The sequence below is a fragment of the Algoriphagus sp. NBT04N3 genome (genome assembly GCF_019443765.1).
GTDB classification, from domain to species: domain Bacteria; phylum Bacteroidota; class Bacteroidia; order Cytophagales; family Cyclobacteriaceae; genus Algoriphagus; species Algoriphagus ornithinivorans.
Genome location: NZ_CP048415.1, coordinates 95172 through 152842, shown reverse-complemented (window position 1 = coordinate 152842; position 57671 = coordinate 95172). Strand labels below are relative to the sequence as shown.

55 protein-coding genes, 1 tRNA gene and 1 pseudogene (2 of these 57 cut by a window edge) are annotated in these 57671 nt (G+C 39.8%); 17 read left to right on the top strand and 40 right to left on the bottom strand.

All coding sequences use genetic code 11. From position 1 onward, the window contains the following. From GYM62_RS00760 to GYM62_RS00700, 13 genes are all read right to left on the bottom strand, one after another. Positions 1-558 carry the 5' portion of a hypothetical protein gene (locus GYM62_RS00760; RefSeq protein ID WP_219957933.1) on the bottom strand. The gene continues 60 nt to the left of window position 1, outside the view, so the window shows 558 of its 618 coding nt (coding positions 1-558); it begins with the start codon at positions 556-558; its stop codon lies off the left edge, out of view. Positions 559-1622: 1064 nt separating this feature from the next. After that, positions 1623-2822, bottom strand: coding sequence for a phosphoglycerate kinase (gene pgk / locus GYM62_RS00755; protein ID WP_219957932.1), 1200 nt, complete (start codon positions 2820-2822; stop codon positions 1623-1625). A 111-nt stretch (positions 2823-2933) separates the two neighbouring features. Further along, positions 2934-3896 carry an L-threonylcarbamoyladenylate synthase gene (locus GYM62_RS00750; RefSeq protein WP_219957931.1) on the bottom strand — a complete coding sequence of 321 codons (963 nt, stop codon included), beginning with the start codon at positions 3894-3896 and terminating at the stop codon, positions 2934-2936. Then, positions 3897-4610, bottom strand: a complete 714-nt coding sequence (locus GYM62_RS00745) for a tetratricopeptide repeat protein (RefSeq protein ID WP_250161387.1) — start codon at positions 4608-4610, stop codon at positions 3897-3899. It lies immediately after the preceding gene. 32 nt (positions 4611-4642) lie between these two features. Next, positions 4643-5083 (bottom strand): thioesterase family protein, encoded by a 441-nt coding sequence (locus GYM62_RS00740; protein ID WP_144607306.1) that lies wholly within the window; start codon positions 5081-5083, stop codon positions 4643-4645. A 4-nt stretch (positions 5084-5087) separates the two neighbouring features. After that, positions 5088-5639, bottom strand: a complete 552-nt coding sequence (locus GYM62_RS00735) for an NUDIX hydrolase (RefSeq protein ID WP_144607307.1) — start codon at positions 5637-5639, stop codon at positions 5088-5090. After that, the gene (locus GYM62_RS00730) at positions 5639-6232 is read right to left on the bottom strand and encodes a hypothetical protein (protein WP_219957930.1); all 594 of its coding nucleotides are present in this window, start codon (positions 6230-6232) and stop codon (positions 5639-5641) included. The genes GYM62_RS00735 and GYM62_RS00730 overlap by 1 nt, the downstream gene beginning before the upstream one ends. A 1-nt stretch (position 6233) precedes the next feature. Beyond that, complete coding sequence (locus GYM62_RS00725) at positions 6234-8147, bottom strand: RecQ family ATP-dependent DNA helicase (RefSeq protein WP_219957929.1); 1914 nt, start codon at positions 8145-8147, stop codon at positions 6234-6236. Next, positions 8148-8924, bottom strand: a complete 777-nt coding sequence (locus GYM62_RS00720; RefSeq protein WP_219957928.1) for an enoyl-CoA hydratase/isomerase family protein — start codon at positions 8922-8924, stop codon at positions 8148-8150. It abuts the gene before it with no gap. A 66-nt stretch (positions 8925-8990) separates the two neighbouring features. After that, positions 8991-10913, bottom strand: coding sequence for a ComEC/Rec2 family competence protein (locus GYM62_RS00715; protein WP_144607311.1), 1923 nt, complete (start codon positions 10911-10913; stop codon positions 8991-8993). A gap of 83 nt (positions 10914-10996) precedes the next feature. Further along, positions 10997-11566 (bottom strand): DUF3575 domain-containing protein, encoded by a 570-nt coding sequence (locus GYM62_RS00710; RefSeq protein WP_219957927.1) that lies wholly within the window; start codon positions 11564-11566, stop codon positions 10997-10999. Positions 11567-11593: 27 nt separating this feature from the next. Beyond that, complete coding sequence (locus GYM62_RS00705; RefSeq protein WP_219957926.1) at positions 11594-12028, bottom strand: GNAT family N-acetyltransferase; 435 nt, start codon at positions 12026-12028, stop codon at positions 11594-11596. Continuing rightward, positions 11997-12986, bottom strand: a complete 990-nt coding sequence (locus GYM62_RS00700) for a PhoH family protein (RefSeq protein WP_091654907.1) — start codon at positions 12984-12986, stop codon at positions 11997-11999. The genes GYM62_RS00705 and GYM62_RS00700 overlap by 32 nt, the downstream gene beginning before the upstream one ends. Positions 12987-13089: 103 nt before the next feature. On the opposite strand from GYM62_RS00700, the gene GYM62_RS00695 reads away from it, so the two are divergent. From GYM62_RS00695 to GYM62_RS00685, 3 genes are all read left to right on the top strand, one after another. Continuing rightward, the gene (locus GYM62_RS00695) at positions 13090-13860 is read left to right on the top strand and encodes an S-adenosyl-l-methionine hydroxide adenosyltransferase family protein (protein ID WP_219957925.1); all 771 of its coding nucleotides are present in this window, start codon (positions 13090-13092) and stop codon (positions 13858-13860) included. A gap of 3 nt (positions 13861-13863) precedes the next feature. Next, positions 13864-14163 (top strand): putative quinol monooxygenase, encoded by a 300-nt coding sequence (locus GYM62_RS00690; RefSeq protein WP_144607315.1) that lies wholly within the window; start codon positions 13864-13866, stop codon positions 14161-14163. Positions 14164-14319: 156 nt separating this feature from the next. Beyond that, positions 14320-14403 (top strand) — tRNA-Leu (locus tag GYM62_RS00685). Between the two features lie 526 nt (positions 14404-14929). Here GYM62_RS00685 and tnpA read toward each other — a convergent pair. From tnpA to GYM62_RS00670, 3 genes are all read right to left on the bottom strand, one after another. Further along, a complete protein-coding gene (gene tnpA / locus GYM62_RS00680) occupies positions 14930-15367 on the bottom strand; it encodes an IS200/IS605 family transposase (RefSeq protein WP_219957924.1) in 438 nt (145 codons plus the stop codon). A 266-nt stretch (positions 15368-15633) separates the two neighbouring features. After that, positions 15634-16329: an ABC transporter ATP-binding protein gene (locus GYM62_RS00675; protein ID WP_219957923.1), complete on the bottom strand. Its 696-nt coding sequence runs from the start codon at positions 16327-16329 to the stop codon at positions 15634-15636. After that, positions 16326-17813, bottom strand: a complete 1488-nt coding sequence (locus GYM62_RS00670; RefSeq protein ID WP_219957922.1) for a DUF5687 family protein — start codon at positions 17811-17813, stop codon at positions 16326-16328. Before GYM62_RS00670 ends, GYM62_RS00675 begins: the two co-directional genes overlap by 4 nt. A 91-nt stretch (positions 17814-17904) precedes the next feature. On the opposite strand from GYM62_RS00670, the gene GYM62_RS00665 reads away from it, so the two are divergent. Beyond that, positions 17905-18636 carry a nitroreductase family protein gene (locus GYM62_RS00665; protein WP_219957921.1) on the top strand — a complete coding sequence of 244 codons (732 nt, stop codon included), beginning with the start codon at positions 17905-17907 and terminating at the stop codon, positions 18634-18636. A gap of 59 nt (positions 18637-18695) precedes the next feature. Beyond that, the gene (locus GYM62_RS00660) at positions 18696-18842 is read left to right on the top strand and encodes a hypothetical protein (protein ID WP_219957920.1); all 147 of its coding nucleotides are present in this window, start codon (positions 18696-18698) and stop codon (positions 18840-18842) included. Between the two features lie 43 nt (positions 18843-18885). Here the strand turns inward: GYM62_RS00660 and GYM62_RS00655 are convergent, their stop codons facing one another. From GYM62_RS00655 to GYM62_RS00615, 9 genes and pseudogenes are all read right to left on the bottom strand, one after another. Next, complete coding sequence (locus tag GYM62_RS00655; protein ID WP_219957919.1) at positions 18886-19881, bottom strand: adenosine kinase; 996 nt, start codon at positions 19879-19881, stop codon at positions 18886-18888. 357 nt (positions 19882-20238) lie between these two features. Then, positions 20239-21402 carry a hypothetical protein gene (locus GYM62_RS00650; protein ID WP_219957918.1) on the bottom strand — a complete coding sequence of 388 codons (1164 nt, stop codon included), beginning with the start codon at positions 21400-21402 and terminating at the stop codon, positions 20239-20241. 51 nt (positions 21403-21453) lie between these two features. Then, a complete protein-coding gene (locus tag GYM62_RS00645) occupies positions 21454-22323 on the bottom strand; it encodes a glycerophosphodiester phosphodiesterase (protein WP_219957917.1) in 870 nt (289 codons plus the stop codon). Between the two features lie 111 nt (positions 22324-22434). Beyond that, positions 22435-23487 carry a toxin-antitoxin system YwqK family antitoxin gene (locus GYM62_RS00640; protein ID WP_219957916.1) on the bottom strand — a complete coding sequence of 351 codons (1053 nt, stop codon included), beginning with the start codon at positions 23485-23487 and terminating at the stop codon, positions 22435-22437. Positions 23488-23564: 77 nt separating this feature from the next. Next, positions 23565-23696 (bottom strand): annotated as a pseudogene (locus tag GYM62_RS00635) (hypothetical protein); the annotation flags it as partial. 16 nt (positions 23697-23712) lie between these two features. Further along, a complete protein-coding gene (locus GYM62_RS00630) occupies positions 23713-24192 on the bottom strand; it encodes a hypothetical protein (protein WP_219957914.1) in 480 nt (159 codons plus the stop codon). Positions 24193-24199: 7 nt separating this feature from the next. Then, positions 24200-24967 (bottom strand): hypothetical protein, encoded by a 768-nt coding sequence (locus tag GYM62_RS00625; protein WP_219957913.1) that lies wholly within the window; start codon positions 24965-24967, stop codon positions 24200-24202. Positions 24968-25098: 131 nt separating this feature from the next. Continuing rightward, positions 25099-26409, bottom strand: coding sequence for a 30S ribosomal protein S12 methylthiotransferase RimO (gene rimO, locus GYM62_RS00620; protein WP_219957912.1), 1311 nt, complete (start codon positions 26407-26409; stop codon positions 25099-25101). Between the two features lie 103 nt (positions 26410-26512). Continuing rightward, a complete protein-coding gene (locus GYM62_RS00615; RefSeq protein ID WP_219957911.1) occupies positions 26513-27298 on the bottom strand; it encodes a tRNA pseudouridine(38-40) synthase TruA in 786 nt (261 codons plus the stop codon). Between the two features lie 82 nt (positions 27299-27380). On the opposite strand from GYM62_RS00615, the gene GYM62_RS00610 reads away from it, so the two are divergent. Further along, positions 27381-27962, top strand: a complete 582-nt coding sequence (locus GYM62_RS00610) for a hypothetical protein (RefSeq protein WP_219957910.1) — start codon at positions 27381-27383, stop codon at positions 27960-27962. A gap of 13 nt (positions 27963-27975) precedes the next feature. On the opposite strand, the gene GYM62_RS00605 is transcribed toward GYM62_RS00610, so the two are convergent. Next, on the bottom strand, positions 27976-28941 hold the full coding sequence (locus GYM62_RS00605; protein ID WP_255590674.1) for a glycoside hydrolase family 5 protein: 966 nt from the start codon (positions 28939-28941) through the stop codon (positions 27976-27978). Positions 28942-29116: 175 nt separating this feature from the next. Between GYM62_RS00605 and GYM62_RS00600 the strand changes: the two genes are divergently transcribed. Genes GYM62_RS00600 through GYM62_RS00580 form a run of 5 tightly spaced genes read left to right on the top strand, consistent with a single transcriptional unit; the run spans position 29117 to position 36837 of the window. Further along, complete coding sequence (locus tag GYM62_RS00600) at positions 29117-30472, top strand: sensor histidine kinase KdpD (RefSeq protein WP_219957908.1); 1356 nt, start codon at positions 29117-29119, stop codon at positions 30470-30472. 12 nt (positions 30473-30484) lie between these two features. Next, a complete protein-coding gene (locus tag GYM62_RS00595; RefSeq protein ID WP_219957907.1) occupies positions 30485-32548 on the top strand; it encodes a cellulose biosynthesis cyclic di-GMP-binding regulatory protein BcsB in 2064 nt (687 codons plus the stop codon). After that, entirely contained in the window at positions 32538-33380 is an 843-nt protein-coding gene (locus tag GYM62_RS00590; RefSeq protein WP_219957906.1) for a hypothetical protein, read from the top strand. The genes GYM62_RS00595 and GYM62_RS00590 overlap by 11 nt, the downstream gene beginning before the upstream one ends. Then, the gene (locus tag GYM62_RS00585; RefSeq protein WP_219957905.1) at positions 33377-35296 is read left to right on the top strand and encodes a glycosyltransferase family 2 protein; all 1920 of its coding nucleotides are present in this window, start codon (positions 33377-33379) and stop codon (positions 35294-35296) included. Before GYM62_RS00590 ends, GYM62_RS00585 begins: the two co-directional genes overlap by 4 nt. Beyond that, positions 35293-36837, top strand: a complete 1545-nt coding sequence (locus GYM62_RS00580; protein ID WP_219957904.1) for a hypothetical protein — start codon at positions 35293-35295, stop codon at positions 36835-36837. Before GYM62_RS00585 ends, GYM62_RS00580 begins: the two co-directional genes overlap by 4 nt. Before the next feature lie 135 nt (positions 36838-36972). On the opposite strand, the gene GYM62_RS00575 is transcribed toward GYM62_RS00580, so the two are convergent. The 11 genes from GYM62_RS00575 to ilvD form a co-directional block, all read right to left on the bottom strand. Beyond that, the gene (locus tag GYM62_RS00575; RefSeq protein ID WP_219957903.1) at positions 36973-37881 is read right to left on the bottom strand and encodes a hypothetical protein; all 909 of its coding nucleotides are present in this window, start codon (positions 37879-37881) and stop codon (positions 36973-36975) included. Then, positions 37838-38854 carry a 6-bladed beta-propeller gene (locus GYM62_RS00570; RefSeq protein WP_219957902.1) on the bottom strand — a complete coding sequence of 339 codons (1017 nt, stop codon included), beginning with the start codon at positions 38852-38854 and terminating at the stop codon, positions 37838-37840. The genes GYM62_RS00575 and GYM62_RS00570 overlap by 44 nt, the downstream gene beginning before the upstream one ends. A 246-nt stretch (positions 38855-39100) precedes the next feature. Beyond that, the gene (gene leuB, locus GYM62_RS00565) at positions 39101-40168 is read right to left on the bottom strand and encodes a 3-isopropylmalate dehydrogenase (protein ID WP_219957901.1); all 1068 of its coding nucleotides are present in this window, start codon (positions 40166-40168) and stop codon (positions 39101-39103) included. Then, positions 40137-41696 (bottom strand): alpha-isopropylmalate synthase regulatory domain-containing protein, encoded by a 1560-nt coding sequence (locus GYM62_RS00560; RefSeq protein WP_219959372.1) that lies wholly within the window; start codon positions 41694-41696, stop codon positions 40137-40139. The genes leuB and GYM62_RS00560 overlap by 32 nt, the downstream gene beginning before the upstream one ends. Before the next feature lie 99 nt (positions 41697-41795). Then, complete coding sequence (leuD, locus tag GYM62_RS00555; protein ID WP_219957900.1) at positions 41796-42386, bottom strand: 3-isopropylmalate dehydratase small subunit; 591 nt, start codon at positions 42384-42386, stop codon at positions 41796-41798. A gap of 110 nt (positions 42387-42496) precedes the next feature. Then, positions 42497-43903 carry a 3-isopropylmalate dehydratase large subunit gene (leuC, locus tag GYM62_RS00550; protein WP_219957899.1) on the bottom strand — a complete coding sequence of 469 codons (1407 nt, stop codon included), beginning with the start codon at positions 43901-43903 and terminating at the stop codon, positions 42497-42499. A gap of 2 nt (positions 43904-43905) precedes the next feature. Further along, positions 43906-45414 carry a 2-isopropylmalate synthase gene (locus GYM62_RS00545; protein WP_091654934.1) on the bottom strand — a complete coding sequence of 503 codons (1509 nt, stop codon included), beginning with the start codon at positions 45412-45414 and terminating at the stop codon, positions 43906-43908. Positions 45415-45427: 13 nt separating this feature from the next. Continuing rightward, entirely contained in the window at positions 45428-46471 is a 1044-nt protein-coding gene (ilvC, locus tag GYM62_RS00540) for a ketol-acid reductoisomerase (RefSeq protein WP_091654935.1), read from the bottom strand. A 39-nt stretch (positions 46472-46510) separates the two neighbouring features. Next, complete coding sequence (ilvN, locus tag GYM62_RS00535) at positions 46511-47011, bottom strand: acetolactate synthase small subunit (protein WP_091654936.1); 501 nt, start codon at positions 47009-47011, stop codon at positions 46511-46513. A 6-nt stretch (positions 47012-47017) separates the two neighbouring features. Further along, the gene (gene ilvB / locus GYM62_RS00530; protein WP_175557921.1) at positions 47018-48712 is read right to left on the bottom strand and encodes a biosynthetic-type acetolactate synthase large subunit; all 1695 of its coding nucleotides are present in this window, start codon (positions 48710-48712) and stop codon (positions 47018-47020) included. A 4-nt stretch (positions 48713-48716) separates the two neighbouring features. Continuing rightward, entirely contained in the window at positions 48717-50396 is a 1680-nt protein-coding gene (gene ilvD, locus GYM62_RS00525; RefSeq protein ID WP_219957898.1) for a dihydroxy-acid dehydratase, read from the bottom strand. A gap of 528 nt (positions 50397-50924) precedes the next feature. On the opposite strand from ilvD, the gene ispE reads away from it, so the two are divergent. The 3 genes from ispE (at position 50925) to GYM62_RS00510 (ending at position 52672) form a co-directional block, all read left to right on the top strand. After that, positions 50925-51734 carry a 4-(cytidine 5'-diphospho)-2-C-methyl-D-erythritol kinase gene (ispE, locus tag GYM62_RS00520; RefSeq protein ID WP_144607340.1) on the top strand — a complete coding sequence of 270 codons (810 nt, stop codon included), beginning with the start codon at positions 50925-50927 and terminating at the stop codon, positions 51732-51734. A gap of 202 nt (positions 51735-51936) precedes the next feature. After that, complete coding sequence (locus GYM62_RS00515) at positions 51937-52191, top strand: ribbon-helix-helix domain-containing protein (RefSeq protein WP_144607341.1); 255 nt, start codon at positions 51937-51939, stop codon at positions 52189-52191. Positions 52192-52414: 223 nt separating this feature from the next. Next, on the top strand, positions 52415-52672 hold the full coding sequence (locus tag GYM62_RS00510) for a type II toxin-antitoxin system PemK/MazF family toxin (protein ID WP_255590459.1): 258 nt from the start codon (positions 52415-52417) through the stop codon (positions 52670-52672). On the opposite strand, the gene GYM62_RS00505 is transcribed toward GYM62_RS00510, so the two are convergent. Genes GYM62_RS00505 through tgt form a run of 3 tightly spaced genes read right to left on the bottom strand, consistent with a single transcriptional unit; the run spans position 52669 to position 55789 of the window. Next, entirely contained in the window at positions 52669-53583 is a 915-nt protein-coding gene (locus GYM62_RS00505) for a DMT family transporter (protein WP_144607343.1), read from the bottom strand. The two genes, GYM62_RS00510 and GYM62_RS00505, sit on opposite strands and share 4 nt — an antisense overlap. After that, complete coding sequence (locus GYM62_RS00500) at positions 53584-54657, bottom strand: LptF/LptG family permease (protein WP_144607344.1); 1074 nt, start codon at positions 54655-54657, stop codon at positions 53584-53586. 1 nt (position 54658) lies between these two features. After that, the gene (gene tgt / locus GYM62_RS00495; protein WP_219959371.1) at positions 54659-55789 is read right to left on the bottom strand and encodes a tRNA guanosine(34) transglycosylase Tgt; all 1131 of its coding nucleotides are present in this window, start codon (positions 55787-55789) and stop codon (positions 54659-54661) included. A 121-nt stretch (positions 55790-55910) separates the two neighbouring features. Between tgt and GYM62_RS00490 the strand changes: the two genes are divergently transcribed. The 3 genes in view from GYM62_RS00490 to rsmG are tightly spaced (each overlapping or abutting the next) and all read left to right on the top strand, a layout consistent with a single transcriptional unit that may run on beyond the window. Beyond that, on the top strand, positions 55911-57047 hold the full coding sequence (locus GYM62_RS00490) for a glycosyltransferase (protein ID WP_219957897.1): 1137 nt from the start codon (positions 55911-55913) through the stop codon (positions 57045-57047). Continuing rightward, positions 57038-57649, top strand: a complete 612-nt coding sequence (locus GYM62_RS00485; RefSeq protein WP_091654944.1) for an RNA polymerase sigma factor — start codon at positions 57038-57040, stop codon at positions 57647-57649. Before GYM62_RS00490 ends, GYM62_RS00485 begins: the two co-directional genes overlap by 10 nt. After that, positions 57649-57671, top strand: the beginning of a protein-coding gene (gene rsmG / locus GYM62_RS00480) for a 16S rRNA (guanine(527)-N(7))-methyltransferase RsmG (protein WP_219957896.1). Its footprint extends 622 nt past the window's final position; only the first 23 of its 645 coding nucleotides appear in the window; its start codon is at positions 57649-57651; the stop codon falls past the right edge of the window. Before GYM62_RS00485 ends, rsmG begins: the two co-directional genes overlap by 1 nt.

Below are 57671 nucleotides of genomic sequence, written 5' to 3'. Positions count from 1 at the left end.
AAAGGACGACATACTTACCCCTAAAGTATTTCTCCTGTTTTCATTTTTCCCTTGCCAATCAAACACAACCTGAGTGACATATCCTAGACGGGCAAACCTCTCCACATTCATAATTCCTTCCATTTCTCCACGCTCATTTCGAAACCAGCCCCCAAATGAAGCATCACCTCCATATTGAAATGAGGGACCAAATCCCAAGCCGACTCTAAAGTCTTTTGCTGTTCGAATCACATCGTAGTTCAATCTCACATCGGTGAAAAGACTGGAGGAAAATGCATTAATATTTTGACCATCCAATTGAGGTTCCCAAAATTTCCCACTTCCATCAAACTCACCGATCACGGCAAAATAGGTCAAGGAGGGATTGATAGAAAATCTTTCTGAAGTATAAACACTCAACTCATTCATAAAATTGATGGCCCATTTACCTTGATTCCCTTCTATGGAAGGCCCGGCCCCTACTCGATAAATCAACTTCTTATCTTCCCCTTCCTGACCAAATGAATTAAAGGTTAGAATAGTCATTACTAAGACTGTGAAAAATTTTTTCTTAAACATGAATATGCGATTTAAATCTTTAGTAAAGGTGATAAATCAGAGTTTCTTTTCAAATATTATTTCATACTTTTTCTAGGTTTTAGAAATTTTAAATTTTTTATCATTATTTATTTATATTTATTATCAATTATTTTACATATAGTGAGATTAAAAATCATCTAATTTTTATGATTCTTAAGGTAGCAAAATGGTGATTCTGATGCTTTAGGCAGAAAGTATATTGGAAGCACATACTCAAAAAACAGGATCCACTGCTCTCTCCACAGGAATTATAAGTGAGACTTAATTCAAGACCGAAACCTAGCTTTGCACTATTCAATTCGTAGCTAAAACCATGAAATCGATGTAAATCTATGTGGCTTATGTGGTTAATTAATTTTCCCGCAGATCAGCGCAGATTAGATTCGCAGATTAACGCAGATTATTTTAAAAGTAAACAAATGTGCTTCTCAGGAGGAATAACCGGAATCTATTCTAAAAATTAAGCCCACCAGTGCACTACTCAACTTATTACCTAAACCATAAAAAACTATGTGATCTTTGTGGCCTATGTGGTTCAATAATTTTCCCGCAGATCAGCGCAGATTGGATTCGCAGATTAACGCAAATTATTTAAAGAGTAAACTACTGCTCTTCCCAGGAGAAACAACTGGAATCTAATCTAAAACTGAAGCCCACCAGTACACTACTCAACTTATTACCTAAACCATAAAAAACTATGTGATCTTTGTGGCCTATGTGGTTCAATAATTTTCCCGCAGATTAGATTCGCAGATTAACGCAGATTATTAAAAATAAAAAACACTTCCCTTGTCAGGAGGAATTACTGAGATCTAATCTAATACTTAAGCCCAGCAGTGCACTACTCAACTTTTTAGCTAAAACCATGAAATCTATGTGACCTTTGTGTACTTTGTGGTTCAATACTTTTCCCACAGACCAACGCAGATTTATAGTTAAAGAATAAAGGAAATTTAACGTCCCAAAGGGAGAAAATCTTGATTTAATGGAAATAAAAAAACGGCTGAGTTTCCCCAGCCGTTTCAAATTATTTCAAATTTATTTTAAGGCTCCAATGCTGCTACACCCGGAAGGACTTTCCCTTCCATATGCTCTAACAATGCTCCTCCACCGGTGGATACAAAGGAAACTGCTTCTCCGTAGCCAAATTTATTGACCGCAGCCGCAGAGTCCCCTCCGCCAATTAATGAATAGGCTCCATCTTTAGTAGCTTGAGCCACCGCTTCTGCAATTGCTTTAGTTCCCTTATCAAAAGAATCCATTTCAAATACGCCCATAGGACCATTCCAAAGAATTGTTTTGGACTTTAATACAGTCTCCGCAAATAGTTCACGGGTTTTAGGCCCAATATCCAAGCCCATCCATCCATCAGGAATCTCACCACTTGTAGCCATTCCCTGCTCTGCATCATTTGCAAAAGCTTTTGAAATCACTGTGTCGACAGGAAGGATTAAATTCACTCCTTTGGTTTTTGCCTTTTCCATCAATTCCAAGACAAAATCCATCTTGTCTGCCTCCAATAGAGAATTCCCAATGGTGCCTCCCTGAGCTTTGGCAAATGTATAGGACATACCTCCACCAATTATCAGGTTGTCTACCTTGTCCAATAAACGCTCAATGATCAAAATCTTATCAGAAATCTTAGCTCCTCCCATAATAGCAGTATAAGGGCGCTCTGGATTACCCAATACCATATCTGCATTCTTCAATTCAGATAGCATCAAATAACCACAAACTCTGATGTCAAAATACTGGGCTATTACTGCTGTGGAAGCGTGCGCTCTATGGGCTGTACCAAAGGCATCATTCACATAAATATCTCCCAAATGAGCTAGTTTCTTGGCAAATTCCTCATCGCCTTTTTCTTCTTCTTTGTAGAATCGTAGGTTTTCAAGAAGCAATACCTCTCCCCCTTTCAATCCCTCTGCAATATTTTTAGCTTCATCCCCGATGCAATCAGGAGCAAATTTTACAGATGTGCCTAAAGCTTTTTCCAGAGCAACAACAATATGTCTTAATGAAAACTTATCCTCAGGGCCAGACTTTGGTCTGCCTAAGTGGGACATCAAAATCACAGCTCCTCCGTCTTTCAAAATCTTATTTATAGTAGGGACTGCTGCCTGAATTCGGGTATCATCCGTAACATTATTATTATCATCCAAAGGCACATTAAAATCTACCCGGATTAATGCTTTTTTCCCTTCGAAACTGAGATTATCTACATTCTTGATTCTTGGATTCATAAAATTGAATTGAATTAATTTTCAAAATATCATCAAAATAGGCCTGAATTTATCAAAGTTTCAGGCAAAAAGCGACTTTCTAGAATGATGAATTTGTAAAGTAGACTGTTTTTACTTGGCGGCAGCTCGATTCAGTCTATCGTTAATCGCCTTGCCTAGTCCATGATCTGGCATTCTTTCTGCCAAAATCAAATCCAAGTCTTGCTCATCCAAAGCTCTCATTGCAGCAAAAAGATTTTGTGCAGCTTCCTTTAAATCCCCTTTTTCACTCAAGATCATTTGGGATTCTATTGGCAAGTTAGAGAAGGTTCGCTGAAGACTAAGAATTCCCATTCGCACCTTTTTATTCTGGTGATCTTGGATCAATTGATCCAAATCTCCAAGAATAAAAGGTTTGGTAGGGGCATAATGACTTTCTAACAAACCCGGCGCAGCTGGATTACTTGAACTGTGGGTTTTAATTTGAACTGGCCCGACTAGCGCTTCGATTTCCCTGACGTCCAATCCTCCTAACCGGTAGATAAAGATTTGTTCATCCTCTATGCCAACGATAGTACTTTCCAAACCCACTTTACAGGCACCTCCATCCAAAATATAGGGGATCTGATCGCCCAATTGCTTTTGAACATGCTCAGGCCTTGTCGGACTGATATAGCCAAATGGATTAGCACTGGGAGCAGCTAAAGGAAATTCCAGGCTTTTTAAAAGCTCCAAAGTCAAGGGGTGTGAAGGAATTCGAACAGCAACCCGATCCAAACCCGAAGTGACTAAATCTGGGACTATAGCTTCTCTAGGGAGCAATAAAGTCAAAGGTCCCGGCCAAAACTCATCGGCTAGGATTTTTAATTTCTCGGGAATTTCGAGCACCCATCTTTTGATCTTCTCCATTGAATCGGAGTGTATAATCAAAGGATCAAAGGAGGGTCTTTTTTTAGTTTCAAAAATGGAAGCCACTGCATCGGGATTTAATGCATTTCCGGCTAAGCCATAGACCGTTTCAGTTGGAATACCTACCAGCTTTCCTGCCTCCAATAAGGACTTAGCACGAATAATATCTTTCCCGATTTCAGCCATTTAATTGCAAAAATCGTCAATCCAGGATTTAGCATCTGTATAACCCAAGGATAGAGCCATTTTCAAGTCGGCGCAACCTTCTTCTTTTTCACTCTCACCCAAGGCACTCATTCTGGTTACACCCAAAAGGTAATATGCAGCTCCATTTCTTCCATCTAAATTGACGGCATTGGTCAAAGATTCCATTGCACCAATCGGATCATTATTACCAATTTGAGCTTTACCTCTATTGAAATACACTAAAGCTTGGTTGGGATTCACTTGAAGGGCAGCATCAAAATCCAAAATAGCATCTTCATATGCCTCCATCCCCAAAAGAGCCAATCCTCGGTTATAATAAATATCTGTCTGAGAAGGATCTAAGCCATTTGCCATGTTGTAGTCAGAAACTGCCTCTTTGAAATTCCCCAATTCCAAATTGGAATTTGCCCGATTAAACCACGGCTTATATGAGCTGGAATCAACTTCTATTGCTTCGGTAAAAACAGGAATAGCTTCTTGATACTTCTGCTGTTGAAAAAGCGCCACTCCCTTTGCGTTGAGAGCAGTTGCATTAGATGGGTTTTGTTCCAGCGCTCGATCGAAATAAGAAATAGCTTCAGCCCAGGCTTGACCATCCATTTTTTCCATTCCAGCCTGCATCAATTCCTCTTCGCTAGGGCTGCAACTAATTAGAATAAAAGCTAATAAGCCCAGTAAATATAAATTTCTCACGTGATTCTGATTTAAGGCGCAAAGATAGGGAATCAGGCCTGTTTTTCAGGATTAAAAGCCAATTTAGCTCTATAAATTTCAGGAACTGGGGTGGGTTTCATGGTTTTCATGTCTACCGAAACCATGGTGCAGATACATTTAGCAAATAGGATCTGTTGTCCTGATTTATCATTTCCAAGCAAATATTGCTCTAAGACAAAAGAACTATTCCCAATTCTTACACATTTCACGAAAGCCTTAATTTCATCTTCCAAGTGAATGGGCTTGAAATAGTCCATTTCAATCCTAGCAACCACTGTCCCTACTTCCATGATATTCCAGCCACATCTGCTATGTAAAAAATCAGCTCTGGAATGCTCAAAATAATTAAAATATACGCCGTTATTGACATGCATGTACCCATCAATATCCGAGAAGCGGATTTGAATTGGGGTAGAAAAATCAAACTCTTTCAAGAGATGATCAATTTCCATATACTCAAAGTAAGATTTCTGATTTACTGGTTTTTTCCAACATTCTCAGGATGGAAGGATTGTATCCGATCATATCCACGACAGAATCAAAAGTAAACCAAGCAAGAGAAACACTTTCATTGCTAATCACCAATTTATCTGTCAGGTCGGCTTCAATCATAAAGCGAACATCATAATGAAAATGCTCTGGTACATGAGGCCTTTCAGGGATGATATGCTTATCAAGGTCAAAAATGCTGTTTTCTACCAGACGAAGATTTTTCAAACCACTCTCCTCCTCAGCTTCTTTCAGGGCAACTTCCATGAGATTTTCATTCCCATCTGCATGTCCTCCTAACTGCAACCATCTACCTAGCTTTTTGTGAAGCGTCAAAAGGGTATGGGTTCGATCAGGGTTTACGATCCAGGAAGAAGCCGTAAAATGGCCTGCCAATCGCTCTCTGTTGAAAGCTATTGGATCTTCTGTCAGTTGAATAAAATCCTGAATAAAAGCCGATTCCTCCTCGTAGGGAGTTCGGTATTTTTCGAGTTGTTCTTTAAGTGTTATTCTGTCCATCAGGTAGCATTGAATAATCGATCCATCAATTGGTCGAAGGGTTTCGCATTTTGGTATAGCCTATCCGAATAGACAGTCACCAATAATTTTAGGTAGCTGGGTTGATTGTCAATAGTCACCTTTTCTATGCTGACATTCCCATATAACTGAGAAATCAGCTCATTTTCTGCAGGAGCTTGCAAGGGAGGTTTGAGGTAAAACTTTTCGGTAGACTTCACCTGTTCATTGATTTCCTCTAATTTCCTGTCCAAACTTACCTGCTGATATCCCAAAGCTAAGACTCGTCGGGAGAAAGCCAAGAAAAGATTGGAAAAAGATTTTTGGGTCAAAGGGGAATCATAGGTTACTGCAAAGCCATTTGCATAAGGAGATTCGAATACATGCACTTGGGGACTTGCGTTTATTTGGGCTCTTTTCAGGTGGTAATTTTTGTAAATCAAATTCATCAGAGTAGAGCCCTCCTCTGACTCTAACCAATCATCAATTTCATCCAAATCTTCTGGCTTTATTGCAAAGTTCTCCTTTACGTTAACCGGAGCTTTGCCCGATCCTTTGAAGACCTTACCAAATAAATCATCCAGAAAATTACCCATATTAGTCGATACTCAAAGTTCCATTTTTGTGCTGCCTTATGACCCCTTCATCAGTGAGCTTTCTCAAAAGCTCCAATGTAAATTCGCTGGCAGAAATTCTCAGGCTTTCCAATAAACCACTCTGAGATAACTCCCCATTACTTCTCAAAGTTTCGATAATCTGCTTTTTCAATTTTTTCTCCACCCAGGCAGGATCCTCCATTTTCTTATTTTCCACACACCAATCGCAAATTCCACAACGTGAATCACTCTTTTCTCCAAAATATTCCTGAATGAATTGTGTTCGACAAATCACCTCCTGATGAGCGTATGCAACCATGCTCTTAGCTTTTTCCAAAGTCAACTCTCTGCGCAAGGATATTCTTTTCGTATTCAATGGCAACTTGGCAGCATCATACCGAGAGGTAATAAAAGTAATCTGGGGCTTATCCTTTCTTTTCTCATAATCCACCACTTCCATTTGCCCTAATTTCTCCAAGGATTTAATGATTTTAGCTTCTGAGGTCTCCAGTGCCTTGGCAAGTTTGAACTCATTGATCTTCATATACTCGGAAAAGAGATTACCCCCATAAGTCCGCAACAATAGTTTAATCACAGGATCAAGGGAGGCATGGGCAATCTGTATTTCATACAACTGCTGAGGACCTACTAAAAAATGAATTTTTGAAGGACTGTAATAGCTTTCACTCAAACCAATAAACCCCTCCTCTTCCAAAACTTTTAAAGCATAAAAAGTCTCCAATACTCCAAGATTATAGGTGTTTGCAAACTCACCCCATTCAAAATCAAAGCTGCTCAACATATTACTCCCTACAGCAATTCGAAAGTAGTTGGCCAGACATTGATATACTTTCCTCACAAAGTCAATGGGAGGATAAACCAAAGCAGCCCTGCCTAGGACATTTTCAAAATCTGCCTCATTGCTGAGTAAGACAGCATAAGCCTTCTTTCTATCCCGGCCTGCTCTGCCAGCCTCTTGGTAATAATTTTCCAAATTTTCCGGCAAGTCTGAATGGATCACTACTCGAACATCCGGCTTGTCAATCCCCATTCCAAATGCATTGGTACTGACCATGACTCTCAGCTGATTCTTCATCCAAAACTCCTGCTGCTTGCTCCGATCAGCCATGGACATTCCTGCATGATAAGCTCCTGCCTTGATTCCCAATTGATTCAATGCTTTCGCAATTTGATGGGTAGCCTGACGATTCCTAACATACCAAATTGCTGAGCCAGAAACCCGGTTCAATATTTCACAGCCCTTTTCAAGTTTATTCTCCACCAAGCGCACGCTGTAACTCAGATTCTCCCTAGCAAAGCTTTGCCTGAAAATTTCCGGGTTTTTCATCTCCAGCTTTTCTAAAATATCTGCCTCAACTTGCGGAGTGGCAGAAGCCGTCAAAGCCAAAACTGAAATACTGGGATGATATTTTCGGATTTCAGCGATTTCCAAATATGGAGGTCTAAAATCATATCCCCATTGGGAAATGCAATGGGCTTCATCTACTGCAATGAGATTGATATTCATTTGCCGAAACCGCTCGATGAACAGCTCTGACTTCAATCTTTCCGGAGACACAAAGAGAAATTTATAATTGCCGTGGATGCAATTGTCCAAGGTTCGGTCTATCTCCCGATAACTCATTCCTGAAAAAATCGCGGCAGCCAACACCCCTCGTCTTTTCAATTGATCCACTTGATCCTTCATTAAGGCGATCAATGGACTTACAACCAAGCAAACACCGTCTTTTACCAGCCCAGGCACTTGATAGCAAAGAGATTTTCCTCCTCCAGTGGGCATCAAAGCAAGTGTGTCCTTTCCGTCAAGAACAGAAAAAACAACGTCTTTTTGGACTGGTCTAAAATCATCCCATCCAAAAACCTGCTTTAATATTTCTTGCGCCCGGTTTTCCACTTACCAAGTAGGTTTTTCTTTACTTAAAAATGATGAAATACCTTTGACACAGTCTTCATGAGCTCTCGCTTTGGCATTGATTTCCGCCGCATGCTTCAGAGATTGATTTCTTTCCTTTTTATTTAAACTTCTCAAAAGTTTCTTGGTCTCCATCATAGAATTAGCCGAATTATGAGTGATTAGCTTGGCCGCATGATCTAAAACCACCTGATCCAAATGCTCTGCTGGAGTCACCTGGGTAATCAAACCAAGATTAGCTGCCCTCTCTGCAGAAATCAAATCCCCAGAAAGTAATAATTCCTGAGTTTTGGCCGCTCCGATTTGTTCTTGTAGAAATACAGAAACCAAAGCAGGCACAAAACCGATTCTTACTTCCGTATAGCCAAATAATGCATCGGGCGCAGAAAAGGCAAAATCGCAAACTGTAACTAAGCCACAGCCTCCTGCCAATGCATGCCCCTGAACTTGTGCTATAATGATTTTAGGAAAGTTGTAAATGAGATCGAAGAGCTCCATTAAGTTTTCGCTGTCTTGCAGATTCTCTTCTTCAGAGTAATTCTGCATGGACTGCAAATAACTTAAGTCTGCGCCAGCACAAAAGGCTTTTCCTTCAGCCTTAATCCTAACTACTCTGACCGCCGGATCATGCTCCATATTGACCAATGCCGATTTCATAGCTTGAATCAAGTCCGGACTCATAGCATTTCGCTTTTCGGGCCTATTCAGTGTGATTGTCCCTAATCTATTTTCAATATGTGTTAATACTGCTTTATCCATTTTTTTGGGTTTTCTATTCTGTGCAATCAAGTTAGGAGGAGATTCAGGGAAAGTCAAAAAAGGTAGTTAAAAAAGAATTCTGACAGAGGAATTCCCTATTTCTAAAGGTGCATTTTTTTCTTGCTCGATCCATTCATTTTCCTGCCAATATTCCACTTTAGAAAAAGAAGCATATTCATGCTTAATCATTCCCCTTTCAATATCAATTAAAAGCTCCAGTTCTGGGAAGAATAAGAGATTCTTTTCGAGGCTAAAGGCTTGCAGAGACTCAGGCCACTTTCCCCAGCCATTCAAAATTCTATTTGGCTTGACCTTGAAATCCAATTCCTCCACCGCAACTCCTTGATTCCAAGACTTCAGTGTCCATCCATCCCAATAATCCAAAGCAAAGCCTTTATCCCCTGCGTAAACAATCAGCTCGGCATTGGTTTTTGTCCAAGAATAAATCACCCGATTGCCTGCCCATAAAAATGTCAGGAAACAAGCTATATAAACTAGCCTCTTTTTAGGAAACAAATCCCAGCTAGCCCATATCAACAAAAGGGCCCAAACACAAAACATGGTGAGAGGGAATATAGTCAGCTCATCCAGATTTGTGACTGGAAGATTTTTGAAAAGACTCAAAATCCACAACTCCAATTGAAAAAATGCATTCAGTATCCAACCCAAAAAGTCACTCAAAAAGGGAATCCAGCCTAGAATTAGAAAGGGAATCCCGATTTGCATGATCAAAAAAGTAAGAGGAATAATTAGAAGGTTTGCCGGTAAAAACCAAACCGGAAAGCTATGAAAATAAAAAACTGTCAGTGGAAAGGTTGCTAACTGAGCTGCAATGGAAACGGCTGCCAATTGCCATAAGTACTCAATCCAAGAAGAAGACGGGAGCCACCATCTGGTGATCAAAGGCTGTAATAAAACGATACCCAATACAGCAACATAAGAAAGCTGAAACCCAACTTCAAATAGTACCTCAGGGTCAAAAGCGATCATTAAGATGGCCGAAAATGCAAGAACATTAAAAATTGACGGTTTTCTGTCTCTCATTTGTCCCAAGGTAATCAGGGTAAACATGACAGAAGCCCTAACGACAGAAGGTGAAAATCCGGTTATCAGGGCGTACAACCAAATGATCATCACTACTCCCATGAGATATAGCTTGAGCTTACCACCTTTCAGTTTAAATGGCTTTACCAGAAATAGAAAAACAGAGACTAAAATCCCAACATGCAATCCTGAAACGGCCAATACATGCATAACTCCTGCATCTGCAAATTCGGCTCTGATATTTTTATCCAATGCATCTTTTTGACCAAGTAACAAAGCCTTTGCCACTTTTTGAGCCTGTGGATCAGCTAATTTCGATTGAATCAAATTCGCCAATCCCTGTTTCCAATGAATGGGGGAAAGCCAGGTATTTGAAGTTGGATGATTATCTATGACCTTCAGACCTACTGGATGAAAAAGGGTATAATGGATGTTCCTTTTCTGAAGAAAGGCTTTATAATCGAATTCTCCAGGGTTCTTTGGTTCTTGGATAAGTTCTGCTTCTTTTTCGATAAAAAGAATTTTCCCCGGAGTCAAGGTTATTGAATCCTGATGATAGAGCAAGATTTTTTCGCTCGAATTGATCCATTTTTCATCTTTTTGATAAGCATGAACCTGAAGCAGATTTTGTTTGGACCTGGGCTTTTCGACATCAAACTGTAAAACTTCTGCAATAAATGGAGTACCGAGTATAGTTTCCTCAGAATCCGACTTTTGATGAAGCTGGATTACAAAAACTCCTGCCAGAATAAGTTGAACATAGGCTAATGGAGTCAACCATGTCCGATTTTTTAAAAACAGTATAATAGCTACATAAATGAGCCATAAGACGCCCATCACCCCTCCCAACCAAATCGACAAAATGGGACTTACTTGATACCCCAAGGCTAGACCAAGCAGTAAAAAAATCAAGTATCTCAAAAAAGGGAATTCTGAAAATCTCATAGCTTAAAAATTAACTCTTAAGTTAAAGAATTTACAGCAAAAAAATAGCTCCATAAAGGAGCTAAAATTTAAGCGTGGGAAAATTAGAATCTATACCCGAGACTAAACCCTCCATTTAGTTCAATTCTGGTAAATCGCTCAGCTACTTCATCACTAAATCCGCGGGCAATACTCACATAAGGCCCAAAAGCAAAATGGTCTGATACTTCCCATTTGTAACCAGCTCCTGCACCTAGCATGAACGAATTCATATTTGTGACCCTTACGCCCCCATCAGAAGGTTCTTCAAATTCACCAAAACGCAATTTTGCCAATGGATATATAAAGAATCTCCCATTCAGGTTGTTGCCAAAATAAAAATTCATAGCAGCCTGAACAGAATTGGTTTTGTAATTTTTACCCTGGCCCTCTGAATTGTAGCCAAACCGGTCATTGAACATGATCTGTAAATCCAAAGCATGCTCATCAGACAGAAACTTTTCGTATCCTACCTCAATAGATCCCAGCGCAATCAAGTTTAGAAAATTGACTTTGACCTCATTCGAATAGACGGATCTGCTTCCAATCCCTGAACTGCTGGAAATCACCTGCTGTGCCTCTGCCGTGAGTCCTAAAATTGCTGTAAGTAGTATACCAAATAATACCTTTCTCATATTTCTAAATTAAAATCTTATGTAACTCTATGCCAGCTCCATTTTATAGTGCTGAATCTCACATTCCTCAAACATTTCCCCAACTTTCTTGAAGCCAAACTTGGCATATAATGGAATTGCGGAAAGTTGAGCATGGAGATATCTAATTTTCCCCTTAGCTTCCTCATTCACCATCAAATCTCTTAAAACTGCTGAGACCAATGCCTGACCTACTCCTCTGCCTCTGGCATCTTGTAAAACAGCAAATCTCTCCAATTTAATTCCATAGGGAGTAAATCTATACCTTGCTGTTCCTACTGCTTTTCCATTCAGGGAAGCCAGAAAGTGGGTAGCCTCATCCTCAAATTGATCGTATTCATCTTCCGGATTGACTCCCTGCTCTAGAACGAAAACTGAATGTCTTATGTTGAGAGCGAGATCCATCCCAGCTTTACCTGTCACTTTTTCTACCAGGAGACTCATTTTTAATCTGATCTTTTTCTGCTTGATTTTTTTCGTATGCTTCGATGATCGCTTTCACCAATTTATGCCTGATCACATCCTTTCCACTCAGGTTGACTATACCAATACCTTTGACATCCTTTAGAATTCTCAAGGCCTCTGACAAACCTGATTTTTGTCTTACAGGCAAGTCAACTTGAGTTTGATCCCCAGTAATAATCACCTTTGAATTAGGTCCCATACGGGTTAAGAACATCTTAATTTGCTCAGAGGTGGTATTTTGAGCTTCATCCAGCAAGACAAAAGCGTCATGTAGAGTCCTTCCCCTCATATAGGCTAATGGAGCAATTTCGATTACTCTTGTTTCCTGATAATATTTCAGTTTTTCCGGTGGCACCATATCCTGAAGGGCATCGTAAATCGGCCTAAGATATGGATCTAGCTTTTCCTGTAGATCTCCGGGCAAAAACCCAAGATTTTCTCCAGCTTCGACCGCAGGCCGGGTGATGATTATCCTCTTTACTTCCCTGTTTTTCAAGGCTCGTACTGCAAGAGCAACGGCTATGTAGGTTTTTCCGGTTCCTGCCGGCCCCAAGGCAAATACCAGATCATTTTTAACGGCAGCTTCAACAAGTTTTCGCTGATTGGGAGATTTTGGCTTGATGACCAAGCCTTTGTTTCCAAAGACAATTACCTGATCTCTGTTTGCTTCTTCGAAAGGAACCCCTTCAACGTCCAAATAATCTTTGACATTTTCAGGAGTCAAGTGACCAAATCTATCTACATGTTCCAGCAATAAATTGATCAGGTTATTAATCCTCAGAATTTCAGGCGCTCCTCCTTGAATGCGGATTTCATTTCCGCGGGAAATTATTTTGGATTGAGGAAATGCTTGTGCCAATTGGCGAATATTTTCATTAGCTTGACCTAAAAACTCGGCCAGTGGCACATTTTCCAGTGTAATTACTTTTTCTACCAAACTGTTTCTTTGATTAAATATGCTTGAGAGGGTACCGATAAAATTTCTATTTTTGTCCCTGCCCCCACTAACAAAAGTACATAATTTTAATTGACTTGCTTCTATGGCATTAGTGACATTCCTCTCTGATTTTGGGGATAAAGATTATTACGTTCCTGCGGTGAAAGCCAAAATGTTGGCCATCAATCCGCAATTGAATATTATAGACATCTCTCATAATATTGACACCTTTGATTTAGCTCATGCTGCCTTTATTTTGAAGGCTACTTTTCGGGATTTCCCAAAAGGCACCGTTCATTTGGTAGCTATCAATACAACCGGAAACATGACACAAGGTTATATCGGTGTCAAATTGGAAGAGCATATTTTTATCGGCCCGAATAATGGAATCTTAAGTTTGTTGGCAGATCATGACCCAGGAATTATGGTTCAGTTTGCAGATATACACCTGAAAGACACCTCCTTCCCAACCAAAGATATTTTGGCTCCCATTGCAGCAAAAGTTGCCTCTGGAGCAGCAATTCACGACTTCGGCGGACCATTGTCAAACTTCAGAAAGTTGATGCCCCGTAACCCGAAAGCGACGAGAGAGCAAATCATCGGGCATGTCATGCGAGTGGATCGATATGGCAATTTGATCACCAACATTCCGAAAGATATTTTTGAGAAACTCAACCCAGGAAGCTTTACCATAGAATTTGGAAGAGAAAGTTTGGACAGGCTACACAAAGGTTGTGATCAGGTAGAGCCTGGTGATTGCTTTGCATTCTTCAATAGCTTGGATCTTTTAGAAATAGGGATCAACCATGGTCATGGAGGAAATCTATTGGGGTTGAAATTTGAGAGCGTGGTGTACATTAATTTCAATCCATAGGCTATGCTGATTCGAGTGGTAAGGATGACTTTTCAGGAGGACAAGGTTGAGGCCTTTTTGGAAAATTTTGAAAGTCATAAAAAAAGTATTCGAAATTTTCCCGGTTGCAGGCATTTGGAACTATGGCGCGATGAAAATAAAAAAAATATTTTCATGACCTATTCGCACTGGGAGAGTGAATCCGCCTTAAATCAATACCGTGATTCTGAGTTATTTAAATCAGTCTGGGCTTTTACAAAAAGCCTCTTTTCTGACAAGCCTGTAGCATTTAGCTCAAAAAAATTACAGGAAGTGCCTGAATAGGGTTGTAGGAAAAAAAATTTGTACTCATATTTGCATCCCGTTCAGCAAGGGACGGAGAAATTGAAATGTCCAAGTGGCGGACCTGTCCGCCGGAATTGAAAACAGAAATGATTTCAAAATACACTTGGGAACAAAATTTCCGCTTAGAAGCACCATGCCCAGGTGGCGGAATTGGTAGACGCGTTGGTCTCAAACACCAATGAGGTTACACTCGTGCCGGTTCGACTCCGGCCCTGGGTACAAAGAAGCTCCTTCTGAAAAGAAGGGGCTTTTTTTGTTTAAAATCGCCGGAGGAGAAGTTTATCCCGATGAAGCGAAGCGGATATCGGGAACTCCGGCCCTGGGTACAGAAAACCCCTTCAGAAGCAATTTTGAAGGGTTTTTTTCTTTTTTGGCTAAAGCCTAGTCTAGTGTGGTAAATTTCAATGAGCGGGCTAAAGCGCCGCTCCTATTTTTATTTATTCTTCAGATATAATCTAGAACAGGTTAGAGTACCTCTCCTACTTTTTTTGTGTCAAACCTCGACAACAATCAAAATGGATGGGGAAAATTACCACCAGCTTTAGCTGGTGGCTTTCGAATAAATTTATCGATTTGGGCTTTAGCCCAATTCCATTGGAAATTTAGGCTAAAGCCAATACAAAATCATCTAGCCTTATCAATTGAACGGGCTAAAGCACCGTTCCTATTCTTTTATCTATTCTCCAAGATAACCTAAAACCTGAAAGAATTACCGCCAGCTTTAGCGGGTGGGTCAAGAAGAAAATCAAACAGAAAATTTTTCAAATCCATACTTATTCAAAAACTCATCATATTCATCTTTAAAGGATTTTTTGGCATGATGAATCTCTTGATTTGAAATATAATTTCGCACCTTTTCAACAATAGATTCTGATACTGAAAGAGCAAAATATTCATCTTGCCATTCAAACCTCTCTTTGATCAAATTATTTTTATTTATCCAAAAAGAAGACTCACCTTTTATTAGTTGCATAACCTTTTGAATGGTTTGGTCGATGCCTAGAGAAATCAAACAATGGCAATGATCTTTGTGCCCACTTACTCTGTCAATGAAAATTCCCTTCTTTTTACAGTTTTGGCGTATATGGTCCCATACAGCTAATCTGGTTTCAAGATCATTCAAAAATGGGAATCTATTTTTGGTAGTAAAAACGAAATGAATGTAAACTTTGATATAAGGCATAAAAATAGATTTTCATCTAATTTAATAAGAGAATAAAAAATAAACTAACCTTTTTTGGCTAAAGCCTAGTCTAGCGTGGTAAATTTCGGTGAGCGGGCAAAAGCGCCGCTCCTATTTTTATTTATTCTTCAAATATAATCTAGAACAGGCTAGAGTACCTCTCCTGCTTTTTTTGTATCAAGTCTCACAAACAATCAAAAGAATAGAAAAAAATTACCACCAGCTTCAGCTGGTGGCTCTAGAATAAAATTTATAGTAGTTGGGCTTTAGCCCGTAAAATAAGCTTCCAACTCACTCATCATCGCTTCTTTCTCCTGAAGATCACGGATGATTTTGCCTTTTTCCAACAATACAATCCGATCACAAATCTCTGTCACATGATTCAAATCGTGGGATGAAATCAAGAAAGTGGTTCGGCTATCTTCTTTTTCTTTCAAGATCAACTTCTTTAATCTGATCTGGGAGCTTGGATCCAAATTTTCAAAAGGTTCGTCCAAAAAGACCACTTCAGGATTGCCCATTAAGGCAGCTGCAATTCCCACCTTTTTCAGGTTACCCTTCGAAAGGTCTCGGATATATTTCTTTTTCCCCCGTATCTCATCATTGAAAAGTTCAGTGAATTTCCCCAAATGAACTTCCAAGTCAGCTTCTGACATGCCGTAAATCTTTCTCAAAGTCTGAAAATATTCATCCGGCGTGAGATATGCCAAAAGCATGTGTTCATCTAAATATGCTCCTGTAAATTTCTTCCACTCCTCATCCTGATTGACCTGATGTCCATTGATAATCACAGTTCCATCCGTAGGCCTCACCAGGTCCAGCATAATTCTAAAAAGGGTGGTTTTACCAGCACCATTATTACCTACCAAACCAAAACACTCAGACGTTGAGATATCTAAAGTTTCTACATCCAATACTACTGCTTCTTTGTACTGTTTTTTAAGATTTTTGACACTGATCATAATTCCTGTCTAAATGAAGATGAGATTTCGTATTTATTTTGCATGACACGCTGCACATTCAGTTTTGCCAAGGGTTTGAAGAAAATGATTCCCAAAATCCCACACACTGACAAAGCAATCAGGCCAGCATAATCACTTACTAAAAAGGAGAAGGGTAAGTAAATCAAATAAGGCAATACCATCATTGGAATCACCATCAACCACTGGGCTGCACCTACTCCTTCGTAATTAAACATGGCTCCTTTATTCAAATCCATAGGCTTAGGCTTCCATAATGCCAGATAAATAATGGCATGAACCAAAATGCCCACGTTGAAAAGGAAGGTAGCAAAGTGTACGGCAAGTATTTGCCATCCAAAATACACATAGGGTACAGAGGCTAGAAAGCAAACTACAGAAACGGAAATAAAGAGCAAATATTTACCGCGAATCAACTCCTCCACACCTCCTCTTCTATTGAGGAAGAAATCAAAATTCCCGGAGTTCCAACTTAAGAAAAGCTGCCCATACTGGATCATAAATATTCCGGTGATGAATACTCCTACAAAAATGAATATTGTGGAAATACCCTCATCAGACGCGTAAACTGGATTGGTATAAAAAATCAATCCATACAATAAAAAGAATCCGGAAAGCATTAGATATGTCCGGCTTTTCTTATGTCGAATGATCAGTTTCCACTCCAGGTTAGCCATTTCGCCTGCCAATCCAAATCTGGAAAAGAAACCAATGGATTGATCCGTAAAGCGAACATTTTCTTCTGACGATAAATCCTCCAAATAAGCATTGTTGAAATGATATTTAAAGCAAAGCCAGTAGCTAGCTACAAAAAGGATAGCCAATACGATTACCGGAATTGGAGTTGATATGGATAAATCGAATACAGGCTTCATGATCTCTCCCAAGTTAAACCAGCCCATATAGCTAGAGCCTGAACCTAAAAACAACACGGCTACCACGATGAGTAATCCTATTGTGGAATCTTCAAAACGCTGCTTGAACCATAGCATAAACCAATGCAAAATCCAGCTGGTCAATACAATAGAACCAATCCAGCCTATTAGCCCAACTGCATCTGAGGCTGGTAAGATTACTTGAACTCCAAAGGGTAAAAACAACAACAGTGCAATGACATTAATTGGAGAAATAAAAGAACGGAGCAAAAGAATGTGCATAATTTTGGATTTCCCTATGGGAAGATGTAGCAGACTCTCTAGCTCGACAACCGGCAACTGCTGAATAAAATACCGGTACATAAACTCGCCGAGGAAAAAATAAATCAAGTAGCTATTAAGTACTGTAAGCGGATCTTGGCCCTCTGCCAACTTTTCAATGATTACTTTGAGCAGCAATCCTGCTCCTAGAACATAAAGCAAAAGGAGTAATACAATGAATCCCAAAAAAATATTGGTCAAAACACTCTTTGCAAAAGAGGTCGACCTCACACTTTTCAGAAATTGCAATCGAATCAATTCAAAAAACATCGGTAAATGGTTAGGGTTAAAATTTTAACTTGCCTGAAATTATCAATAAAGCTGAAAAAAACAGTCTTTTAAAAATAGAGAAATCGGACAAATGAAGAATACTTTACAGGAATTAAGATTTTTCGAGGCGGTAGAAGCAAGAAGGTCGGTCAGGATTTTTGATCAGGAAAGTGAATTTGACCATGACATAGTCCGACATTGCCTGGAAGCCGCTATCCTTTCTCCCAACAGCTCAAACCTTCAGCTTTATCAGTTTGTGAGAGTTCCTGAATCTTCTCCTCTTAAAGATCCATTGGCCCAACTTTGCATGCGCCAAAAAGCCGCTACGACTGCTAGGGAATTGGTTGTCATCATCACACGAAGAGATCTTTGGAAATCCAGAGCAAAAGCTAACTATGATTTCATCCTAAATTCTCAACAAAATCAATCTGAAAATAAAGTAAAACAGGCTGGTAATTATTACAAAAACCTAATCCCTAAATTATTTGGGAAATATCCGGGTTGGTCCCTACTCAAGAAACTCATCGCCTGGTGGGTAGGAATGCGCAGACCCATGGTACGGGAAGTTGGGGAAACCGAAGTGCGCATATCTGTTCATAAAAGTGCTGCCTTGGCTTCCATGACCTTCATGTTAGGGATGAAAGCTGCAGGATATGATACCTGTCCGATGGAGGGCTTTGACTCCAAACGTGTAAAAAAGCTACTTGATCTTCCAGATGCAGCTGAAATTTGTATGATTATAGGTTGTGGGAAAGGCCTTCCGGAAGGGATTTATGGCCCGAGATTTCGGGTGCCTAGTTCGGAGTTGATAGTGGAGAAGTAAAAATCCAGTCTTTTCAGGGTCATCGAGAGGCTTAACATTTTTAAAATGCTCAATTGGAGATGACAGAGATAAATATTGAAGCTATCATTTGGGTCGCACTAAGTGCATTCGAAAGGTCCTCGACTCCGCTGGGACTGACCTATACATCCTATCCTCAACTCAATATGGCATTGGCATGTAAGGAAAAAGCCGAAGCAATCTTTTAGTGAATAAGATTGCTTCGCTCCTTATTATGCCTAACAATTTTGCTTAAGGATTCAACCTTCCCAAAATCTCTTTGGCTTGATGCCACTTCAATCTAGGGCCAAACTGACTCACAATCTGAGAACTCGCCATGGATGCTAATTTCCCGCTGGATGCGTAGCTGTGTCCATTGGTGATTCCATACAAAAAGGCTCCGGCAAACATATCCCCGGCACCATTTGAATCAATTGCCGTAGTCTTGTAAGGCTCGATATCGATAAAGGTATCCCCATCAAAGATCATCGCACCGTTTTTACCCTGCGTGATGACAAAATGCTTAGCTGCCTTTTTCATTTCCTCTCTTGCTTCCATCAGATTATCCTTACCTGTGTAAAGCATGGCTTCTTCCTCATTGGCAAAAAGGAGATCAACACTTGGCCCGATTACATCATCAAAATTATCTTTGAAATACTTTACCATAGCTGGGTCAGAAAAGGTCAAAGCCACTTTGGTACCAGCTTCTTCCGCAACCTTTTTGGCATGCATCATGGCTTCTTTTCCATTTGGGGAGGTCACCAGGTACCCTTCGATAAAGAGATATTTGGATTCCCGAATCGCAGAATCATTGATATCATGGGTCGAGAAATTTTGAGTAATTCCCAAAAAAGTATTCATGGTCCGCTCAGAATCCTCAGTCACCATCACCAAGCATTTTCCGGTCACACCAGCCTCCAATTTGTCTTCTGACAAAGCAATTTCTACTCCGGAATCAATTAAATCCTTCAAATAAAAAAGCCCCAATTCATCAGCTGCTACCCGAAAATTATAATAAGATTTTCCTCCAAATTGGCTAACCGCCACAACTGTATTGGCAGCGGAACCTCCGGCTTGTTTTTTTGCTTCTGCATGATTAATCACTTTCATCAAGTGATTTTGACGCTCTTCATCCACCAAAGTCATTAAGCCTTTTTCTACGCCATTATCTGTAAAAAACTGATCTGTTACTTTAAATTCAATATCTACTAGGGCATTTCCAATGCCAGTTACATCGTATTTTTTCATTTATAATTAGTTGGTAAGTTGTAATGTTTAAAGGTTATAATGTTGGTTTAATTCATTATTCGATATTAAAACCTCAAGTCCTAAAGATAACGATTGAGGTTCTCACAAGCCTCGTCTTTCGTACTTCGTAAACCGAATTTTCAAGGAAGACAAGGCTTAGACTCCCTGACTATTCGTCAGACAGGCGCTCAGCCTGACATTCGATATTCATACTTTTCAAGCTTAAGCTGAAAATCCGGATTGAGGTTCGAGTAAACCTCGTAAATCGTATTTCTTAAATCTTTTTTCAAAGTAGAAAAGGCTTCGACTCCGCTCAGCCTGACATCGGTCATCAGACATCCAGCATCGGACTTTTTTTCAATCAAATATAGGGTGTCTCTCAAATGGCTTTTCTCTGTCAAACAAGTATCTATAGGTGTGATGTGTTTTGTATATGTCTGCTAATAGTTGCTCGCAAACACGCATCATTTTTGGATTAAAATCTCCTATCCAATTCATCTCTATGGTTTTATAGGGGAAGGAAGCTTTTCCGCTCATTTTATCATAGCTGATAATCATCGCGCTTTCCACACCTTTGCCTTGATGCTCCGGCACTACTCCAAAGACCAAACCCAACATTTTATTAGGCGGAGAAAAGGTTTTATACCAGAGAAACTTCAGTTTACCAAGCAAGTCCATTTTTCCATTCACATGCTTGAAAATCTGATTGATTTCAGGAATTTGGATGAAGAAACCAACAGGTTCTTCCTTGTAAAAAGCAAAGTAGATTAATCTTGGATCAATGATTGGTTTCATTTTCCCAAACATCAACTGAGCCTCTTTCAATGCAATGGACTTCCCCATGTGACGCGCCCAGGCTTTATTATAGACCGTCATAAAATACTCAGGAGCTTTCTCTTGGAGTTCCTTTCCCTTGATATATCGGAAGCTGTAATCGGGGTTTGCAATGACCAGATTGGCTCGCTTGATCATTTTTTCATCAAAACCCACATTCTGAACAGGCCGCATATAGGTGAATTGCTTGAAATAAAGCTTAAATCCATAATCTTCGAAAAACTTCCGATAATAGTTGAAGTTCCACGGCATATTGTAATTAGGCTCAGAAAAGCCATCGACCAACAATCCCCACCATTTGTCCCGCTCTCCAAAGTTGATCGGTCCATCCATCGCCTCCATCCCTTCGCTTTGAAGCCATTCTTTGGCTGTATCAAACAACAAAAAAGCTGCACTCTGATCTTCTATGCATTCGAAAAAACCAACTCCGCCAGTGGGTTGCTTTTCTTTCATTTTGGGATTAATAAAAGCTGCTATTCTCCCAATAGTCTGACCTTTTCCGTCTTGTAGCAACCAGCGCTTAGCCTTGGCTCCATTTCTAAAAAGCTTATTGGTTTCCGGGTGAAAAAGTCCTTCAATATCCTTATCAAGCGGACGTATCCAGTTTTTTTCATGCTTATAAAGCCGCACAGCCATTTCGATAAACTCTTTCTGATGGGCAGGTGTGGTGACTTCGATCAGTTTCATGGAGAAAATTTTAATCGGCTAAATTAACCCATGATCCGCAAACGGCAAAAATTAACGTTTCGGAGCCAAATTAGGATAGTCAGTGATGATGCCATCGACCCCTAAATCCAGAAGCTTATTCATTTCCTCGGTGTTATTAACCGTCCAAGGAATTACCTTCATTCCTTTATGATGAAAAAAAGCAATAATCTCAGCATTCAAATTTCTGAAATGGGGAGAAAAAATATCGGGAGCAAATCCCAGTTCCGTCAAATCTTCTTGATAGGTAGCAGCATTTTCTACCAGCATTGCAAGAGGCACCTCTGGGTAGTTTTCGTGAATATATTGTAGAACTCTAAAATCAAATGACTGGATATTGACTCTTTCCCAACCCAACTTTTCAGCGATCAGCTTCACCACCTTATCAGAAAACTCTGGAACTTCAGGATGATAGATTCCATCTCCATCGGGACTACTTTTGATTTCAATATTATATCGAGGCTGAGGAAGCCCCATATCGCTTGCATATTTTTCTGCTACTGCAAAGACATCTTCTAAAAGTGGTTTGGCAGCAAAAAACTTGACCTGCTGGGGATAGCCCGGGTGAAATTTGGAACCACAGTCATAAGCCAAGATCTCCTGATAAGTCAACTGATAAATATTAAAGGAATGATCTCCCGATGCGATCTGATTTCCTTCTGAATCAAGACAGATCAGCGGATTCATAAAAGGTTCATGTGAGAGGATCACTTGTCCATCCTTGGTAATAGCCAAATCCAATTCCAGTGTGGTCACGCCCAAATCCAAAGCTTTGATCATCGCAGGGATGGTGTTTTCAGGCATCAGTCCTCTCGCGCCTCTATGGCCTTGGAGATCATAAGAGTATTGAGCAAAAACAGACATGGGTAAAAATGCGACTAGATAAAGGAATAAGTTCTTCATCTTTAAAAATAAGGTCTTTTTCCTAGAAGAATAGAAAAACCATTTTAAGAAATTGTCAAAAAAAATACTGCTTCAGGAGAAACAGCATAACCGATTATCTCTTACCATTAATTAATTCGCCCTTAAAAATGAGCCATTCATATTGAATTGGGAATTAAATATACTTTGATGTGCTGAGCGTAGAGCATCTGGCGAAGAGTTAGGACTCCATTGATCTTGCACTGTTAAACCTTGAGAATTGGGGCCGGAATACAATGAATTTGAATAATATTCTTGCTGATCGATAATTTCTCCATCAAAACTGTAAAAATACCACAAACCAACTCGGTTAGAACCAACTAACCTACCCTCTGCCAAAACCTTATCTGATTTGGGGAAATAAAAGTACCAGCTTCCTTGTGGAATTCCTCTGGAATATCTTCCCTTAGCCACCATATGACCCTCCGAATCGTAGAAAACCCTTATTCCAGAGCCCTTTTTTAAATTTCCAGCCTTTAACTCTTTATCTCCTGCTTTTAATGCTCCAACAGAGACTAATTTCCCGTCTTCAAAAATTTCAATTTGAGAGATTTTACCAGATTCATCAGTAAGGAGCCACTCTCCTTCTTTTAATCCCAGCAGATAACTGCCTTTTCTATAAAATCCAGGCATATAATCTAATTGCTCTACCCACTCCCCCTCTTGTCTTCCATTTTTAAAATTTCCTTGAGCAATCAGTTTCCCATTTTCATTAAATTCTTCCCAAGTCCCATCTAGCGCTCCTTCCGAGAAAGTTCCATGAGCTTTCAGTTCTCCATCTTTATAAAATTCCCGAAAATCGCCATGCGGTTTTCCCTCCTTTAAAAAGGTGAGATACCTAATCTCCCCTGAAGGATAATTCTCTTGAAAAAAGCCATTAGGAACGTCTGATTTGAACTGAATCTGAAATAATATTCTTTCTTGAGAAAAATTATCCTCGAAAACCTCCTGGTCTGTTTTTAATAAACTGGGCTGAGGAAAATCAAAAGGATTGTCTGGGATATACACTTTCCAGAGACCTTCCTTTTTGTCATCAACTATCTTTCCTACCCCCAACAAATTGGTATTCCCAAAATAGAAATAGTTTACCTCTGTTGAATCTGGAGTATAAAAAAGAAAAAAAATTGTAGTAATAAATGAAAACATAATTTTAGGTTACTTTAAAAGACTATTAAAAATAGCACTTTCAAAATAAACCTCCAATTTTAATCACAGTCTGAATTTCAATCAATTACATCCGCATACAAATCAAACTCCGTTGCCTCAATTACTTTGGCATTGACAAAGTCACCTACTCTACAATAATGCTTGGAAGCGTCTATCAGTACCTCATTATCCACTTCCACAGAGTCAAAGGGATGTTACCCTTTATTAAAATCTGCTTTTTATTTCATCCAGTATTGGTAAAGCACGATTACTTTTTAAAATCAACCTTACACATTTTTCCTCAGTGAAAATTTTTAGACCTTTCAATTGCCCCAATAAGAAGAATGGCTCAACTCTTTTAATTGATTTATAAGGAATCTGGATTAACTCATTCTTCAGATTAAAAGAGTGGCTTTTAAAGATTAAAAAATTTGGACTTAATTCTAAAATACCTCCAATAGAGTTGAAAATACTGTAATATAAATTAGCAGGCTCAGCATTTAATCCGTCAAACTTAGTCAACGCAACTTTCTCAACATAAGTATTTATTATTCTCATAAATTTATAAAAAAGAAAGCCTCCGAAAGAAGCTGATATCACCGCAATAATTAATTGGGCATAAGAGAATTCCTCATTGCCCAATAAACTAGATATCAAAAATAAAATTGCTAAACAAATAGCGAAGGCTATACTTGATATTTTCATTTATAGATTATTTTGAACATTGAATTGCCTGCAAAACCAACGTGTAACCCACTGAAGATACAGCACCTGTAATTGCACCAACAAGAAATCCGCCAAGTGCTCCCACGGTTGTTCCAACAACTGGAACCACAGAACCACCTAAAGCACCTGAACCCGCACCTATCAAGGCCCCTCCACAAATTGCAAGTCCAATATCAAGAGCAGTTCCTTGATCAACTCCGCATGCTAATACTCTTGAATTACTATTATCGTTGTATACTAGATCTAAATTTTCATTGTAAAATTTTATAAATACTGATTGGAAAACGAGGCAGTTAAGCAATTTCTCTTTCACGTTAACGTCAAACTTGTCACTTGAGATAATACTGACTATTTTCTTATCCATGTAATTTAAAATTTGGCCGTATTCATTGAAATTCTTTATTTCCTTGTTTATATCAGAAATAAAAACATCCAATTCCGGAGAACCCATAACTCTTTTTGAACTGCCTAAATCTTGGGTAAAGGATAATGATCTTTCAAAAGATTCCTCAAAATTTCTGTTCTCATTCTCATTTTTTTCAAAGAAAACATTGGCCAAATTTTTAAAATCCTTTGATGATCCAAATGTAATCCCTTGTTTCCTCATTAATGAAGAGAATTCCTCGAGATCATTGTCAAGCTTTTCCTTTTGAACTAAAATACTCTCCATTTCGATTTGCGAAACAGGCTCCTCATTTAAACTGCTGCAAGAAAAGGAAATCAAAACAACAATAAGTAACATTAACTTTTTCATAGAAATTGATTATTTAATCGAAAAATTTTTTCGAAAAAAAAAAAAATGAAAAAGTCAAAGTCTAGATTTAAAATCCTCTAAAAACTTGGAAACTTTTTACTTATCTGCTAGCCACTTTCCAATATCAATTTCTAGTCCACCTCCGCATACAAATCAAATTCCGTTGCCTCAATTACTTTGGCATTGACAAAGTCACCTACTCTACAATAATGCTTGGAAGCGTCTATTAGTACTTCATTATCTACCTCCACAGAGTCAAATTCTGTTCGGCCTACAAAGTAACCTCCTTCTTTTTTATCGATTAAGGTCTTGAAGGTCTTCCCAACTTTCTCCTGATTCAAGTCATAGGAAATTTGCTCCTGTACTTCCATCAAGTGATTCGCTCTATCCTGTTTTTCCTCCTGAGAAAGTTTGTCCTCCATACCAAAAGCATGAGTATTTTCTTCATGGGAATAGGTAAATACTCCCAATCGCTCAAATTTCATTCGCTCCACAAAGTCCACCATCTCTTGAAATTCTTTTTCACCTTCGCCAGGATGCCCAGCTATTAGGGTAGTACGGATGGCTATTTCAGGAATCATTTCGCGAATTTTATAGATCAATTCCTCTTGCTTTTCTCGGGTAGTTCCACGTCGCATGGCTTTCAATACATCTGTAGAACCATGCTGCAAAGGAATATCCAAGTAATTACAAATATTGGATCGCTCCTTCATCACTTCAATCACATCCATCGGAAAGCCGGTTGGGTATGCATAATGCAGACGAATCCAATCGATTCCTTCCACGTCCGAAAGCTGTCTTAAGAGTTCGGCCAGATTTCGCTTTTTATACAAGTCCAATCCGTAATAGGTCGAATCCTGAGCAATCAACAACAACTCCTTGGTTCCTTGGGCAGCCTTGTGCTGAGCTTCTTTCACCAATTCTTCTATAGGTCTGGAAACGTGTCCACCTCTCATCAGAGGAATCGCACAAAAAGAACAAGGGCGGTCACAACCCTCGGAAATTTTCATATATGCATAATGTGCCGAGTGAGTTAGTAGGCGCTCCCCAACCAATTCATGCTTGTAATCTGCTTTGAATTTCTTCAAAATGGCAGGCAAATCCCGTGTTCCAAAAAATGCATCGACTTGAGGAATCTCCTTTTCCAAATCGTCTTTGTAACGCTGAGAAAGACAGCCGGTCACATATACCTTATCCACCAAGCCCTGTTCTTTGGCATCCACGTATTGAAGAATGGTATCTATAGATTCTTGCTTGGCATTGTCTATAAATCCACAGGTATTAATGATAATGATATTATTATCATCTGAGCTGGACTCGTGGCTGGCATTGATTCCATTTCCTTTCAACTGGGTTAAAAGCACTTCGGAATCCACCAGGTTTTTGGAGCAACCCATGGTGATGATATTGACTTTGTCTTTCTTTAATGTTCTCGCTTTCACTTTGTTCCTCGATTTGGGATGCAAAGGTAATGATTTTTGATGCGGAAAGGTTTCAGAAACAAGAAATTGAATGAGAACTGTTTCTGATTTTTGTATGCAATTTTTAATCAGTTTTTAGGATAGTTTCCCACAATATCAAGCCATGGGCAGGTGCTGCAGGTATTTTTTCCCAATCCTGAGTCGGATTTTCCAATCTTTGAGTAATATCCTCCCTTTTCCACTCTCCTGAGCCCACATACCAAATAGCCCGCATGATTTTCCTAACCTGATGATGTAAAAATCCTTTTCCTTTGATTTCCATCATCCACTGGTTTTTTGGAAAAAATTCGCCTTGAAAATCATTAGCATCGGAAATTCTACAGGAAATCACTTCCCTTCGATAATTGGATTTATTCACTGAAGGCGTACAAAATGCCCTAAAATCATGTTCTCCTTGAAAAAGAGAAGCCGCGTCTTTCATTTTCTTTATATCCGACTCTCCAAAAAGGGTAGCCATGTATGCTGATGCAAATGAATGAGTGGGCCCTGTCGAAAAATAGTAGCGATATGTTTTGGCTTCGATTTGCTCGATTAAATTAAAGTCTCTGTTTACTTCCCTCACTTCTAACAACTGAATCTCTCCTGCTAGATTTTCATTCAGACTTGCGAGATAAATAGTCCAATCTACAGCTTCTTTAGAAAAAAGTTGGAAGTAACCATGCCTGCAACTCACCCCCGAATCTGTTCTACTTCCTCCAAGGATAGTAAAGTCGTCATTTCCCAAAACAAATCTAAAAACCCGCTCTAGTTTCCCTTGAACGGTAGGTTGTCCTTTTTGAATAGCCCATCCTTTGAATCGGGCACCATAATAGGATAAGGAAAATAGGTAAGTAAAAGGTCTGGTCTGCAAAACTTCTGATTATTAAACCTTTGCAAGGTTTGAAAGAGCTAAAGGTTTGTGTAAATTGAAGGTAAACCCAAAATTACTGACTATGAAAGCATTTTTGAGTCTTTTTATGATTTTAGCAGCTTTTTCTGCCTTTTCTCAATCTCAACCTTCCAAGGATATACAAATAAAAATGGCAGTATTGGCCGCTCCGGAAGATCAAAGAGCTAATGCCACTGTATATGGATATGCCGATGGAAAAATTGTATTGCTGCGACAAGGAAACAATGAAACGGTCTGCTTGGCAGATGATCCCAGCCGGGAAGGGCTGAGTGTAGCATGCTATCACAAAAGTGCCCAAGCATTTATGGCAAGAGGTTGGAAATTACGAGAGGAAGGCAAATCCGCTCAGGAAATCTTTGATATCAGAGAGGCAGAAGCCAAAGCCAAGAAATTAAAACTCCCCGACCAGGGAAGTGTGCTGCATGCCTTAACCGCGGATGAATCTGATATAAACTGGACAAATGGCGAGGTGAAAAATTCCTACGTACGTTCTGTGGTCTACATCCCTTGGGCAACTGCTGAAAGTACCGGTCTCCCCTTAAAACCAGCCGGCCCCGGACTTCCATGGATCATGGACCCCGGCACCCATCGTGCTCATATCATGATTAATCCAAAGCGCGACTAAAGTGAGATGAAACTCACTTATTACTTTCAGTGCTTTTCGAATGGTGGATGAGGGACTTAATTCCAAAATTACCTTCCCATTCCCATATAAATCCCGGGATTCGATATTTATCAAGAGTGGCACTGACATCTTCCAGGTATCTTTTTCTTGATTCAGGATCAGCATTTTTACTGACGCCATATTCTGTACACCAGAGAGCAACTTGATTCCGTAGAGCCCAATCCGAAATTTGTCTGATTTTATCTTCAACGGCGAGCATATTTCCTGTTTGATAATAATCCCTCAAGTTGATTTCCCCGGCTGTACCTTTTGCCTTAGGATTCAATGAAGGCATTTTTCCTTCTTCAAAAGGATATGGAATTCCTTTTGTCGCATTTTGATTTCCCGTCCATTGTGTACCCTGATGCGTAAAAATAAATGGCTCATAAAAATGAAAAGTGTAGATAATGTTTCCAAAACCTGTTAAAGGTCTCATTCTACTCAATTCGTACAAGCTATTATAATTGGTCGCTCCGATGATGATAGGGATATCTGGCTTAACTTCTCTGATTTCAGGAAGCAGTTCCATCAAAATATTTTCCCAAGTATCCGGATTTACTAAGGGCTCATTTACTAATTCTATAGCCAGATATTTTGTGTCAAAACTTATTTTTTTTAGCACGCTCAGCCAATTAGATTTAATCACGCTTCTATGCGATTGCCAATTGTTTCTATTCAATTCCGAATCGAAATTGCAAAGTATAATTTGGAGCTTTTCTTTTTCTGTAAATTGGATAAGGGACTCAAGCTCAGATAAAAATCTAGGGTTAGAATGAAGATGGTAAGAGAGAGCTACGGGAAGTCTGATCTGTTTGTAACCTCTCTTTTGAATATTTTTTATTTCCCGAATTAGTTCAGCACTTTTAAATCTAGGAGAATCCCACGACCTTTCCATACCTGATAGATTAACCTTATCTGCTATCGTTTGGGATTGAGTCAATTGGCAAAGGAAAGTCAACAGAATTAGATATAATAATTTGATCAAAGCATGTAATTAATAGATGTTTAACTGGAAAGCAATAAGGGAATTATTTGGGAAAATGAGATAACTCCATGATAAACCAATTAATCTTTTTATCTTAATCAGCATAAACTTTTAGAATAACGAGCACTTAATGAATTTAATTTCACAGACCTCAGCTTTTCAGTCAGGAGATCTTGAAAAAGCATATAGCAAAAAAACCTGGGACGCAGCAGAGTATATTTATTGGGGAATTATCAGCCTTTTAATTGGCTTTTTTATCCTCGAGTTTTTTGTCCTTAAAACTACCTGGCAAGTCACATTTATCTTTAAGGTGATTTTGATTTTATTGGGTTTTATATCCTACAATATCATCAAACCCCAGATCAAGTCTCCAGATTGGTTGATATTCGGATACTTACTTTTATTTTCTTCCTACTGCTTCAATATCATTCATCTCCACTCAGGATTTGTGGTTACCCTTTATTTTACCATTTTAACTTTGGTAATAGGCTCCTCTAATTACCTGGTATTCTGGAATTCACGATTTGCTTTTGGATTGGTGGTCAGCATTTTGATCATGTTTATGATTTTCGAATGGCAGGCTGATTTCGTCAACCTAGAAACCAACTTAAATCTAGGGGGATATGCCTTTTTTTCACTTCTAGTCTTAACTGCATTTATTCCTGATGCCAGAAAAAGGAATTATACACTTAATCTGGAAAGAGATTTAAAAAAAGATGAAGCCATTGGAAAGCTCAATAAGAAAGTCAATGAGGTTCAATTGAAATTGGTTGAGATTGAACAATTGTTAAAAATAGACCGCGAAAAAGATCAAATTCTCCGTCACGACATCAAAAATAAAATCACCAATATCCTAGGCTTGTCCAAACTCATTGATGAAAGTGGTACCGCATTGGAAGAGGAAGAACAGAATTATCTTCAACTTTTAAAAGAAGTAAGTACGGACTTATTAACTGATGTAGATAATATTTTTGGCAATGACGAAGAAAATTCGGACATCCACCTTCGTTTGGCTATTCAAAACACCAATCTAAAAACCAGTTTCAAAAAAGTAAAAAGTTTACTCAAACCAAGATTGGAAGCTGGAGGTGTTGAATTAGATTTTTCAACTGAAAATACTGATTCATCCATTCTTGCAGATCCTTATGTTTTTGTGAACCTGATTGAAAAAATTCTCAATTATCTTATCGACTGGTCTAAAACAAACCATAAGGTAATCCTTTTGACCAAAGATTTGGATTCCCGAGTGAGGATTGAAATCGTAGCACCCTCTGCAAAAATCCCTGCAAGTGTATTAAATCAGATCTTCAAGCCATTGGATGAATTTGAAATTCAATCCAGCTTTGCTCCTCCACAAGGTTTAGGTTTGCAGATAGCTAAAAATCTTACAGAAAAAATGGGTGGATATTTCAAATACACCACTAGTATGACTGAAGGTGTCACCTTCAAATTAGAATTCCCTAAATCATCACAGCCTATTTCTTAACCAATTAAATTAATGGCCAGCATCTCCACCAAAGCCACTTCTGTTTTACTTCTTTTCCTAATTTTGGGAATTTCAAATTTTGCGAACGGACAAACCAATGAATCCCCATTTTCGGATTTTGGTTACCCAGAGCAGTCTGTAATTTATGGTCCAAGGGCAGGTACTGTTTTTTACTTCAAACACAAACCTAGAAGAGACTATGAAAACAGCTATGTCCATCTGGAAATCATCCCTTCTCAGCTGATCGAGAAAAAACAAAGTACAATCACCTTTTTGGTTGGGGACAGACCTATTCTTTCAACATTTATCGGGCAGTATTCTGATACCATTCGGGTGGATTTGCCTTTAAAAAGATCTGATATGGCTTCAGGCTTTGTGAAATTGGAAGTAAAATCGAATCTCTTCCTGAGAGATGAAGATTGTAGAGATTATGATGAAACCGGAATCTGGTTGGAAATCACTCCAGAATCATTCCTTTTAGAAAATTTCATCAGCTATCCCAAAGAGCTTCCAACTTGGACTATTGAAGAATTTTTACCTGAAGTGGAGCGAATTCTTATCCCAAAAGAAAGTCTAGCAAGTCAACTTGAGGTCGCATCCTACCTCCATTATTTCTTCAGAGAGCGAATTGGAGTCAATCTTCCGGTAGAATATTTGGATAAAAGCAATGTTAAATTAATCCACAGAGCGCTAGTAATAGGCAGCGGAACAGAAATCCAAAAAGCTTTCTCTGAAGAAAAATCCTTTGGAAACACAGCTGGCCAGGGTGAAATTAAGATGCATTACACCTCACAAACTGATAGCTTAACTGCAACGCCTTTCTTCACTTCGAGTATGCTTTTAACTGGTCCGGATGTCAGCTCCATTGAAAAAGCTATTCAGTTTTTATTCAATAGCGATTTAACTTCCTCCGCACTTACGGATCATGTCAAAGTAAATAAGTCAGTTGAAAAAACTCTTCAATATAATTACACTCTCAAAAACACCTACAATCTAGAGGAATTGGGGATGGACACTGAGATGATGACCGGAATGGGGAAAATCAGAAAAAATCTAACGCTACCTTCTTATCTGTCCAAAGCAACTCTCAGGTCTTTGCAATTGCAACTCAAGATCAACCATAAACCCGTATCAGCTTCTGAAAGTGGTTTCGCCAATATCTACATCAACAATGACCTTATCGGAACTTACAGACTGAATGAATCGGGTATATTACAGGTTCAGGTAAGCCCTAATCGAGTTACATTCGCTACGGGAAGCTATTTGGGGATTGAATATATTTACGTCCCTGCGGGAGGTATCTGCAACACTAATGCTTCAGAATTCTATGCTCAAATAGATCCTTTGGAGTCCTTTTTAAGCCCTGTATTCTATAGAAACACTCCTTTGACTTTTGCCTCATTCCCGAAAAACTTTGAAGGATCACCAATTGAAATTTGGTATGATTATGCATTAAGTCCTCAAGAAATCCCCAGCATTTCAATGCTTATTCAATTGATCAATACCCGTTATTCGGGCCAATCAGGCTTCTATTTCCCTAAAATCAATGCTGTCAGCACAGCCAATCAGGTAGCAGATGGTAATACTAATAAAGTGCTTTTAACTGCTTCCCCTGAAAACTATAATGACATTTTCAAGGAAGATCAGTACATCAGATTTTACAAGGATAGTATTTCCTACAAATCGGATGAAGTCAAACGCTTTTTCAACGTGAGTTATGGGGATGATTTGGCTTTCATTCAGCTCTTCAACCATAATGGAAGCAAGTTTATGATGGTCAGCAATCAGGCTAGAAATACAGAAGCTTTGGAAATGGCCCTTAATGGTGTGCAGGATCAGTTTCTGACAAATTCAGGGAATGTCCTAATATCCAATCCAAAGCGTTATTTCTTCTTTGATCTAAGATTCAAAACAGTTCTGGATGAAGAAATGGATAGTCAAAATAGATTCCTTTCATTCTGGGAAACCTATAGACTTTTCATAATCGTGGTTGTAATTGCCTTTATCATTGTATTGCTCTCTTATATTTTCAAAAAATCAGAGTCTTCCAAAAAGAATATTGAGGATGCGCGCTAAAAGAAACTATTTTTTCATTTTTCTCTTCGCCCTTTTTGCGACAGAAACTTTGGCTCAAAACCCCTGGCAACAAGACAGGGGTCAAGCCTTGATTTCTCCTTATTTAAGTAATTACAGAGCTGATGCCTATAGAGATAGAAATGGGACAAAAATTCCTTTTGAGAATAATGGGCAATTCCAGAACTATAACCCGCGGATATATTTTAGCCTTCCGTTGGGTGGTTATAAAGTAAATATATTCGGCTCCATCCCATTGTTTTTCAATACTTACGAAGATTCTCAGCGAAAGCAACAAAATACTGACCTAGGTGACTTAGAATTGGGATTGAGATTTCATCTGAAAGAGCTTAAAAACCATTATTTGATGGGCTCTGTAACAGGTTTCATTCCGGCCTATCAAAACAACCAACTTCCTTTTGCTGGCTATGACCAATTTGGAATGGAAGGAAGGTTGATACTGAGTGGAACTGCACCTTGGCTCGGGGAGTACAACAATTTTCATAAAATTGAAGCCGGTTTTCGCTATTTCTTTCCTAGTGACCCAGCTCAAATTAGGCTTTATTCCTCACAGGGCATTCGCTTGGGCAAGGGTTTTGTCTTAATGGGTGAGTTAGACGGGATTTTCTCTTTTAGCGATGACAGTGAGTTCTTCGAAAATAACCTTCAGCTGGTAGCAGATTTTAGCATGCTCAAAGCTGCAGCAAATTTAGGTTATGAATTCACTCCGAAATTCTCGCTTTATGGAGGTTTATTCCATGATATTTTAAATAGAAATTCAGGTATAGGGAGAGGTTTTCAGGTCTTCTCGGTCATTAGAATTGATTCCAAATGATGCATACGAAAGAATATTACAGAAAATCGCTCTTTCAGGAAAAAGGAAATCTGCGGGCCGACCAGATTGAAAGAATTGAATTTCTGGAAAAGTCTCTTCAAAAAAGCTTTTTAAAGATTGCACTCAACTATGGTTATTTAAGTAGGAGAGCTTGGAAAAAAGCTTTGATAGAAGAAGGCGTTGAACTTTATCAGTTCAATTTTGAATCTCTTGAAGCAATCTCCAATCAAGAGGTGGTCAAAACGCAACTTCACCGGTTCTTAGACTGTCTTGTATTCCCTCTAAAGCAAACTGATGATTATCTAGAGGTGGTATTATCAGATCCTTCTGACAGTATCAATATCAACAATGTGGAAGAATTGCTGGGCCAAAAAGTTGATAAATTCCATGTTGCAGAGGACTTGGATGTGCTGAAAGCCTTGCACATTACCTATGGCTTAGACTATCTGGATAAAGCCATATTTAGGATTTACGATAGTGACAGAGAAAGTTGCGCCATTGAAACTTTTACAAAAAAGCAGCTGATCTTCATTGGGACTATCCTAATCTTAGGTGCTTCATTATTTTATTTTTTCCCGGTCGGGGTAGCTATTACCTTCAATCTCATCCTCAATGCGCTTTTATTTCTTTCTATAAGTTTCAAATTTCTTCTCACGCTATACGGTTCCAGAATGGAAACCTCCAGGAAAGTGAGCAAGGCGGAATTGGATAAAGTAAATGATGATGAATTACCGATTTATACGATCTTATTACCTGTTTTCAAAGAATCAGAGGTGATCCATAAATTGGTTTGGAACCTGAGAAACCTTGATTATCCACTCGAAAAACTGGATGTCAAACTATTGATAGAGGCTGATGATGCCATGACCTACAATGCGGTAAAAGACATGAATTTCCCATGTATTTTCGAACCGCTCATTATCCCGCCAGCCCAGCCCAAAACCAAGCCCAAAGCCTGTAATTATGGCCTATACTTTAGTAAAGGGAAATACCTGACTATTTATGATGCTGAGGACATTCCGGATAACAATCAACTCAAACTAGTTACCAGTCTATTTAAGAAAATACCGGATGACTATGTCGTGATCCAATGTGCCCTGAATTATTTTAATAAAAAGGAAAATTTGCTGACAAGGCTTTTCACCTTAGAATACTCCTATTGGTTTGACTATATGCTTCCAGGTCTGGACAATCTAGATGTTCCAATCCCGCTTGGAGGTACAAGTAACCACTTCAAGTTCGACAAACTGATGGAACTAGGTGGATGGGACGGGTTCAACGTAACCGAAGATGCTGACCTCGGACTGAGAGCTTATGCCAAAAGCTATAAAGTGACCGTTTTGGACTCTACTACTTTGGAGGAGGCAAATAATGACTTTTTCAACTGGATCAGGCAGAGATCTCGGTGGATAAAAGGCTATATGCAAACCTATCTCGTGCATATGAGAAACCCAATTAAGCTACTTCAAAAAGTGGGAGTCAAGGGTTTTTTCGGATTTCAATTCTTTATAGGAGGGACCTTTTTCACATTTTTGGTTTATCCTATTCTCCTGCTGTTTCTAATCTTCATGTTGATCCTAACTACAGGGGTATTGGATTACCTCTTCTTTTGGACGGATTATTCTGTAAGTCAGAATATTTTAGAATCTATTCAATTATTCTTCCCGGACTGGTTGGTAATCATAGCCATCTTCAACTTCTCTGTGGGGAATTTGATGATGATCTATGTCAATATGATGGCAGTCTTTAGACGCAGGTCCTATACGCTGATTCTCTATGCTTTAATCAATCCATTATACTGGCTGATGCACAGTATTTCCGCATACAAGGGATTAATCCAACTCATTACCAAGCCATTTTACTGGGAGAAGACCAATCATGGACTTACCAAAAGCAGTAAACCCAGTTCCCTATGAAAAATCAAAAACTCACCTTTTGGCTGGGATGGATGATTTTTACATCCCTTTATCTGGGACTATCCTGGTGGCTCTTCGACCGAGGTTTTTATTCATTGGAATCCTTCTTTGTGGATTATAAAGCGACTGTTTTAGTACGTTTTCCAGAGGGCTTTCTTCGAACATTCTATTTTACAAGCCCGACATTATTCTTCTTAGGAAGCCTTCCTTTTCAGGTTTTCCCGGGACTTTCCGGGAGTCATATCCTGAATGCCATTTTGATTGGTGGCCTGACCAATCATTTGTTTTTCAAAAGTCTATCAAGAAGTTGGGAATCAAAATTCCATATCATTTACCTGCTATTCAGTCCGGTGATTTTATTCGCTGGTACTTCGGGCAGTAGTCTGGCCATCTTTTTGGTCTTATTTTATTTACTTTTTTACGTCAGCTTCAAATACACTGAATCTTATTCCGTATTTCACCTCACTTTGATGAGTTTGATATTAGGACTTTTTGTGCTGATGAATATGGAATACCTCAAATTGATCTTGCTCCTGATACCAATTCTCTTTTTTGTAGCTTTTTTTAAGGCAAAAGGAATACGTGGCAATTTCTATACAAGGGCATCGGTCATTTTTAGCAATACATCTCAGCGTAGAAAATTCTTCACCGGTTTTTTCTCCTCTGTGCTAGTAGTGGCATTTATTCCTCTGATGTCTTTTTTGATCTTTTTAATCATCAATAAAATCTTCAGTGGGAATTATTTTTTTTATGAAAAAAGCTTGGGGGACAGCTGGAATTCTTATTCAGTTTTAAGACCCTTGATTGATCAGACTAATTTCCTTTGGTCCAAAATTGCATCAAAAAATTTTCTGTTTTTGGGAAGTGTCTCCCTCCTTTCATTAAACCTTATCTATCAGGTTTTTGTCAATGGAAATAAGCCTGCAAAAAGCTTCTTATTGATACTGGTACTTTTGTTTGCGATATCAGAAGCGGCGGACAGTAAAGTCCTATACCTAAATATCAATAACCTGTCAATGCTAACAGGGGCAGCACTTGCAGCTTTTTATTTCTCCGAAAAAGAGTTTATCAGACGAGCCTGGACGTATCAAGTTCTTGGCTTTCTGATTCCCATAGGGGCTGTCTTTTTGGAGATCACTTACTTCAAAAGTAGTATTGTACAGCAGGAACAACGGTTTTTTGCATCTTTTTCAGAGAAGAATCAGGAAGAAGAACTAAAATCCATCTATCAAACAACTGCTTCAATTCTTAAAGAAGAAGGCGGGAGGATTCTAGCCGACGATGCGATTTTTTACCCTGAACTATCTTTATTGGATAAAGAATTCACCTGGGAAGGTCATTTCAGTCCCCATTACATGCATGCATTGCAGCAACCTGAGATGTATGCTGACTATGCTTTGGTCACGAAAAAAAATCACCCGCTGCATCTAAATGATATTGTCGCGACCTCTTTCAAAAGATTAGACAGCATGAAGGTGGAGCTTCCCAAAAAAGTGATTTATGAAGACGAGTTCAGGCAGCTAATTAGGATAGGGAACTAAAAAAGCGCCAAGATGAATTTCTTAGCGCTTTTTTGTAGTCAATTTTTCATATTCTAGCCGCCAACCAGTCGCCGACTTTATAGGTTTCACAGGCTATTCTGTGATTTACTTAGAATTATTGACAGTAAAATTCACTTACTCCTTTAAGAAAGTTAACTCAACAGCAGGATGGAACTTGTCAGGGTGGAATACACCAATTTCTCCTCCAGTAATATAGAAACCCAAATCAATATTTTTACTTACCCGCTGATCTGCTAGAGCAAATTTCGACTTGGGCTCTTTTTCTAAGAGATCAAAAACAATAAATAAGTCCTTCACTCCCTCCGGAATACCGACAGACTCATCGAAATTTACTTGCATCCAACCTGGTTTTGCTACTTCTATCACCTTATTTCCCTGCAATAATTCCACAAAATCTTGAATAGAATTATTTCTTCCGGGTTTAAGTTGCAGACCATTATTTGGAAATAATATCCGAATGGATACATCCACTTTTTCTTCCAGAATATCAGAAACGTAAAATTTAATCTCTTCGAGATAAAGTTGCTTTTTCTTCGGAATCTTTATGCGAATAGTATAGCGGTAAAATTCTTCCTCAGCGGCTCCTATCAAGCCGATAGGTTTGGCTGCCTGCCAACCTTCTGCTTTTGAATCACCTATTTTCAGTTCACTCAGCTTTGATGAATTCACAGCTACTTCGGGAAGCTCAAATTCTTTGGTCTTCAAAAATATCGTATCGAGATTCCAAATTTCCTTAATCGAAAGTAGCGTATCATTGATCCCATAGCCGGAGATAATTATCGAGGCATTCTCGGGGATTTCCTTTTTTAGGTATTCCAGTTTCCCAGTGAGATCAGTAAAATCCATAAAACTACCGCCGTCTACTTGCACTCTTAGATAGGCAAGGGGTATCTGCTCATTAAAGGAATAGAAATAGGTCGTGCTTCGTTCTTGTCCAAATGAGGAAACACAGATTAACACAAATGGAATAATCAGCCATTTATTGACCGATCGTATAGGACACCAAAATGGGTTTTTCATCATCAACTTCAGTAAGATTTAATAGCTCAATTGCTTCCTCATCGTATTCCCCGGGTAACAATACCGTATGAAATAAACCCTTGCGAACAGCTATCGGCTTGAGGAAAAGCTCCTTCAAATCGGAATCAATCGAAAAACGGTAGGCTTTCCCATTTTGGATCAACCCAAAGTTCAGGTTGTCGATGGTTTCATTGAAAAAGTTAAATCCCACCAAATCCTCACGCCAGATTAAGTTGTGCACAGCAAAGTAGTAAGCCCCTTGATCAATAACTTCATATAATTCATATGCGTCAGACAAGGATGCGACCTCATCTGGGATTTTTTTACTTCCGAAATCTATTTGTCTTATCAGCATCAAACTGTCCAGGGTAATCCGAAAAACTTTTTCACTGAATGACTGTACCAGCCACTTTTCTGCCCCATTCTCAGAAATACTTTGAGGAAGAAAAGCTTCAATATACCCTGGGTTCTCCACGCTGTAATCGATCTGAGAAATGTCTCCATTAGAAAATCCGTAACCCTTGTACAAATTCTCTTGCATCTCAGAATCAGATACTAAAAACAAACCATCCCCCACAAAACCACCTATTCCACCCATGAAATAATCCATCGTCTTGGATTCTTCAAACGAGGAAAAGTCTTTCTTTTGATAATCAATAAATTTTTGCTGGGATCGATCATAGATCAGGATAGAACTTTCTCTCAAGAGAAAAAAATCTATCTGAGCATATTCCCCAGGACCATTTCCTGATTTAAATAAGCGTCTTTTAAAGGTGCCGTCTCGACCAAAGACCAAGATGCTTGCATTCATCCCTGATTCAAGTAGAAAAATCTCCGAATCTGAAAACTCTACCTGAAGTACTTTGCCCATAATTATAGAATCAGGAAGGGACAGTTGGATATTGCTTTTGACCTGAATCCACTCCTTGATCCCCTCAGGGATGAGCTCTGGGTCAGAAAAATCGAATTTGCTCATGTCTTTTTCTTCAGAGGAGCAAGCGATCATTACGAGCCCCAATAGAGATAGGAGCAAAAGTTTTGGGAGTTTCATAAGCCGTCCATGAAGTAATCAAGAAATAATAGTAGCACCAAAAATCTCAGCAACCCGTGTTACCGCTCAAAATAATTCTTAGTCACACTACTCTGCAAATTTTCAGTTCGGAAATTCCAAAAAAAACCACCCCATTCCTGAGGTGGCCTCTTTAATAACAGGAAGTAAATCCTATCCCAGAATCTTTTTTGCCAGCCAATCGCCGACTTCCGAAGTTTTATAAGACTTTCCTCCCTCGGCAATATCTTCTGTCACCACTCCTTCAGCCAAGGATAAATTTACAATATCCGAAATAGCCTGAGCTTCCTCTTTTAGATCAAAGGCATATTCAAACATCATTGCAGCTGAAAGCACGGTTGCCAAAGGATTGGCGATGTCTTTTCCCGCTGCTTGTGGATAGGATCCGTGGATTGGTTCGAAAAGCTTCACATTAGAGCCCAAGGAAGCAGATGGCATCAAGCCCATAGATCCAGAAATAACTGATGCTTCATCTGTCAAAATATCACCAAATAAATTTTCTGTAATCAAGACATCATAGGCTTTGGGCCACTGAATCAGCCGCATCGCCACTGCATCTACGAATTCATATTCTACCTTGACATCCGGATACTCGGCCGCTAACTCCTGAACTGTTTCTCTCCACAATCGGGAAGTAGCCATGACATTCGCTTTGTCTACGCAGGTCAGCAATTTTCTTCTTTTTTGTGCAGCTTCGAAGCCCATCCTTGCCAATCTCACAATCTCCTCTTTGCTATACACATTGGTATCAAATGCTTTGGTTCCCTGCTCATTTCTTCCTCTAGGCTCTCCGAAATAAACCCCTCCGGTCAATTCTCTAAAAAAGACAAAATCTACTCCCTCAACCCTGTCTAACTTCAAAGGTGATTTATGAACCAAGGATGGAAAGGTGAATGTAGGACGCACATTGGCAAACAATCCCAGCTTTTGACGCATTCTTAAAAGCCCTTGTTCCGGACGAACTTTAGCTTTTGGATCATTATCATATTTGGGATCACCAATGGCACCAAAAAGAACAGCATCAGATGCAGCGCAAATTTCATGGGTAGCATCCGGGTAAGGGTCACCTGTTGCATCAATAGCACATGCTCCTACCAGGCCTTCTTTAAAAGTGATTTTGTGTCCGAATTTCTGACCGACAGCTTTAACAACTTTGACAGCCTGTGCTACAACCTCAGGACCAATGCCGTCACCCGGCAGCAGCGCGATATTCATTTCCATAATAGGTGGATTCTTCTTGTTTTGGATTGTAATTAATTGATTCTATGATATTAAGCATTTTTTCGGTAGCCATCATGGCCGCCACTGTTTGATCTGGATCCAGACCTTTGGTTTTGAATATCTTTCCGTATTCCCAGGTAATTACAGTCTCTACAAAAGCATCTGTTTTACCTCCAGGTGGAATGGAAACATGATAGTCTGTCAACTTGGGAAGCTCACGCCCCATTGACTTATAAATTTTTCGTAAGGCTCGCATAAAGGAGTCATATTGCCCATCTCCTGTTGCAGAAGCATCATAAGTTTTCTCATGAATCCTCATACGCAACTGAACGGTGGGTTTCAAACCTTTGGAATGGGTCATGTGGTACCCTTCAATGCTGATATTTTTTGAAATGGAATTATTCTGAAGAACATCCGAAATAATGTACGGTAAATCCTCAGTAGTTACCCGCTCTTTTTTATCTCCCAGTTCAATGATTCTCTGTGTAACTCTGGCTAGCTCTTCTTTTTCCAAAGAAATCCCCAACTCTTCCAGATTTTTGAGAATATTCGCTTTGCCAGAGGTTTTTCCAAGCGCATACTTCCTTTGACGACCGAATCGCTCTGGCATCAGATCATTGAAATAAAGATTCTTCTTATTATCTCCGTCTGCATGAATCCCTGCAGTCTGAGTAAAGACATTCTCCCCTACCACAGGTTTATTCGCAGGAATATGTTGCCCGGAAAATTGCTCTACCAACTTAGAGACCCTGAATATCTTCTGCTCCTGAACTCCGATTTCCAGTTCTGTAAAATCCTTGATCACAGCAATGACAGATTCCAAAGGAGCATTTCCTGCACGCTCTCCTAAGCCATTAATAGTAGTATGAATCCCTGAAACCCCATGTAAAACTGCTTCCATGACATTAGCCACTGACAAATCATAGTCGTTGTGAGCATGAAAATCAAAATGGGCATCAGGAAACTTAGCAATAATCATCTGAAAATACTCCTTTACCTCTTCTGGGGAAAGCAAGCCCAAGGTGTCAGGAAGCATAATTCTTTTGACAGGTTGTTTGGTCAAAAACTCGATCAAACTCAAAGTATACTCTTGAGAATTCCGCATTCCATTAGACCAATCTTCCAAATATACATTTACGCTTATTTGATTTTCTCTGGCATGCTGTATGGATTTTCGAATATCCTCAAAGTGCTCTTCCTGTGTTTTCTTGAGTTGATGGGTCAGGTGGTTGAGGGATCCTTTGGTCAGCAAATTCATCACCTTTGCTCCTGCTTCCAATAGCCAATTGACAGAAGCAGGGGTATCGACAAAACCCAAAACCTCCACTCTTTCCAAATAACCCTTTTGAGAAGCCCACTGAGTAATTTTCTGAACACCTTCCAGCTCTCCCTCTGAAACCCGGGCAGAAGCAACTTCAATCCGGTCTACTTTGAGTTCATCCAGTAAAAGTTTGGCAATCTGCAATTTTTCAGAAGGCAAAAAGGAAACCCCTGAGGTCTGCTCTCCATCCCTCAAGGTTGTGTCCATAATCTCTATACGTCGCTGGGTCAAACCCTCCAAGGGTTTAGAACCCTTGGAGGGTTGATTGATCATATGATTTTTATCCTCCCCCATAAGTGACATTAATTATCTGGATGCTGCAAAAGCATCGATTTCTGAGGACATGTTCAACAAGTAATCGATATCATCGAAACCGTTTTGCATGTTAGCCTTTTTATATTCATTGATATCAAAAGACTCAGAATCTCCAGTTGAAAGCAAAGTGATTTTTTGCTTAGGCAGATTAACTTCGATCTGAGTGTTAGGGTTCTCTTCTATTGCAGAAAGCAACTTATCAGCAAATTCAGGAGATACCGTCACAGGAAGTACTCCGATATTTAGGCAGTTATTTTTGAAAATATCTGCAAAAAAACTGGAGACTACGCATCGAAAGCCATAATCATACAGCGCCCAAACAGCATGCTCTCTGCTTGATCCTGATCCGAAATTCTTGCCCGCAACCAAAATTTTTCCAGTATAAGTTGGATCATTCAGGACAAAATCCTTCTTGGGATTTCCCTCTACATCATATCTCCAGTCACGGAACAGGTTGTCACCAAAGCCTTCCCGCTCAGTAGCCTTGAGAAAGCGTGCAGGAATAATTTGATCCGTATCCACGTTTTCCGTTGGCAAAGGAACTGCGGTGCTGGTCAATATGGTAAATTTATCGTAAGCCATTTTTTATCAGTTGATTAGAAATTGGTTATTTGTTATTGGTGGGTTACAGTGATGTCGACATATTACATTCAGACACTAATAACTACTAACCAATAACTTATAACTCTAAATTAATTATCGAAAACCTCCCTAGGATCAGTGATACGCCCAGTGACAGCTACAGCAGCTACCGTGAGAGGGGATGCGAGCATTGTTCGTGCGCCGGGTCCTTGACGTCCTTCAAAGTTTCTATTGGAAGTAGAAACTGCATACTTTCCGGATGGAATTTTATCATCGTTCATGGCCAGACAAGCCGAACAACCGGGTTGTCTCAACTCAAATCCTGCTTCCTCAAGAATTTTGACCAAGCCTTCCTCATGCGCTAGCTTTTCGACCTCTCTTGATCCAGGCACAATCCAGGCGGTGATATTATCGGCCTTTTTTCGGCCTTTGACAAATTGTGCTACCGCGCGGATATCTTCAATTCGTCCATTGGTACAAGAGCCTACGAATACATAGTCCACTTGCTTGCCTTTGATTGGTTCTCCGGGCTGAAATCCCATGTAATCCAATGACTTCAAGTAGGACTTCTTGTTAGATCCTTCCATACCTTCTGTGGTTGGGATGGAATCTTTGACTTTGATGCCCATACCAGGGTTAGTACCATAAGTAATCATTGGTTCTATATCTGCCGCATCAAAAGTGAGCTCCTTGTCAAAAACAGCTCCCTCGTCGGTCTTGAGTGTTTTCCAATAAGCTACAGCCTGATCCCATTCCTCGCCCTTTGGAGCGTATTGTTTCCCTTTCAAAAATTCGAAAGTCGTCTCATCCGGAGCAATCAATCCACCACGAGCTCCCATTTCTATAGACATATTGCAAATGGTCATTCGGGCTTCCATCGATAGGCTGCGAATAGCCGACCCTGCGTATTCTACAAAGTATCCAGTCGCTCCAGCAGCGGATATCTTAGATATGATGTAAAGGATAATATCCTTTGAAGTGACTCCATTGCCAAGTTCTCCTTCCACGGAAATCCGCATCTTTTTAGGCTTGGACTGCATGATACATTGGGTAGCCAAAACCATCTCCACTTCAGAAGTACCGATTCCAAAGGCAATAGCTCCAAAAGCTCCATGAGTAGAAGTATGGGAGTCCCCACAAACGATGGTCATTCCAGGCTGGGTCACACCCAATTCAGGCCCTATGACATGGACAATCCCATGGTGAGCCGAACCTAAGTCATGAAGTTCAATTCCATATTTAGCGCAGTTGTGCCGAAGTTTTTCGACCTGCATTCTGGATAATTTATCCTTGATAGTCTGATCTTGGTCTACTGTAGGAACATTATGATCCGGAGTAGCGATTGTTCTGTGTGGGTACTTCACACCAATGCCTCTTTTTTCCAAGTTGAGAAAGGCTACTGGAGAGGTGACTTCATGGATAAAATGCTTATCAATGAAGAATACATCTGGTCCTGCCGGAACGGATTTTACCACGTGGGCATCCCAGATTTTGTCAAATAATGTTGTCTTTTCCATAATTAGGCAGTCACGTATTCTTTGACTGGTATTTTATTTAATGCATCTACAAATGCCTGTGCTGAGGCTAAGACTATATCCTCATGAGAGGCGAATCCGTAGTAAGGTTTTTCTGATTTAATCAATCTCATATGAACTTTGGCCACATCGTCTGAACCATGGGTAATAGCTTGAATCAGGAATTCCTCCAAGTCCACCTGAGGTTTGACGATTTTTTCGATTGATTTAAGAACCGCGTCTACCGGCCCTACACCTGAAGAAGAGGCTTGGTGAGATTCGTTTCCAATTTTCAAGCTTACTTCTGCCTGGATAGAACCATTGGAAGCATAAGTCACTTTTTCCAATTCTATAAAATTGGATTCATCCATGTATTTGCCGACAAGCTCCAAAAGGTCTTTGCGACCTATATCTCTTTTAGAGTCAGCCAACAAAAGGAAAGCCTCATATACCTCACGAAGTTCTTCTCCTTCTAATTCAACACCCAATGCATCCAAATGGTGCTTAAGTGCTGCCCTTCCTGATCTAGCGGTAAGAACAATTGAAGATTCTTCAACCCCAACTTCCTTAGGATCAATGATCTCATAATTCTCTCTATGCTTCAATACTCCATCCTGGTGAATGCCTGAAGAATGCGCAAAAGCATTTCTTCCAACGATTGCTTTGTTAGGCTGAACAGGCATGTTCATTAGCTTAGAAACCAAGCGACTAGTCTTGTAAATCAAAGGAGTAACTATATCTGTGTGAACAGGGATAGATTGATGACATTTAATCGCCATAACCACTTCCTCCATGGAGGTATTCCCTGCTCGTTCTCCAATACCATTGATAGTCACTTCTACCTGACGGGCTCCATGCTGCACTCCTGCCACTGTATTTGCAGTAGCCATCCCTAAGTCATTATGACAATGTGTAGCAATAATCGCCTTATCGATATTGGGAACATTATTTTTCAGATTGGCGATGATCGCTCCATACTGCTCAGGAAGACAATATCCAGTGGTATCTGGAATATTGACCACCCTAGCACCTGCTTTGATCACTTCCTCTATGATTTTACAAAGAAAATCAGGCTCAGACCTTCCTGCGTCTTCTGCATAAAACTCCACATCCTCTACAAACTGTCTGGCAAATTTTACTGCTGCCACACCTCTCCGGATGATTTCATCTGGAGTAGTTCTCAACTTGTACTGAATATGATAAGGAGAAACCCCAATTCCGGTATGAATACGTCCTTTTTTCGCGTATTTAAGTGCTGCCGCTGCCACTTCAATATCCTTTTCTACGGCTCTGGAAAGGGCACAAATGATTGGATTTGAAACAGCTTTTGAAATTTCCTGAACGGAATTGAAATCACCTGGGCTGGAAATAGGAAATCCAGCTTCTATGATATCCACTCCCAGTTCTTCCAGAGCTTTTGCCACCACAATTTTCTCCCGGGTGTTTAACTGACATCCCGGCACTTGCTCCCCATCTCTCAGGGTAGTATCGAATATCCACAGCTTGTCACTCATGATTTTTTGGGTTTTAGTTATTTTCTGGTCTCAACTGACGGACGACAGCTCCTGCCTGCCACATTTCAGACTCTCTTAATTCTTTCAATTCTTCTTCTAGTTTTTCTCTGTAATCAGACTTAGAGTTAGAATCTATAGACTTTTGAGCCTCTTTTCCAGTCTTCACTGAATCGTAAAGTGCTTCGAAAACCGGCTTGGTAGCATCTCTGAATGGCTTCCACCAGTCCAAGGCTCCTCTTTGAGCCGTGGTAGAACAGTTGGCATACATCCAGTCCATTCCATTTTCGGCCACTAGAGGCATCAAGGATTGAGTCAACTCTTCGACTGTTTCGTTGAAAGCTTCAGAAGGCGTATGCCCATTTGCTCTCAAAACTTCATATTGGGCTGCGAAAATCCCTTGAATTGCTCCCATCAGCGTTCCTCTTTCACCAGTCAGGTCAGAAGTTACCTCCCGGTAAAAGTCTGTTTCGAACAGGTACCCAGAACCAACACCAATACCCAATGCTACTACCCGGTCTTTGGCTTTCCCAGTAGCATCCTGGTAAATTGCATAAGAAGAGTTAAGTCCTCTACCTTCCACAAACATTCTTCTCAAAGAAGTTCCGGATCCTTTTGGAGCCACTAGAATCACATCTACATCTGCCGGAGGAACGATTCCTGTCTTTTCTTTATAAGTCACACCAAATCCATGGGAAAAATAAAGTGCTTTTCCAGGAGTCAGGTGCTTCTTCACTGTCGGCCAAAGTGCAATCTGACCTGCATCAGAAAGCAAAAATTGAAGGATAGTTCCTCTTTCGCAAGCTTCTTCCAGTTCAAATAAAGTTTCTCCAGGAACCCAGCCATCAGAAACTGCCTTATCCCAAGTTTTAGATCCTTTTCTCTGGCCAACGATCACGTTGAAGCCATTGTCCTTCAGGTTGAGTGCCTGTCCAGGACCCTGTACACCATAACCCAGCACAGCGATTACTTCATTTTTCAATACTTCGCGTGCTTTTTCCAGAGGAAATTCCTCTCTGGTTACTACGTTTTCTTCAACGCTGCCAAATTTCAATTTCATAGTGTTATTATTAGATTTAATGGATTGATTTTCAATTTTTTATTTTACAAATGAGTCAATCGTAAGCATTCTTTTTGCTACGGCAACTCTTCCTGATCTGGCAAATTCCAGCAGTCCGTATCCTTTGAGGATTTCCAAGAGCTCCTGAGTTTGCTCTTTGTGACCCGTCAGTTCCAGTACCACAAATTCAGGCTCAGCAGCAATGATTTTAGCATTATGCTGTCGAATGACTTTCTCCAAGCCCCCGTCCAATTTTGACACAGGGATCTTGTATAAGGCGATTTCCTGATAAACTACAGCCTCATCTTCGTGATAAAAGGCTTTGATTACATCTATAATCTTTTCGATCTGATTGACCAGTTGAATTACTGTTTCTTCAGTGGCTGTAACTTCGATCGTGATTCTATGAATCCCCTCCAGCCTACTTTCTGAAGCAGTAAGGGCATCTATATTGATCCCTCTTCGGGTAAAAATGATAGTAATCCGATTGAGTATGCCGATGAAATTCTCAGTAATGACAAATATGGTATATCGCTTCATAAGTTTTTAGCTTAGTCTTACTTCCTCCACAGAGCATCCTGTGGCGATCATCGGGAATACATTATCTTCTTTTTCCACTACTACCTCTAAGAAAAAGGGGCCATCATGGATCAGCATATCTTCAATTGCTTCTTTTAGATCTCCTCGATCAGTCACTTTTTGAGCTTTGATCTGATAAGCCTCAGCAATTTTTACAAAGTCAGGATTGTCCAACTCGGTGAAAGAATAGCGCTTATCAAAAAACATCTGCTGCCACTGCCTCACCATACCCAGGTAATTATTATTCAAAAGGACAATTTTCACAGGAGCTTTAGTTTGCATAATGGTTCCCAATTCCTGAATGGTCATCTGAATCCCACCATCGCCTACCACGCAAATCACTTGTCTAGAGTAATCATGAAGTTGTGCTCCTAAAGCAGCTGGCAAAGCAAAACCCATGGTCCCCAGGCCACCAGAAGTCACTTGAGTTCGGGTCTTTTTATAATTAAAATACCTCCATGCTATCATCTGATGCTGTCCTACATCTGTGACTAAGACCGCATCATCTGCTTTGTATTGATTGATTAGATTAATTACCTCTCCCATCGTCAAACCCACTTTGGTAGGAGTAATATCATGCTGCATCACAGCATCTTTCTCCATTTGCTCCAGCTCCCGGAACTTAGTCATCCAAGCTGGATGCGTCTTCTCTGAAACTGCTGCAGTCAACAAAGACAAACTCTCTTTGCAATCCCCTAACACAGGAATATCTGCTTTAACATTTTTATTGATTTCTGCCGGATCAAGTTCCAAATGAATGACCTTGGCCTGTTTAGCATATCGTTTTAAATCACCAGTCACCCGGTCATCAAAGCGCATCCCAATTGCGATTAATACATCACATTGATTGGTCAATAAATTGGGAGCATAATTTCCATGCATACCAAGTTTTCCCACATAATTGGGATGATCTTGAGAAATAGCTCCTGAACCCAATAAGGTTGATGCCGCTGGAATGCCTGTTTTATCTAAAAAGAATTTCAACTCCGTCTCAGCCTTCCCCAATACCACTCCCTGACCAAAAACTATATAAGGTCTTTCTGCCTTGTTGATCAGTTCAGCAGCTTCCTGAATGGCTGTCTTTTCAACAGGTATATGTGTTTTGTAAGATCTGAAACCCATGCAAGGGGCATAATTCATTTCCCCAAAGTCAACTTGGGCATTTTTGGTAATATCGATCAGTACAGGCCCTGGTCTTCCCGAACGGGCTATATAAAAACCTTTGGCTATGGCTGGAGCAATATCTTCAACCTTTCTTACTTGAATATTCCATTTAGTTCCTGGCATAGAAATACCGACGACGTCTGTTTCCTGGAATGCATCTGTGCCTAACAGGTGTGCAGCTACTTGTCCTGTAATACAAACCAAAGGAGTACTGTCGATCTGCGCATCTGCCAAACCTGTGATAAGGTTAGTCGCTCCTGGACCTGATGTAGCCAAACAAACCCCTACTTTACCAGAGACTCTGGCATAGCCTTGAGCTGCATGGATGGCTCCTTGCTCATGTCGGGTCAATACATGCTTGATTTGTTCATGATAGTCATACAATGCATCGTATACAGGCATGATTGCACCGCCGGGGTAGCCAAAAATAATTTCTGCCTGTTCCGCTATTAAAGATTGGACTACGATGTCCGCCCCTCTGATCATTGATTCCTTCATAGCATTAGAATTTATCTGTGACACAACCTTCAGAGGCGGTGGCAACGAGTTTATTGTATTTTTTCAAAGTACCCTGCAAGTCCTCAATGACTTTTGGAGACCAGCTTTTCTTTCTTTCAGCAAATTCAGCTTCCGAAACGTCTACAGACAGCAATTGATGATCCGTATCTATGGTGACCATATCTCCGCCTTTTAGTAGACCGATAGGCCCACCTGTCCAAGCCTCAGGAGTGACATGCCCCACTACAAAGCCATGAGTACCGCCCGAAAATCTTCCATCGGTAATTAATGCTACATCTGCGCCCAGTCCAGCTCCAATAATCATGGAAGTTGGCTTCAACATTTCAGGCATTCCCGGAGCTCCTTTAGGCCCTACATTTCTAATCACCACCACATCTCCGGCTTTTACTACATGATCACGGATTGCATCATTGGCTTCTTTTTCGGAATCGAATACTTTAGCCGGACCTGTAAATAATCTACCTTCTTTCCCGGTGATTTTTGCAACCGCACCTTCTGGAGCAAGATTTCCGGAAAGAATGCATAGGTGACCCGTTTCTTTGATGGGGGTTTCTACAGGATGAATCACATTTACTCGAGAAGGAACGATTGGATCAATTCCTTCCAAGTTTTCAGCTAATGTTTTGCCCGTGACAGTGAGACAGTCACCGTGCAAAAATCCTTTTTCCAAGAAATACTTCATGAATGCAGGAAGACCTCCTTGCTCATGTAAATCTTCCATCAGATATTTTCCGGAAGGCTTGAAATCACCTATCATCGGAGTCTTGGCATTGAGCTCTTTAAAGTCTTCTAGAGTAAAATCTACCCCTGCAGTTCTGGCTATCGCCAATAAGTGAAGTACAGCATTGGTACTTCCCCCCAATGAAATAGCCACACGAACTGCATTCTCAATACTTTTCCTACTGATAATATCCTTTGGTTTGATATCCTTTTCCAGCAAGATCTTCATGTAGTGATTTACATCTTTACATTCCTGGATTTTTTCAGGTGAATTGGCTGGATTGGAAGCAGAGTAAGGCAATGACATTCCTAAAGCTTCAATCGCTGAGGACATGGTGTTGGCAGTATACATGCCTCCACATGCACCTGCTCCCGGGCAGGCATTTCTGATTACTCCATCGTAATCCTCCTCAGAGATAGTCCCTTGGATTTTCTTTCCAAAAGCTTCAAATGCCGAAACGATGTTGAGTTTTTCGCCTTTATAATTACCCGAGGCAATCGTTCCTCCATAAACCATAATCGAGGGACGGTTGATCCGAAGCATCCCAATGATCGCCCCGGGCATATTTTTATCACAGCCAGCAACTGCGACACATGAATCAAAGGAGTGACCGAGTATAAAGGACTCTATGGAGTCTGCAATGATTTCTCTGGAAACCAAGGAGTAGCGCATTCCCAGTGTACCCATAGAGGTCCCATCTGAAATACCGATGGTATTAAAAACCAAACCGGTCAGATCATAATCCTGAGAGGAATCTTTGATCAGACCGGCAAAGTCATTCAAGTGCATATTGCAGGGATTGCTTTCATATCCGCAACTTGCTATCCCTACAAAAGGCTGTTTCATCTTTTTATCACTCATGCCCGTGGCATAAAGCATGGCCTTTCCGGCCGGATGTTCGGGATTATCTGATATTTCCCAACTGTATTTTTTCAGGGTCATAGGTTTAATTGGGTATAAAAAAAGTGCCTCATTGGTCTGAGGCACTTTCATTTTTATTTCATTATGAATAATAGTCTAGTGCCTCACATTAACATCCAATGAGAATAATAAAGCTTAGCAAAAAGACTACTGGGTACATATCTTTCGGTTTGAGATTCATCCTTTTCAGGAATTAGAATTCAAACTTAAACCCGAAATATCAGACTTACAATATTTAATTCGCCTTTTTATCTCCAAGTCAAAATATAAAGTATCGTAAATTCATTTTTATCAAAATTTAAACCTGCATAAACCTCTTAAACCGCTATAATTTAAAGATATGATTTTAAAAAAATCCGATTTTCAAAATTATATATTGATTTACACTATTTTCAAATTTTTTCTCATTTCGTTTCCTTTTTTATAAGAAAAAAATCCTTTCATCCGAAGTCCTATAATTTTTAGGAAAATCCTTGCATATTTTTCAATTGTTACTTTAGACCTTTATCACATAAAAAATCCCTCTATTTTTGTCAAAAGACTTTTCTGATGATCACATTTCCAAACGCAAAAATTAATCTCGGGCTTCACATCACTTCCAAAAGAAAGGATGGTTACCACGAAATCGAAACTTGTATGGTTCCTATTCCACTCTATGACGCTTTGGAAATGATTTTGGATAAAAAGGGTGGCTCGGAAAGTACAGGTTTATCGATTCCCGGTGATTCAAAGGATAATTTGATTCTCAAGGCGGAAAAGCTGATTCGAAAGGACTTCCAAGGATTACCCAATCTAAAGATTCACTTACACAAAAACATCCCTATGGGTGCCGGTCTGGGAGGAGGATCCGCGGATGCTGCTTTTGCTTTGACATTGATGAATAACCTGTTTGACCTGCATCTGGATAATTTTTTCTTGGAAGAATATGCGGCTCAATTGGGCAGTGATTGTCCATTCTTTATTGAAAATACTCCAAAAATTGCCAGAGGACGCGGGGAACTCTTAGAACCCATTGACCTTTCCCTGACTGGATGCCATTTAATTCTGGTCAACCCAGGAATCCATATAGGAACCAAAGAGGCCTATGCAGGAGTAAATCCATCTCCACCTAAGGTAAAGCTTGAGGAAGTTTTGGCAGACCGAAATAGATGGAAAGATGAGCTGGTTAATGATTTTGAAGCAAGTGTCTTCCAGAATCATCCGGAAATTGCAAAAATTAAGAAGCAACTATATGAGGCTGGAGCTTTTTATGCCGCCATGTCCGGTTCTGGATCTACAGTTTTTGGACTGTTTGAATCTAAACCCAAGTCCTTTTCAATTGATAAGGATTATTTCATTTTTGAAAGCGATTTGAAATAAATTTATCTGATTATCCGCTATCATGCCAGTTGCCTTATTTTCTTTGCTTGGCCGATTGGAAGACCGATGACCGAAGACCGAAGCTTCCGGATTCTGATCCTTTTAGCAGACAATAAGCCGTATTTTGTTGTTACTGGTAAGAAAGCGGATATCCATAAAATTTATTTAAATTTTATATTTATAAAATATAAATATAAATCTCATGGCGACTTTCACTAGTTCCTTGCCTGATGACCTTTTGGAAAAACTCTCAGCAGCAGCCAAAAACCTTTCAGTGCCGAAAAATAAATTGATTGAGCAAGCTCTTTCGCTATATCTGGACCATCTAAAAAGGGCTGAGTATATCAAATCATTCCAAAAAGCATCTCAAGACCAAGACTTGCTATCCATGGCTGAAGAAGGTATGGCCTCCTATTTAAACCTGAATTATGCATTAGAATTCGTAGCGAGAGATTAAAATGCAAGAAAATCAAGCACTTTGGAGATCGAGGCGTAGCACCGCTACGGTGAGATCGAAAAGTGAAGTGAAGCGATTGATTTTGAAGTATTTTGAGATCGAAGTAGATTTTATAATGCTTATTTCAGGTTAAAACAAGTAGAAGATCATGAAGCAAGGTGAAATCTGGTATATTGATCTAAATTCAAATCGGGGTTCGGAACAAGCTTGAATAAAACCCGCAGTGATCCTAAGCGGCAATTTGATGAATACCCATTTGAATGTTATTTGGATTGCGCCGCTGACCACGAAAATCAAAAAGTATAAAGGGAACCCGATTTTAACTCCGAATCCAGACAATGGACTTAGCTCGAGTTCAGAACTATTGATTTTTCACCTCAGCTCAGTGAGTAAAGAGCGGTTGATAAGAAAACTGGGGAAAATCACTTCTGATGAATTAAAAGAGGCACTCGAAACAGTTGAAGACCTGATCAAACTTTAACCCAAAGTCCTTACAGCTTTCCTTTTCTTGTTCCAATAATTCATTACAGGATAGGTTAAAACAGAAACCAATATTATCAAGGTACCCAAATAGAATTCCGGAGTCATTTTTTCACTTTCACCAAAAATCAATACGGCCAATACAATCCCGTAAACAGGCTCTAGATTGATCGTCAAGTTGATAGAAAATACAGTGAGTCTTTTCATCAGTTCCACTGAAACCGAAAATGCATATACTGTACAGACCCCACCTAAAATCAGTAACCAGAACCAATCATTTCCGACCCATGCCCACTGTATTCCTTTTCCCTCAGTGAAAAACTCTGCGTAAATAGGCATAAACAAAAGTGTAAACAAACAGGCTCCGGCCATTTCGTAAAATGTGATTTGATAGGGACTGTGACGCTGAGTTAGCCTTCCATTAATCACCGAAAAGCAGGCCGCTAAAAAAGCGGAACCCAAAGCCATTGCCATTCCCAGCCAGTATCCTGTTTCGAATTTGAAAATGACAATCAAGCCTGAAATCACCATTAAACCTAAGGCAACTTCATACCATTTGATTTTAGTGCGATTGAAAAAAGGCTCCACAAAGGCTGTCCAAAGTGAGGTGGTAGCCATGCCTGCCAAACATACGGAAGCAGTCGAAACACGGGCAGACCAAAAGAATAAAATCCAATGCAATGCAATTAAAAATCCTGTCCCGAGCACTTTCCACATCTGGGGAGTCGGAATAAGCAAAGGCTTCTTCCTCCAGAAAAGCAAAAGGGCGACTCCCAGCGATGCAATCAAGGTCCTGTAAAAAACCAGTTCCAAGGCCGGAAGAGAGATCAACAGGCCTAAAATGGCCGTAAAGCCCCATATCAAAACTATGAAATGAAGCAATAAATAATCTTTGATGGTGCTGGATTGCATCTATCGAGGTACAGTTTTATACAAGACTAATCCCGTCAGGGCAAAAATAATATTGGGCAGCCAAACCGCCAATATAGGATAGTCTGCTCCATTTTCTGCAAATGTTCTGGACAGAATAAATAAAAGGATGTACACAAAAGCCAGTAAAAAACCCATCGCGATCTGAAACCCAGAGCCTCCTCTGGTTTTCCTCGCAGACATAATTACCCCGATAAAGGTCAGTATCAAGGCTGCAAATGGAGACATAAAGCGCACATATCGCTCTATCTTGTAATACTCCACATTATCTGCTCCTCTATCTTCCAGAATACGTATTTGTTTACTCAGCTGTGGTAATTTGAGGGTCTCATGATGATTTTCCGGAACTCCAAAATCAGCTGGAACAATAGATAAAGTAGTATCCATTTTTTCTCCAACTGACCATTCTTCTTTTCTGTCTTTCAGCTCTCTTAATCTCCAATTGATCAAAGTCCAGACATTTTTGGCAGTATCCCACTCTATTCTATCGGATGATATTTTGGCGAAGAGTTTACCATCCTCAATAGTTTCTAAAGTGAAGTTATACCCTGTATTACTTGTCTTAAAAAATCGACTCAAATAGGCATAACTATTATCCCCCACCTTGATATGAATGTTTTGCTCTGTATTGGGAGCCCCCTTTTCCAAATAGACCATCTTAAATACTGTCATTCCTTCCGTAGCCGACGGGAGCACCCAGCCATTCAGATAAAAGCTTACCCCACCAATCAAAGCGGCGCCTACTAAAAATGGCCTTAATAATCGTACAAAGCTCACCCCACTACTTAAAATGGCAACGATTTCTGTTCTTCCGGCCATTTTGGAAGTAATGAAAATAACAGAGATGAATACAGTAATGGGAGTCAATAAATTATTGAGATAAAGCCCATAGTTACCCATATATCTCAATATCTCACCTGCAGGAACCTGGTTGGAAATGTACTTATCGTTTTTCTCGGTAAAATCCAGCACCAAAACCACCAAAATCAACATCAGGACCACAAAGAAATAGGTCTTCAGGAAATCCTTGATGATTAATTTGTCGAGTAGTTTCATATTAAAGTCTAGTGCTCACCTTCTTGACCATTTGTTCTTTCCAAACGGCAAAGTCACCAGCGAGGATATGTTCCCTCGCCTGTCCTACTAACCATAGGTAAAACGCTAAATTATGAATACTGGCGATTTGCGCAGCTAAAATCTCCTTAGAAATAGTTAAATGCCGCAAATAAGCCTTAGAATAAAAAGTACTCGCATAATTACCTATTGCAGGATCAATTGCAGAGAAATCATCCTCCCATTTTTTATTTCGGATATTAATAATCCCTTCGGAGGTAAAAAGCATCCCATTTCTTGCATTCCGGGTAGGCATTACGCAGTCAAACATATCCACGCCTAAGGCAATGCATTCCAAAATATTAGCCGGTGTCCCTACTCCCATCAAATAACGAGGTTTGTCTTGAGGCAAAATATCTGTCACCAACTCAGTCATTTCATACATCATTTCAGCAGGCTCACCTACCGATAGTCCTCCGATAGCATTCCCTTCCCGCTCTCTAGAGGCAATAAATTCAGCGCTTTGCTTGCGCAAGTCTTTGTACACTGAGCCTTGAACAATTGGAAAAAACGTCTGACTATAGCCATACTTGCCAGTGGTGGAATCAAACTGAGTGATACATCTATCTAACCATCGATGGGTCATTTCCATGGACTTTCTCGCATAGCCATACTCGCAAGGATATGGAGTACATTCATCAAAGGCCATGATTATATCAGCTCCTATGGTCCGCTGAATATCCATGACATTTTCAGGAGTAAAGTGATGCTTGGAACCGTCAATATGCGACTTGAACATCACTCCATCCTCTTTTATTTTTCGGCTACCTGATAAAGAAAAAACCTGATATCCTCCACTATCGGTCAAAATAGGTCTATCCCAACCATTAAAACGATGAAGCCCCCCTGCTTTTTCTATGATATCCAATCCCGGTCTCAAATAGAGGTGATAAGTATTGCCTAAGATAATTTGTGCCTGAATATCCTCCTTCAGTTCTCTTTGATGGACTGCCTTGACGCTTCCGGTAGTTCCAACAGGCATAAAAATAGGGGTTTGAATCGTTCCATGATCCGTTTCGACTGTACCGACTCTGGCTTTGGTCTGTGGATCAGTATGCTGTAAGGTAAACTTCATCTCTTGATTTTCAATGATGTGGACTTCATCCACGAAATGATGGGATTGGCCTGCAAAAATATCCACTTATTCTTAAATGAATGCCTAAATGTCTTTTATATTTGCCCAGCAAAATTGACCTATGGGCCTATTTTTACTTTGGTTTCTCTTCGGTATTGGCATTTTCATTCAGATCATCTACTTATTGGTGATTTTTGGGCGAACTGCATTCTATAAATTGCCCAAATCTGGTGGAAGTTCAGCAGACGAGGAAGCAGTAACGGTGGTAGTTCCGGCTCATAATGAGTACAAAAATCTCAAAGTCCTGATCCCCAAGCTATTCGAACAAGATTACCCCAAATACGACGTATTGGTAATCAACGATCGAAGTACCGACAGAACCAAAAGGTTGCTGGAGGAGATGATGGCGATTTATCCAAGACTCAGATCAGTCACTATCAAGTACACTCCCACTCACGTAACTTCCAAAAAATATGCGCTGACCTTGGGTATCAAGGTGGCCAAAAGTGACGTCATATTATTGACAGATGCAGATTGTATGCCTGCATCTGATCAGTGGATCAGAAAAATGACGCAACCGGTACGAGCTCAAGGTAAGGTTTTCTCAATTGGATATTCAGGGTATGAGCGCGTGAGCGGTTTCCTCAATAAATGGATTCAGTTCGAAACCCTGAAAACCGGACTTTACTATTTGTCCTTTGCATTATGGAAAGCTCCTTTCATGGGAGTAGGTCGAAATTTATGCTATAGAAGAAGTTTTTTCATGGAAGTGAAAGCCTTCAAAGGGATTTGGCATATTGAAGGGGGAGATGATGACTTATTTGTAAATCGGTATGCAACAGGGAAAAATACTGCAGTTGTAATTGATCCGGAAGCTAATACACTTTCCAAACCGAAAGAAAATTGGAAAGAATACAAGGTTCAGAAAAAAAGGCATCTGCATGCAGGAAAATATTACAGAGGAGAGGATAAGCGAAAAATCGGCTTTTATGCTTTATCCCATGCCTTATTTTGGATTGGGGGTCTTGGCTTATTGATTTATTTTGGTTTGGAGGGCAACTGGGAACGTTTTCTTATCGTTTTCGGTATTATTCTAGTAAGATCATTTTTATTGTTGGGAATTTTCACCTCAGCAAGTAAAAAGATCAACGGTTCCAAAGTCCCTGCAAATATCCTGATCAATGACTTTTTGTATTTGGGTTATTTTTGGGTTTTAGGATCTGTTTCTCACCAGTCAAAAGACATTCAATGGAAGTAAACGAGCGCGGATTTTCTAACAAAGCACTGGAAGACTTTGATCTGATAGACAAGGCAGTGGATGAAAAGGATCAGCAGGCCTATGCTACCCTCATGAAGCGGTACAAAAAGGCTGTTTATTTCATGATCCTAAAAATGATCCGGGATGCTGATGATGCAGAGGACTTGACGATGGAGGCTTTTGCAAAAGCATTCAAAAATCTACACAGGTTTAAAAAAGACTATACCTTTTCAACTTGGCTATTTCGAATTGCCACAAACAACACCATTGATTTCATCCGAAAAAAGAAGCTCAAAACCATGAGCTTGAACACGACCATGTCTGATGATAGTGGGAATGCAGTCAATATCGATGTGGAAGATGATGACAACAATCCTCAGGATGAGTTTATCAAGTCTCAGCGTATAGAAATGGTGAGAATTTTTGTAGATAAGCTTCCTGCGAAATATCGAAAATTGGTCCAGCTGAGATACTTTGATGAGCTGTCTTATGAGGAAATCGCCCAAGAACTCGAGAAGCCTTTGGGAACTGTGAAAGCCCAACTTCACCGCTCCCGTGAACTTTTGTATGAAATCGCCTCCGGCAAAGAAAAACACATCTGATGAATACAGGCACTCAGCTGAT

What these genes read in the sequence shown, in the direction of transcription:
- pgk (WP_219957932.1), bottom strand. Translation starts at nt 2,822, where the DNA reads ATGAATCCAAGAATCAAGAATGTAGATAATCTCAGTTTCGAAGGGAAA.
- GYM62_RS00750 (WP_219957931.1), bottom strand. Translation starts at nt 3,896, where the DNA reads ATGGCTGAAATCGGGAAAGATATTATTCGTGCTAAGTCCTTATTGGAG.
- GYM62_RS00740 (WP_144607306.1), bottom strand. Translation starts at nt 5,083, where the DNA reads ATGGAAATTGATCATCTCTTGAAAGAGTTTGATTTTTCTACCCCAATT.
- GYM62_RS00735 (WP_144607307.1), bottom strand. Translation starts at nt 5,639, where the DNA reads ATGGACAGAATAACACTTAAAGAACAACTCGAAAAATACCGAACTCCC.
- GYM62_RS00730 (WP_219957930.1), bottom strand. Translation starts at nt 6,232, where the DNA reads ATGGGTAATTTTCTGGATGATTTATTTGGTAAGGTCTTCAAAGGATCG.
- GYM62_RS00720 (WP_219957928.1), bottom strand. Translation starts at nt 8,924, where the DNA reads ATGGATAAAGCAGTATTAACACATATTGAAAATAGATTAGGGACAATC.
- GYM62_RS00715 (WP_144607311.1), bottom strand. Translation starts at nt 10,913, where the DNA reads ATGAGATTTTCAGAATTCCCTTTTTTGAGATACTTGATTTTTTTACTG.
- GYM62_RS00710 (WP_219957927.1), bottom strand. Translation starts at nt 11,566, where the DNA reads ATGAGAAAGGTATTATTTGGTATACTACTTACAGCAATTTTAGGACTC.
- GYM62_RS00705 (WP_219957926.1), bottom strand. Translation starts at nt 12,028, where the DNA reads ATGAGTCTCCTGGTAGAAAAAGTGACAGGTAAAGCTGGGATGGATCTC.
- GYM62_RS00695 (WP_219957925.1), top strand. Translation starts at nt 13,090, where the DNA reads ATGGCATTAGTGACATTCCTCTCTGATTTTGGGGATAAAGATTATTAC.
- GYM62_RS00690 (WP_144607315.1), top strand. Translation starts at nt 13,864, where the DNA reads ATGCTGATTCGAGTGGTAAGGATGACTTTTCAGGAGGACAAGGTTGAG.
- tnpA (WP_219957924.1), bottom strand. Translation starts at nt 15,367, where the DNA reads ATGCCTTATATCAAAGTTTACATTCATTTCGTTTTTACTACCAAAAAT.
- GYM62_RS00675 (WP_219957923.1), bottom strand. Translation starts at nt 16,329, where the DNA reads ATGATCAGTGTCAAAAATCTTAAAAAACAGTACAAAGAAGCAGTAGTA.
- GYM62_RS00670 (WP_219957922.1), bottom strand. Translation starts at nt 17,813, where the DNA reads ATGTTTTTTGAATTGATTCGATTGCAATTTCTGAAAAGTGTGAGGTCG.
- GYM62_RS00665 (WP_219957921.1), top strand. Translation starts at nt 17,905, where the DNA reads ATGAAGAATACTTTACAGGAATTAAGATTTTTCGAGGCGGTAGAAGCA.
- GYM62_RS00660 (WP_219957920.1), top strand. Translation starts at nt 18,696, where the DNA reads ATGACAGAGATAAATATTGAAGCTATCATTTGGGTCGCACTAAGTGCA.
- GYM62_RS00655 (WP_219957919.1), bottom strand. Translation starts at nt 19,881, where the DNA reads ATGAAAAAATACGATGTAACTGGCATTGGAAATGCCCTAGTAGATATT.
- GYM62_RS00650 (WP_219957918.1), bottom strand. Translation starts at nt 21,402, where the DNA reads ATGAAACTGATCGAAGTCACCACACCTGCCCATCAGAAAGAGTTTATC.
- GYM62_RS00645 (WP_219957917.1), bottom strand. Translation starts at nt 22,323, where the DNA reads ATGAAGAACTTATTCCTTTATCTAGTCGCATTTTTACCCATGTCTGTT.
- GYM62_RS00640 (WP_219957916.1), bottom strand. Translation starts at nt 23,487, where the DNA reads ATGTTTTCATTTATTACTACAATTTTTTTTCTTTTTTATACTCCAGAT.
- GYM62_RS00630 (WP_219957914.1), bottom strand. Translation starts at nt 24,192, where the DNA reads ATGAAAATATCAAGTATAGCCTTCGCTATTTGTTTAGCAATTTTATTT.
- GYM62_RS00625 (WP_219957913.1), bottom strand. Translation starts at nt 24,967, where the DNA reads ATGAAAAAGTTAATGTTACTTATTGTTGTTTTGATTTCCTTTTCTTGC.
- GYM62_RS00610 (WP_219957910.1), top strand. Translation starts at nt 27,381, where the DNA reads ATGAAAGCATTTTTGAGTCTTTTTATGATTTTAGCAGCTTTTTCTGCC.
- GYM62_RS00600 (WP_219957908.1), top strand. Translation starts at nt 29,117, where the DNA reads ATGAATTTAATTTCACAGACCTCAGCTTTTCAGTCAGGAGATCTTGAA.
- GYM62_RS00595 (WP_219957907.1), top strand. Translation starts at nt 30,485, where the DNA reads ATGGCCAGCATCTCCACCAAAGCCACTTCTGTTTTACTTCTTTTCCTA.
- GYM62_RS00590 (WP_219957906.1), top strand. Translation starts at nt 32,538, where the DNA reads ATGCGCGCTAAAAGAAACTATTTTTTCATTTTTCTCTTCGCCCTTTTT.
- GYM62_RS00585 (WP_219957905.1), top strand. Translation starts at nt 33,377, where the DNA reads ATGATGCATACGAAAGAATATTACAGAAAATCGCTCTTTCAGGAAAAA.
- GYM62_RS00580 (WP_219957904.1), top strand. Translation starts at nt 35,293, where the DNA reads ATGAAAAATCAAAAACTCACCTTTTGGCTGGGATGGATGATTTTTACA.
- GYM62_RS00575 (WP_219957903.1), bottom strand. Translation starts at nt 37,881, where the DNA reads ATGATGAAAAACCCATTTTGGTGTCCTATACGATCGGTCAATAAATGG.
- GYM62_RS00570 (WP_219957902.1), bottom strand. Translation starts at nt 38,854, where the DNA reads ATGAGCAAATTCGATTTTTCTGACCCAGAGCTCATCCCTGAGGGGATC.
- leuB (WP_219957901.1), bottom strand. Translation starts at nt 40,168, where the DNA reads ATGGAAATGAATATCGCGCTGCTGCCGGGTGACGGCATTGGTCCTGAG.
- GYM62_RS00560 (WP_219959372.1), bottom strand. Translation starts at nt 41,696, where the DNA reads ATGGACACAACCTTGAGGGATGGAGAGCAGACCTCAGGGGTTTCCTTT.
- leuD (WP_219957900.1), bottom strand. Translation starts at nt 42,386, where the DNA reads ATGGCTTACGATAAATTTACCATATTGACCAGCACCGCAGTTCCTTTG.
- leuC (WP_219957899.1), bottom strand. Translation starts at nt 43,903, where the DNA reads ATGGAAAAGACAACATTATTTGACAAAATCTGGGATGCCCACGTGGTA.
- GYM62_RS00545 (WP_091654934.1), bottom strand. Translation starts at nt 45,414, where the DNA reads ATGAGTGACAAGCTGTGGATATTCGATACTACCCTGAGAGATGGGGAG.
- ilvC (WP_091654935.1), bottom strand. Translation starts at nt 46,471, where the DNA reads ATGAAATTGAAATTTGGCAGCGTTGAAGAAAACGTAGTAACCAGAGAG.
- ilvN (WP_091654936.1), bottom strand. Translation starts at nt 47,011, where the DNA reads ATGAAGCGATATACCATATTTGTCATTACTGAGAATTTCATCGGCATA.
- ilvB (WP_175557921.1), bottom strand. Translation starts at nt 48,712, where the DNA reads ATGAAGGAATCAATGATCAGAGGGGCGGACATCGTAGTCCAATCTTTA.
- ilvD (WP_219957898.1), bottom strand. Translation starts at nt 50,396, where the DNA reads ATGACCCTGAAAAAATACAGTTGGGAAATATCAGATAATCCCGAACAT.
- ispE (WP_144607340.1), top strand. Translation starts at nt 50,925, where the DNA reads ATGATCACATTTCCAAACGCAAAAATTAATCTCGGGCTTCACATCACT.
- GYM62_RS00515 (WP_144607341.1), top strand. Translation starts at nt 51,937, where the DNA reads ATGGCGACTTTCACTAGTTCCTTGCCTGATGACCTTTTGGAAAAACTC.
- GYM62_RS00505 (WP_144607343.1), bottom strand. Translation starts at nt 53,583, where the DNA reads ATGCAATCCAGCACCATCAAAGATTATTTATTGCTTCATTTCATAGTT.
- GYM62_RS00500 (WP_144607344.1), bottom strand. Translation starts at nt 54,657, where the DNA reads ATGAAACTACTCGACAAATTAATCATCAAGGATTTCCTGAAGACCTAT.
- tgt (WP_219959371.1), bottom strand. Translation starts at nt 55,789, where the DNA reads ATGAAGTTTACCTTACAGCATACTGATCCACAGACCAAAGCCAGAGTC.
- GYM62_RS00490 (WP_219957897.1), top strand. Translation starts at nt 55,911, where the DNA reads ATGGGCCTATTTTTACTTTGGTTTCTCTTCGGTATTGGCATTTTCATT.
- GYM62_RS00485 (WP_091654944.1), top strand. Translation starts at nt 57,038, where the DNA reads ATGGAAGTAAACGAGCGCGGATTTTCTAACAAAGCACTGGAAGACTTT.